This window comes from Pseudomonas sp. MF4836 (assembly GCF_002018875.1).
Lineage (GTDB): Bacteria > Pseudomonadota > Gammaproteobacteria > Pseudomonadales > Pseudomonadaceae > Aquipseudomonas.
In genome coordinates this window covers 170,798-226,832 of sequence record NZ_MVOL01000003.1, presented here as the reverse complement: position 1 = coordinate 226,832, position 56,035 = coordinate 170,798, and the positions used below count along the sequence as shown (strand labels likewise).

Annotated in this window: 56 protein-coding genes (2 of these 56 cut by a window edge); 22 read left to right on the top strand and 34 right to left on the bottom strand. The window is 62.2% G+C overall.

Annotated features, from left to right (window positions below; all coding sequences use genetic code 11):
• Positions 1-754 carry the 5' portion of a Nif3-like dinuclear metal center hexameric protein gene (locus tag MF4836_RS07765; protein ID WP_078469849.1) on the bottom strand. Its footprint begins 5 nt before the window's first position, so only the first 754 of its 759 coding nucleotides appear in the window; its start codon is at positions 752-754; its stop codon lies off the left edge, out of view.
• Between the two features lie 102 nt (positions 755-856).
• Here MF4836_RS07765 and algW point away from each other — a divergent pair, with 102 nt between their 5' ends.
• The 3 genes from algW to MF4836_RS07750 all read left to right on the top strand — a co-directional run bounded on the left by algW (position 857) and on the right by MF4836_RS07750 (position 4,944).
• A complete protein-coding gene (algW, locus tag MF4836_RS07760; RefSeq protein ID WP_078469848.1) occupies positions 857-2,011 on the top strand; it encodes a Do family serine endopeptidase AlgW in 1,155 nt (384 codons plus the stop codon).
• Between the two features lie 86 nt (positions 2,012-2,097).
• Positions 2,098-4,203 (top strand): TonB-dependent siderophore receptor, encoded by a 2,106-nt coding sequence (locus MF4836_RS07755; protein WP_078469847.1) that lies wholly within the window; start codon positions 2,098-2,100, stop codon positions 4,201-4,203.
• A 12-nt stretch (positions 4,204-4,215) separates the two neighbouring features.
• Positions 4,216-4,944 (top strand): DUF4198 domain-containing protein, encoded by a 729-nt coding sequence (locus MF4836_RS07750; protein WP_078469846.1) that lies wholly within the window; start codon positions 4,216-4,218, stop codon positions 4,942-4,944.
• 57 nt (positions 4,945-5,001) lie between these two features.
• Here the strand turns inward: MF4836_RS07750 and hisC are convergent, their stop codons facing one another.
• The 10 genes from hisC to MF4836_RS07700 all read right to left on the bottom strand — a co-directional run bounded on the left by hisC (position 5,002) and on the right by MF4836_RS07700 (position 13,053).
• The gene (hisC, locus tag MF4836_RS07745; RefSeq protein WP_078470221.1) at positions 5,002-6,054 is read right to left on the bottom strand and encodes a histidinol-phosphate transaminase; all 1,053 of its coding nucleotides are present in this window, start codon (positions 6,052-6,054) and stop codon (positions 5,002-5,004) included.
• A gap of 2 nt (positions 6,055-6,056) precedes the next feature.
• On the bottom strand, positions 6,057-7,385 hold the full coding sequence (gene hisD, locus MF4836_RS07740) for a histidinol dehydrogenase (RefSeq protein WP_020297154.1): 1,329 nt from the start codon (positions 7,383-7,385) through the stop codon (positions 6,057-6,059).
• Between the two features lie 125 nt (positions 7,386-7,510).
• Positions 7,511-8,146: an ATP phosphoribosyltransferase gene (gene hisG / locus MF4836_RS07735; protein WP_007901570.1), complete on the bottom strand. Its 636-nt coding sequence runs from the start codon at positions 8,144-8,146 to the stop codon at positions 7,511-7,513.
• Between the two features lie 211 nt (positions 8,147-8,357).
• Positions 8,358-9,623: a UDP-N-acetylglucosamine 1-carboxyvinyltransferase gene (murA, locus tag MF4836_RS07730; RefSeq protein WP_020297153.1), complete on the bottom strand. Its 1,266-nt coding sequence runs from the start codon at positions 9,621-9,623 to the stop codon at positions 8,358-8,360.
• Between the two features lie 22 nt (positions 9,624-9,645).
• Entirely contained in the window at positions 9,646-9,897 is a 252-nt protein-coding gene (locus MF4836_RS07725; RefSeq protein ID WP_020297152.1) for a BolA family protein, read from the bottom strand.
• A gap of 115 nt (positions 9,898-10,012) precedes the next feature.
• Positions 10,013-10,318, bottom strand: a complete 306-nt coding sequence (locus MF4836_RS07720; RefSeq protein WP_078469845.1) for an STAS domain-containing protein — start codon at positions 10,316-10,318, stop codon at positions 10,013-10,015.
• The gene (locus MF4836_RS07715) at positions 10,315-10,968 is read right to left on the bottom strand and encodes an MlaC/ttg2D family ABC transporter substrate-binding protein (RefSeq protein WP_020297150.1); all 654 of its coding nucleotides are present in this window, start codon (positions 10,966-10,968) and stop codon (positions 10,315-10,317) included. Before MF4836_RS07715 ends, MF4836_RS07720 begins: the two co-directional genes overlap by 4 nt.
• A gap of 11 nt (positions 10,969-10,979) precedes the next feature.
• On the bottom strand, positions 10,980-11,447 hold the full coding sequence (gene mlaD / locus MF4836_RS07710; protein ID WP_020297149.1) for an outer membrane lipid asymmetry maintenance protein MlaD: 468 nt from the start codon (positions 11,445-11,447) through the stop codon (positions 10,980-10,982).
• Positions 11,447-12,244, bottom strand: coding sequence for a lipid asymmetry maintenance ABC transporter permease subunit MlaE (mlaE, locus tag MF4836_RS07705; protein WP_020297148.1), 798 nt, complete (start codon positions 12,242-12,244; stop codon positions 11,447-11,449). The genes mlaD and mlaE overlap by 1 nt, the downstream gene beginning before the upstream one ends.
• Positions 12,244-13,053, bottom strand: coding sequence for an ATP-binding cassette domain-containing protein (locus MF4836_RS07700; RefSeq protein WP_020297147.1), 810 nt, complete (start codon positions 13,051-13,053; stop codon positions 12,244-12,246). The genes mlaE and MF4836_RS07700 overlap by 1 nt, the downstream gene beginning before the upstream one ends.
• A 267-nt stretch (positions 13,054-13,320) precedes the next feature.
• Between MF4836_RS07700 and MF4836_RS07695 the strand changes: the two genes are divergently transcribed.
• The 10 genes from MF4836_RS07695 (at position 13,321) to MF4836_RS07650 (ending at position 20,344) form a co-directional block, all read left to right on the top strand.
• Positions 13,321-14,295, top strand: a complete 975-nt coding sequence (locus tag MF4836_RS07695; protein WP_020297146.1) for a KpsF/GutQ family sugar-phosphate isomerase — start codon at positions 13,321-13,323, stop codon at positions 14,293-14,295.
• Complete coding sequence (locus MF4836_RS07690) at positions 14,295-14,819, top strand: KdsC family phosphatase (RefSeq protein WP_020297145.1); 525 nt, start codon at positions 14,295-14,297, stop codon at positions 14,817-14,819. The genes MF4836_RS07695 and MF4836_RS07690 overlap by 1 nt, the downstream gene beginning before the upstream one ends.
• Before the next feature lie 8 nt (positions 14,820-14,827).
• Positions 14,828-15,400, top strand: coding sequence for an LPS export ABC transporter periplasmic protein LptC (lptC, locus tag MF4836_RS07685; RefSeq protein ID WP_078469844.1), 573 nt, complete (start codon positions 14,828-14,830; stop codon positions 15,398-15,400).
• A complete protein-coding gene (gene lptA, locus MF4836_RS07680) occupies positions 15,387-15,932 on the top strand; it encodes a lipopolysaccharide transport periplasmic protein LptA (RefSeq protein ID WP_043229373.1) in 546 nt (181 codons plus the stop codon). Before lptC ends, lptA begins: the two co-directional genes overlap by 14 nt.
• The gene (lptB, locus tag MF4836_RS07675) at positions 15,932-16,657 is read left to right on the top strand and encodes an LPS export ABC transporter ATP-binding protein (RefSeq protein WP_078469843.1); all 726 of its coding nucleotides are present in this window, start codon (positions 15,932-15,934) and stop codon (positions 16,655-16,657) included. The genes lptA and lptB overlap by 1 nt, the downstream gene beginning before the upstream one ends.
• A 182-nt stretch (positions 16,658-16,839) precedes the next feature.
• On the top strand, positions 16,840-18,333 hold the full coding sequence (locus MF4836_RS07670) for an RNA polymerase factor sigma-54 (protein ID WP_020297141.1): 1,494 nt from the start codon (positions 16,840-16,842) through the stop codon (positions 18,331-18,333).
• 79 nt (positions 18,334-18,412) lie between these two features.
• Positions 18,413-18,718: a ribosome hibernation-promoting factor, HPF/YfiA family gene (gene hpf, locus MF4836_RS07665; protein ID WP_016966642.1), complete on the top strand. Its 306-nt coding sequence runs from the start codon at positions 18,413-18,415 to the stop codon at positions 18,716-18,718.
• A 12-nt stretch (positions 18,719-18,730) separates the two neighbouring features.
• On the top strand, positions 18,731-19,195 hold the full coding sequence (ptsN, locus tag MF4836_RS07660; RefSeq protein WP_020297140.1) for a PTS IIA-like nitrogen regulatory protein PtsN: 465 nt from the start codon (positions 18,731-18,733) through the stop codon (positions 19,193-19,195).
• 2 nt (positions 19,196-19,197) lie between these two features.
• The gene (gene rapZ / locus MF4836_RS07655) at positions 19,198-20,055 is read left to right on the top strand and encodes an RNase adapter RapZ (RefSeq protein ID WP_020297139.1); all 858 of its coding nucleotides are present in this window, start codon (positions 19,198-19,200) and stop codon (positions 20,053-20,055) included.
• A 16-nt stretch (positions 20,056-20,071) separates the two neighbouring features.
• The gene (locus MF4836_RS07650; RefSeq protein WP_078469842.1) at positions 20,072-20,344 is read left to right on the top strand and encodes an HPr family phosphocarrier protein; all 273 of its coding nucleotides are present in this window, start codon (positions 20,072-20,074) and stop codon (positions 20,342-20,344) included.
• 64 nt (positions 20,345-20,408) lie between these two features.
• Here the strand turns inward: MF4836_RS07650 and MF4836_RS07645 are convergent, their stop codons facing one another.
• The 6 genes from MF4836_RS07645 to pmbA all read right to left on the bottom strand — a co-directional run bounded on the left by MF4836_RS07645 (position 20,409) and on the right by pmbA (position 25,742).
• On the bottom strand, positions 20,409-21,302 hold the full coding sequence (locus MF4836_RS07645; protein WP_078469841.1) for a ZIP family metal transporter: 894 nt from the start codon (positions 21,300-21,302) through the stop codon (positions 20,409-20,411).
• A gap of 31 nt (positions 21,303-21,333) precedes the next feature.
• Positions 21,334-21,945 (bottom strand): superoxide dismutase, encoded by a 612-nt coding sequence (locus tag MF4836_RS07640; protein WP_020297136.1) that lies wholly within the window; start codon positions 21,943-21,945, stop codon positions 21,334-21,336.
• A 1-nt stretch (position 21,946) separates the two neighbouring features.
• On the bottom strand, positions 21,947-22,396 hold the full coding sequence (locus MF4836_RS07635; RefSeq protein WP_020297135.1) for a hypothetical protein: 450 nt from the start codon (positions 22,394-22,396) through the stop codon (positions 21,947-21,949).
• Positions 22,397-22,426: 30 nt separating this feature from the next.
• Positions 22,427-23,803: a class II fumarate hydratase gene (locus MF4836_RS07630; RefSeq protein ID WP_078469840.1), complete on the bottom strand. Its 1,377-nt coding sequence runs from the start codon at positions 23,801-23,803 to the stop codon at positions 22,427-22,429.
• Complete coding sequence (locus tag MF4836_RS07625; RefSeq protein ID WP_020297133.1) at positions 23,796-24,191, bottom strand: hypothetical protein; 396 nt, start codon at positions 24,189-24,191, stop codon at positions 23,796-23,798. The genes MF4836_RS07630 and MF4836_RS07625 overlap by 8 nt, the downstream gene beginning before the upstream one ends.
• A 204-nt stretch (positions 24,192-24,395) precedes the next feature.
• Positions 24,396-25,742 (bottom strand): metalloprotease PmbA, encoded by a 1,347-nt coding sequence (pmbA, locus tag MF4836_RS07620; protein WP_078469839.1) that lies wholly within the window; start codon positions 25,740-25,742, stop codon positions 24,396-24,398.
• A gap of 108 nt (positions 25,743-25,850) precedes the next feature.
• Here pmbA and yjgA point away from each other — a divergent pair, with 108 nt between their 5' ends.
• Positions 25,851-26,372, top strand: a complete 522-nt coding sequence (gene yjgA, locus MF4836_RS07615) for a ribosome biogenesis factor YjgA (protein ID WP_020297131.1) — start codon at positions 25,851-25,853, stop codon at positions 26,370-26,372.
• A gap of 63 nt (positions 26,373-26,435) precedes the next feature.
• Here yjgA and tldD read toward each other — a convergent pair whose 3' ends face one another.
• The 8 genes from tldD to mreB form a co-directional block, all read right to left on the bottom strand.
• Positions 26,436-27,878: a metalloprotease TldD gene (gene tldD / locus MF4836_RS07610; protein WP_020297130.1), complete on the bottom strand. Its 1,443-nt coding sequence runs from the start codon at positions 27,876-27,878 to the stop codon at positions 26,436-26,438.
• A 26-nt stretch (positions 27,879-27,904) separates the two neighbouring features.
• Positions 27,905-28,744 (bottom strand): carbon-nitrogen hydrolase family protein, encoded by an 840-nt coding sequence (locus MF4836_RS07605; protein ID WP_078469838.1) that lies wholly within the window; start codon positions 28,742-28,744, stop codon positions 27,905-27,907.
• A gap of 58 nt (positions 28,745-28,802) precedes the next feature.
• Positions 28,803-32,606, bottom strand: a complete 3,804-nt coding sequence (locus MF4836_RS07600; protein ID WP_078469837.1) for a YhdP family protein — start codon at positions 32,604-32,606, stop codon at positions 28,803-28,805.
• Between the two features lie 75 nt (positions 32,607-32,681).
• Positions 32,682-34,139: a ribonuclease G gene (rng, locus tag MF4836_RS07595; RefSeq protein ID WP_020297127.1), complete on the bottom strand. Its 1,458-nt coding sequence runs from the start codon at positions 34,137-34,139 to the stop codon at positions 32,682-32,684.
• A 58-nt stretch (positions 34,140-34,197) separates the two neighbouring features.
• Positions 34,198-34,803 (bottom strand): Maf family protein, encoded by a 606-nt coding sequence (locus MF4836_RS07590; RefSeq protein ID WP_078469836.1) that lies wholly within the window; start codon positions 34,801-34,803, stop codon positions 34,198-34,200.
• A 43-nt stretch (positions 34,804-34,846) separates the two neighbouring features.
• Positions 34,847-35,329, bottom strand: coding sequence for a rod shape-determining protein MreD (gene mreD, locus MF4836_RS07585; RefSeq protein ID WP_020297125.1), 483 nt, complete (start codon positions 35,327-35,329; stop codon positions 34,847-34,849).
• The gene (mreC, locus tag MF4836_RS07580) at positions 35,329-36,387 is read right to left on the bottom strand and encodes a rod shape-determining protein MreC (protein ID WP_078469835.1); all 1,059 of its coding nucleotides are present in this window, start codon (positions 36,385-36,387) and stop codon (positions 35,329-35,331) included. The genes mreD and mreC overlap by 1 nt, the downstream gene beginning before the upstream one ends.
• Positions 36,388-36,530: 143 nt before the next feature.
• Positions 36,531-37,568, bottom strand: coding sequence for a rod shape-determining protein MreB (gene mreB / locus MF4836_RS07575; RefSeq protein WP_002555108.1), 1,038 nt, complete (start codon positions 37,566-37,568; stop codon positions 36,531-36,533).
• A 210-nt stretch (positions 37,569-37,778) separates the two neighbouring features.
• On the opposite strand from mreB, the gene gatC reads away from it, so the two are divergent.
• The 6 genes from gatC (at position 37,779) to MF4836_RS07545 (ending at position 42,977) form a co-directional block, all read left to right on the top strand.
• Entirely contained in the window at positions 37,779-38,066 is a 288-nt protein-coding gene (gene gatC / locus MF4836_RS07570) for an Asp-tRNA(Asn)/Glu-tRNA(Gln) amidotransferase subunit GatC (RefSeq protein ID WP_020297123.1), read from the top strand.
• Between the two features lie 16 nt (positions 38,067-38,082).
• Positions 38,083-39,534: an Asp-tRNA(Asn)/Glu-tRNA(Gln) amidotransferase subunit GatA gene (gatA, locus tag MF4836_RS07565; protein ID WP_078469834.1), complete on the top strand. Its 1,452-nt coding sequence runs from the start codon at positions 38,083-38,085 to the stop codon at positions 39,532-39,534.
• A gap of 10 nt (positions 39,535-39,544) precedes the next feature.
• Positions 39,545-40,990 (top strand): Asp-tRNA(Asn)/Glu-tRNA(Gln) amidotransferase subunit GatB, encoded by a 1,446-nt coding sequence (gene gatB, locus MF4836_RS07560; RefSeq protein ID WP_078469833.1) that lies wholly within the window; start codon positions 39,545-39,547, stop codon positions 40,988-40,990.
• 99 nt (positions 40,991-41,089) lie between these two features.
• Positions 41,090-41,464 (top strand): septal ring lytic transglycosylase RlpA family protein, encoded by a 375-nt coding sequence (locus MF4836_RS07555; RefSeq protein ID WP_078469832.1) that lies wholly within the window; start codon positions 41,090-41,092, stop codon positions 41,462-41,464.
• A 50-nt stretch (positions 41,465-41,514) separates the two neighbouring features.
• Entirely contained in the window at positions 41,515-42,600 is a 1,086-nt protein-coding gene (locus MF4836_RS07550) for a calcium/sodium antiporter (protein ID WP_078469831.1), read from the top strand.
• Complete coding sequence (locus MF4836_RS07545; RefSeq protein WP_078469830.1) at positions 42,597-42,977, top strand: carboxymuconolactone decarboxylase family protein; 381 nt, start codon at positions 42,597-42,599, stop codon at positions 42,975-42,977. Before MF4836_RS07550 ends, MF4836_RS07545 begins: the two co-directional genes overlap by 4 nt.
• A 48-nt stretch (positions 42,978-43,025) precedes the next feature.
• Here the strand turns inward: MF4836_RS07545 and MF4836_RS07540 are convergent, their stop codons facing one another.
• The 7 genes from MF4836_RS07540 to kdgD form a co-directional block, all read right to left on the bottom strand.
• On the bottom strand, positions 43,026-43,967 hold the full coding sequence (locus MF4836_RS07540; protein ID WP_078469829.1) for an AEC family transporter: 942 nt from the start codon (positions 43,965-43,967) through the stop codon (positions 43,026-43,028).
• A gap of 112 nt (positions 43,968-44,079) precedes the next feature.
• Positions 44,080-45,357: an MFS transporter gene (locus MF4836_RS07535; protein WP_020297116.1), complete on the bottom strand. Its 1,278-nt coding sequence runs from the start codon at positions 45,355-45,357 to the stop codon at positions 44,080-44,082.
• 21 nt (positions 45,358-45,378) lie between these two features.
• Positions 45,379-46,524 carry a mandelate racemase/muconate lactonizing enzyme family protein gene (locus MF4836_RS07530; protein ID WP_238596134.1) on the bottom strand — a complete coding sequence of 382 codons (1,146 nt, stop codon included), beginning with the start codon at positions 46,522-46,524 and terminating at the stop codon, positions 45,379-45,381.
• A gap of 82 nt (positions 46,525-46,606) precedes the next feature.
• A complete protein-coding gene (gene garD, locus MF4836_RS07525) occupies positions 46,607-48,160 on the bottom strand; it encodes a galactarate dehydratase (RefSeq protein ID WP_078469828.1) in 1,554 nt (517 codons plus the stop codon).
• 12 nt (positions 48,161-48,172) lie between these two features.
• On the bottom strand, positions 48,173-49,537 hold the full coding sequence (locus MF4836_RS07520) for an MFS transporter (RefSeq protein ID WP_078469827.1): 1,365 nt from the start codon (positions 49,535-49,537) through the stop codon (positions 48,173-48,175).
• 86 nt (positions 49,538-49,623) lie between these two features.
• Complete coding sequence (locus MF4836_RS07515; protein ID WP_020297112.1) at positions 49,624-51,069, bottom strand: aldehyde dehydrogenase family protein; 1,446 nt, start codon at positions 51,067-51,069, stop codon at positions 49,624-49,626.
• Between the two features lie 66 nt (positions 51,070-51,135).
• The gene (gene kdgD, locus MF4836_RS07510; protein WP_078469826.1) at positions 51,136-52,047 is read right to left on the bottom strand and encodes a 5-dehydro-4-deoxyglucarate dehydratase; all 912 of its coding nucleotides are present in this window, start codon (positions 52,045-52,047) and stop codon (positions 51,136-51,138) included.
• Between the two features lie 233 nt (positions 52,048-52,280).
• Here kdgD and MF4836_RS07505 point away from each other — a divergent pair, with 233 nt between their 5' ends.
• Both MF4836_RS07505 and MF4836_RS07500 read left to right on the top strand, forming a co-directional pair.
• On the top strand, positions 52,281-53,921 hold the full coding sequence (locus MF4836_RS07505; RefSeq protein WP_078469825.1) for a phospholipase: 1,641 nt from the start codon (positions 52,281-52,283) through the stop codon (positions 53,919-53,921).
• Between the two features lie 13 nt (positions 53,922-53,934).
• Positions 53,935-54,126 (top strand): hypothetical protein, encoded by a 192-nt coding sequence (locus MF4836_RS07500; RefSeq protein ID WP_078469824.1) that lies wholly within the window; start codon positions 53,935-53,937, stop codon positions 54,124-54,126.
• Between the two features lie 113 nt (positions 54,127-54,239).
• Here MF4836_RS07500 and MF4836_RS07495 read toward each other — a convergent pair whose 3' ends face one another.
• Positions 54,240-54,989 carry a FadR/GntR family transcriptional regulator gene (locus tag MF4836_RS07495; RefSeq protein ID WP_078469823.1) on the bottom strand — a complete coding sequence of 250 codons (750 nt, stop codon included), beginning with the start codon at positions 54,987-54,989 and terminating at the stop codon, positions 54,240-54,242.
• Between the two features lie 158 nt (positions 54,990-55,147).
• A protein-coding gene (locus MF4836_RS07490) for an ABC transporter ATP-binding protein/permease (protein ID WP_078469822.1) crosses the window boundary here: on the bottom strand, positions 55,148-56,035 show its 3' portion. 840 nt of this gene lie beyond the right edge of the window; 888 of the gene's 1,728 nt are visible here — the last part of the coding sequence; the start codon falls outside the window, past its right edge — the gene reads right to left on this strand; its stop codon occupies positions 55,148-55,150.

The window sequence follows — 56,035 nt, the reverse complement described above, 5'->3', positions numbered from 1 at the left end:
TCGGATTCGGGCAGTCGATAAACAGATGCTCCAGGGCAAAACGCCGCGCCAGGTAGTCGCCCAGTGCCTGTACCCCGTAGCGTTCAGTGGCATGGTGGCCGGCAGCGATAAAGCTGATGTCGTTTTCCCGGGCGCTGTGGAAGGTCTGCTCCGAGGCTTCGCCGCTCAGGTACAGGTCGACCCCGGCCAGCACCGCCTGGTCGATGTAACCCTGGCCACCGCCGGTGCACCAGCCCACGCGGCGGATCATCTCGCTGCCTTCGATCAGCAACGGCTCGCGGCCCATGGCTTCCTGCACGCGGCGGGCAAAGTCGCGGGCGGTCATCGGCTCGTTCAAGGAGCCCACCAGACCGACGACTTTCGGGTTTTCCGGGTCCAGCGGGCCTTCGACGGTGATGTCCAGCTGCCGCGCCAGTTGCACGTTGTTGCCGACCTCCGGGTGCAGGTCCAGCGGCAGGTGATAGGCCAGCAAGCTGATGTCGTGCTTGAGCAGGGTTTTCAACCTACGCTGCTTCATACCGGTGATGCAGGGGTTCTCGCCTTTCCAGAAATAACCATGGTGCACCAGCACCAGGTCAGCCTTGGCCTCGACCGCGGCGTCGAGCAGCGCCTGGCTTGCGGTGACCCCGCTGACAATGCGCATCACCTGCGGCCGGCCTTCGACCTGCAGGCCGTTGGGGCAATAATCGGCGATCCGCGAACTGCCCAGATATCGGTCCGCTTCTTCTACCAGGGTGCTCAGGGCAACGGCCATAAAAGACTCCTAAATATCCCGTTCAGAGGCGCGCGTGGCCTCGTATAATGCGCGACATTATGGGCCGTGTGCGGTCCTTCGTAACCACCCAGGACTTGCTCAATGCTCAAGGCTCTGCGTTTTTTTGGCTGGCCGCTGCTGGCCGGCGTGCTTATCGCGCTGCTGATTATCCAGCGTTACCCGCAATGGGTCGGGCTGCCCAGCCTGGACGTCAACCTGCAGCAGGCGCCGCAGACCACCAGCACCCAGCAAGGCCCGGTGTCCTATGCCGATGCAGTGGTCATCGCCGCACCGGCGGTGGTCAACCTCTACACCACCAAGGTGATCAACAAAACCGCCCATCCGCTATTTGAAGACCCGCAGTTCCGGCGCTTCTTCGGCGACAACCTGCCCAAGCAGCAGCGCATGGAGTCGAGTCTGGGTTCGGGGGTGATCATGAGCCCGGAAGGCTATCTGCTGACCAACAACCATGTAACCACCGGCGCCGAGCAGATTGTGGTGGCACTCAAGGATGGTTGCGAAACCCTGGCCCACGTCATCGGCAGCGATCCGGAAACCGACCTCGCGGTGCTCAAGATCGACCTGAAGAACCTGCCATCGATCACCATCGGCCGCTCGGAAAATATCCGCGTCGGCGACGTCGCGCTGGCCATCGGCAACCCGTTCGGGGTCGGCCAGACGGTGACCATGGGCATCATCAGCGCCACCGGACGCAACCAGTTGGGCCTGAACAACTACGAAGACTTCATCCAGACCGACGCCGCCATCAACCCGGGCAACTCCGGCGGCGCCCTGGTGGACGCCAACGGCAACCTGACCGGCATCAACACCGCAATCTTCTCCAAGTCTGGCGGCTCCCAGGGCATCGGCTTTGCCATCCCGATCAAACTGGCCATGGAGGTGATGAAGTCGATCATCGAGCACGGCCAGGTGATCCGTGGCTGGCTGGGGATCGAGGTGCAGCCCTTGACTCAGGAGCTGGCGGAATCCTTTGGCCTGTCCGGACGCCCGGGGATCGTGGTCGCGGGGATCTTCCGCGATGGCCCGGCGCAGAAGGCCGGCATGCAGCTGGGTGACGTCATCCTGAGCATCGATGGCGAGCCGGCAGGCGACGGTCGACGCTCGATGAACCAGGTGGCGCGGATCAAACCCAGCGACAAGGTCAGCATCCTGGTGATGCGCAATGGCAAGGAGCTCAAACTCACCGCCGAAATCGGCCTGCGCCCACCGCCAGCACCGGTTAAAGAACAAGAGTAAGTGCCGACCGGGGGCGACCCCGGTTAAAAGCATGCATTCTCATTGGTCATGTTATATTGTTTCAATATCGCTATTGGAACGATGCCATGACGTCTCGCAAAATCGTCTCCCTGGCAGGCCTGACCCTGGGCCTGCTGGGGGATCCTGTCTTCGCCGAAGAACCGCAAACCGTTGAACTGGACGCCATCAGCGTCACCTCTGAATTTCCCTCGGCCAGCGAACCGCACAAAGGTTATCGCGCCACCTATTCCAGCGGCGCGACCAAGACCGACACCGCGCTCCGCGACATCCCGCAATCCATCAGCGTCATCCCCGCCAGCGTGCTCACGGACCTGGGCAGCAACCATGTCGAGCGCGCCCTGGAATTCGCCGGCGGGGTTTCCAAGCAGAACAACTTCGGCGGCCTGACCCTCTACGAATACAGCGTGCGCGGCTTCACCACTTCAGAGTTCTACAAGGACGGTTTCAGCGCCAACCGCGGTTATCCCAGCACCCCGGACGCGGCCAATATCGAGCGCATTGAAGTGCTCAAGGGCCCTGCCGCCAGCCTTTACGGGCGTGGCGACCCAGGGGGCACGGTGAATATCGTGACCAAGAAACCCCAGCCCGAGGCCTTCGCCACCCTGCAGACCAGCGCCGGCAGTTGGGACCGCTATCGCACCGCCCTCGACCTCAATACCCCGCTCGACGAGCAAGGCAAACTGCTGTCGCGGGTCAATCTGGCGGTGGAGGACAATCACAGCTTTCGCGATCACGTCGACAGCAAGCGGGTTTTCGTCGCGCCCTCCTTCAGCTGGCAACTGGACCCGGACACCCGCCTGACCCTGGAAAGCGAGTTGGTTCGCCACAGCTCCACCTTCGATCGGGGCATCGTCGCCCCCAATAATCGCTGGAGTGGCGTTTCGCGCTCGACCTTTCTTGGCGAACCCAACGACGGCGACATCGACAACCACAACAACCTGCTGCAAGCGGCCCTTGAGCATCAGCTCAATGACGCCTGGTCATTGCGCCTGGCCAGCCACTACAAGCAAGGCCAGCTCTGGGGCTTTGCCTCGGAAAGCCGTCCGCTGAACCCCAACGGCCACAGCGTCAACCGCCGCTATCGCGAGCGCGACACCTCGTGGCACGACAGCATCAGCCAGCTGGAACTGCGCGGCCGTTTCGACCTTGGCAGCTGGCAGCATGAGCTGCTGATCGGCAGCGAGTACGAGGACTACCGCAAGAACGAGCGCGTCACCACCCGCGCCGGCGGCGACTATGCCATCGATATCTACCACCCGGTCTACGGCCAGACGAAACCGGCGGGCCTGCCCTCCGGCACCGATTTCTTCGAGCATGTGCGCAGTCAGGCGCTGAACCTGCAGGATCAGATCATCTTCAGCGAACGCCTGCGTGGCCTGATCGGCGTACGTTTCGAGCATTTCGAGCAGGCCATCGATAACCATGTCAGCGGCAGGACCAGCCGCCAGACCCACGACGCCTTGACCCAACGAGTCGGCCTGCTCTACCAGCTGACCCCGCAACTGGGCCTGTTTGCCAACGCCTCGACCTCCTTCAAGCCGAACAATGGCCTGGACGCGGCCGGCAAGTCGTTCACCCCCGAAGAAGGTGTCGGCTATGAGGCCGGACTCAAGAGCGAGCTGTTCGACGAGCGCCTGAGCGCCACCCTCGCCGCGTTCCACATCGAAAAGAAAAACGTCCTGGCGCTGGACCCAGGCACCGACTCCAGCCGCGCCATGGGCCGGGCCCGCAGCCAGGGTGTCGACCTGCAACTGAGCGGGCAACTGACGGACGCGGTACGGGTGATCGGCGCCCTGGCCTACATCGATGCCGAGGTCACCAAGGGCGACCAGGCGATTCCCGCCGGCAGCCGGATCCTGGGCGTGGCCAAGCGCAGCGGCAGCCTGCTGGGGGTGTATGAATTCCAGAATGGCTGGCTGCGCGGCTCCGACGCAGGCGCGGCCTTCACCTACGTCGGTGACCGCTCGGGTGAAGCCGGAGGCCGCTTCGAGTTGCCGGCGTACCACACGGTCGACCTGCTGGCGCACTACAAGGCCAGCGACGAACTGACCCTGGGCCTGAATCTGAACAACCTGTTCGACGAAAAATACTACGAGCGCTCCTACAGCAACTACTGGGTCAACCCCGGCGAGCCGCGCAATTTCACCGTCAGCCTGACACTCAACCTGTAAAAGGAATTCGCCATGCACCCCCTCCCCTCACGCGCCCTCTGCGGACTGCTCGGCTTGCTGCTCGCTGCCCAGGCCTCGGCCCACGGTCTGTGGACCGAACAGCGACGCGGCAATATCGAGGTCGTCTACGGCCACGGCGCCGAAGACAACGCCTTCAAAGCGCAAAAAATCAGTGGCGCCTGGGCCTTTGATGGCAGCGGCAAAATGATCCCGGTGACGGTCCAGCGCCTGCCCGACCACGGACGCCTGTCGCCACTGAAGCCGCCGGCAATCATGGCAGTGGCGCTGGATAACGGCATGTGGTCGCAGACCGCGGACCAGAAGTGGGTCAACCGGGGACGCAGCACAGTGCCCGGCGCGGTGGCATCGACCCAGACCTTCAAGTACAGCCTGGCGATTTACCAGCCCGGGGCCAAGTTGCCCCAGTTGCAGCAGATCAAGCTATTGATCCGCCCCGAAGTCGACCCACTGACTGTCGGCCCGGGCAACGCCCTGCCGGTTAGGGTGCTGCTCGACGGCAAGCCCGTGGCCGGGGTCAAGCTGATAGGTGACTATCGCAACGCGCCCAACACCTTAAGCAGCGAAACCGATGCCGAAGGCCGGGCCCGAGTGATTGTGCGCAATGAGGGGTTGAACGTGATTGCGGCGCAGGTGGAAGTCCCGGTGAAAGACAACCCGGATGTGGCGTCACGCGGGTTGTTCAGTTCCCTGACCTTCCTCGGCGAACCCCATCACGAATAAGCCTGCAGCCCGCATCAGCCGCCATTGCGGCGGCTGATGCCTCAGGCCGGCAGCGCTCTACAGCTCGCCCAGGCCGTCGATCAGCGCCTGGTTCTGCTCCGGGGTGCCGATGGTGATACGCAGGAACTGCGCAATGCGTTCCTGTTTGAAGTGACGCACGATCACCCCCTGCTCACGCAGCTTGGCCGCAAGGCCGGCGGCGTCGTGCTGCGGGTGACGGGCAAAGATGAAGTTGGCCGCCGACGGCAGGACTTCAAAGCCCTTGGCCTGCAACTGCGCCACCACGTGCCCGCGACTGTCGATCACCTGCTTGCAGGTCTGCTCGAAGTACTCACGATCCTCGAATGCCGCGGCGGCGCCGACAATCGCCAGGCGATCCAGCGGGTAGGAGTTGAAGCTGTTCTTGATCCGCTCCAGAGCCTCGATCAGGTCCGGATGGCCCACCGCCAGACCGACCCGCAGGCCCGCCAGGGAACGAGACTTGGACAGGGTCTGGGTCACCAGCAGGTTCGGGTAACGATCCACCAGGCTGATCGCGGTCTGGCCGCCAAAGTCGATATAGGCCTCATCCACCACCACCACTGAGTCCGGGCTGGCCTTGAGGATCTGCTCGATCGCCTCCAGCGCCAACAGGCAACCGGTGGGCGCGTTGGGGTTGGGGAAGATGATCCCGCCATTGGCCCGGGCGTAGTCTGCCACGCGGATCTGGAATTGCTCATCCAGCGCCACCGCTTCGAACGGGATGCCATACAGCCCGCAATACACCGGGTAGAAGCTGTAGCTGATATCGGGAAACAGCAGCGGCTGCTCGTGTTGGAACAGACCGTGGAAGATATGTGCCAGCACTTCGTCGGAACCATTGCCAAGGAACACCTGGCTGGCCTGCACCCCGCAATACTCGGCGACGGCGTGCTTGAGCAGGTCGCTATTGGGGTCCGGGTACAGGCGCAGGTTGTCGTTCAGCTCGGCGCGCATCGCCGCCAGCGCCTTGGGCGATGGGCCGTAGGGGTTTTCGTTGGTGTTGAGTTTGACCAGCTTGGCCAGTTTCGGCTGTTCGCCCGGCACATAAGGCACCAGATCCTTGACGAACGGACTCCAGAATTTGCTCATGCTCATTGCCCCTGCTCTTGATCGTCGACGATGCGGTACTCGGCGCTGCGGGCGTGGGCGGTCAGCGACTCGCCACGGGCCAGCACGGAAGCGGTCTTGCCCAGTTCGGAAGCCCCCTGCTCGGAGCAGAAGATGATCGACGAACGTTTCTGGAAGTCATAAACCCCCAGCGGCGATGAGAAGCGCGCGGTGCCGGAGGTCGGCAACACGTGGTTCGGGCCCGCGCAATAGTCGCCCAGGGCCTCCGAGGTGTGGCGTCCCATGAAGATCGCGCCAGCGTGGCGAATCTGCGGCAGCCAGGCTTGCGGGTCAGCCACCGACAGCTCCAGGTGTTCCGGGGCAATGCGGTTGGCGACGTCGATCGCCTGCTGCATGTCGCGCACCTTGATCAGGGCGCCACGGCCGTTGATCGAGGTGTTGATGATTTCGGCGCGCTCCATGGTCGGCAGCAGCTTGGCGATGCTCGCCGCCACGCGGTCGAGGAACTCGGCATCCGGGCTGACCAGGATCGCCTGGGCGTCCTCATCGTGCTCGGCCTGGGAGAACAGGTCCATGGCGATCCAGTCCGGATCGGTCTGGCCATCGCACACCACCAGGATCTCCGACGGGCCGGCGATCATGTCGATCCCCACCTGGCCAAAGACGTGGCGCTTGGCGGTGGCGACATAGATGTTGCCCGGCCCCACCACCTTGTCCACCCGAGGCACGCTTTCAGTGCCGTAGGCCAGGGCGGCTACCGCCTGGGCGCCACCGATGGTGAAGACCCGGTCGACCCCGGCGATGCAGGCCGCGGCCAGCACCAGCTCATTGAGCTCGCCACGCGGGGTGGGCACCACCATCACCACTTCGGCGACACCGGCGACCTTGGCCGGAATCGCGTTCATCAGCACCGAAGACGGATAGGACGCCTTGCCGCCCGGCACATAGAGCCCGGCACGGTCCAGCGGGGTGACTTTCTGGCCCAGCACCGTGCCGTCGGCCTCGGTGTAGGTCCAGGAATCCTGTTTCTGTTTTTCGTGGTAGCTGCGCACCCGAGCCGCAGCCTTTTCCAGGGCTTCGCGCTGGGCCACGGTGATGCGGGTCAAGGCCAGTTCCAGGCGCTCGCGCGGCAGGATCAGGTCGGCCATGGACGCCACTTGCAGGCCATCGAACTTCTCGGTGAACTCCACCAGCGCCGCATCGCCACGCTCGCGCACGGCCTTGATGATATCCAGCACCCGCTGATTGACCGAGTCGTCAGACACACTTTCCCAGCTCAGCAGATGATCCAGATGATGCGCGAAATCCGGGTCAGCAGCGTTGAGTCGGCGAATTGCAGTCGGTGCGGTCATAGCGAGAGCCTCATAGGAATGGCAAAAACTCAGGCGCCCGAAGCTACCATTCGATCCGCTTGGGCACCTGAGAATTCTGGCTATGAGGCGGATAGACGGGCGCAACTCAAGGTTGCGCGGGTAAATCAGCCGCGGTGTCGCGACTCCACTGCTTTGCGCAGGGTGTCGATCAACGCCTGGATACGGGCGTGTTGCATTTTCATCGATGCCTTGTTGACGATCAGCCGGGAGCTGATGTCGGCAATGAAATCCTGGGGTTCCAGGCCATTGGCGCGCAAGGTGTTGCCGGTGTCGACCACGTCGATGATCTTGTCGGCCAAGCCAATCAGCGGCGCCAGCTCCATGGAGCCGTAGAGCTTGATGATGTCGACCTGGCGGCCCTGCTCGGCGTAGTAACGCTTGGCAACGTTGACGAACTTGGTCGCCACCCGCAGCCGGCCCTTGGGCTCGACATCGCCGACCCGGCCCGCGGTCATCAGCTTGCACAGGGCGATACGCAGGTCCAGGGGCTCATACAGGCCCTGGCCGCCGTATTCCATCAACACATCTTTACCGGCCACGCCCAGGTCTGCGGCACCATGCTCAACGTAAGTCGGCACGTCGGTGGCACGCACGATCAGCAGACGCACATCGGCCTGGGTCGTGGGGATGATCAGCTTGCGGCTCTTGTCCGGATTCTCGGTCGGCACGATACCCGCTTCAGCCAGAAGCGGCAGGGTGTCGTCCAGAATGCGGCCCTTGGACAGTGCGATGGTCAACATGGGAAACGTCAGTCCTTATCAGGCTACTGATGCCCGGTCGCAAACGGCGCCGGACACGCATCAAGGCCATTACAGCCTCGATGAAGCAAATCAGTTAACAGCAAACTGTGGCGAGGGAGCTTGCTCCCGCTGGGTCGCAAAGCGGCCCCAACAGCGGGACTGCTGCGCAGTCCAACGGGAGCAAGCTCCCTCGCCACAATTGCAGCAGAAACTAGCCCGGTACGCGGCGGATCTTGGCGCCGAGCATCTGCAGTTTCTCTTCGATGCACTCGTAACCACGGTCGATGTGGTAGATGCGGTCGATCAGGGTGTCGCCTTCGGCGATCAGGGCCGAAATCACCAGGCTGGCCGAAGCACGCAGGTCGGTGGCCATGACAGGCGCACCCTTGAGCTTCTCGGTGCCCGTGACGATGGCCGTGTTGCCTTCGACCTGGATCTTGGCGCCCATGCGGTGCAGTTCGTAAACGTGCATGAAGCGGTTTTCGAAGATGGTCTCGATCACCGCGCCAGTGCCTTCGGCAATCGCGTTGAGGGAGATGAACTGCGCCTGCATGTCGGTCGGGAACGCCGGGTACGGAGCGGTGCGCACGTTCACGGCTTTCGGCCGCTTGCCGTGCATGTTCAGTTCGATCCAGTCTTCGCCGCAGGTGATTTCAGCACCGGCTTCGCGCAGTTTTTCCAGCACGGCTTCGAGGATGGTCGGATCGGTGTCCTTGACCTTGACGCGGCCGCCGGTAACGGCTGCAGCCACCAGGTAGGTGCCGGTCTCGATACGGTCCGGCATCACCTTGTAGGTGGCCGGGTGCAGACGCTCGACGCCATCGATGGTGATGGTGTCGGTGCCGGCGCCGCTGATCTTGGCGCCCATGGCGATCAGGAAGTTCGCCAGGTCGATGACTTCAGGTTCGCGAGCGGCGTTTTGTAGCACACTGCGGCCTTTGGCCAGAGCGGCCGCCATCATGATGTTTTCGGTACCGGTCACACTGACGGTGTCGAAGAAGAAGTGCGCACCGCGCAGGCCGCCCTCAGGGGCCTTGGCCTTGATGTAGCCGCCTTCGACGTCAATCACCGCGCCCATGGCTTCCAGGCCACGGATGTGCAGGTCGACCGGACGCGAACCGATGGCGCAACCGCCAGGCAGGGCCACTTCGGCTTCGCCGAAACGGGCAACCATCGGGCCCAGTACCAGGATCGAGGCACGCATGGTTTTCACCAGCTCGTACGGTGCGATCAGGGTCTTGATGGTGCGCGGGTCGATTTCGACGCTGAGCTTCTCGTCGATCACCGGTTCGATGCCCATGCGACCGAACAGCTCGATCATGGTGGTGATGTCGTGCAAGTGCGGCAGGTTGGCCACAGTCACCGGGCCATCGCACAGCAGGGTAGCAGCCAGAATCGGCAGGGCGGAGTTCTTCGCCCCGGAGATGCGGATTTCGCCATCAAGACGAACACCGCCGGTAATAATCAATTTATCCATAAGAATCTCGACGCCCTTGGGCTCAGGTGCGCTCGGCCCAGGCCGCGCTGCTGAAAAATTTCATAGTGACCGCGTGGATGCTGCCATCGGCGATCCATGGGTTCAAATGGGCATAGATGCTCTGCTGACGCTTGACCGGGCTCAAAGCCACCAGTTCGTCACTAATCACGTTCAGCTGAAAGTTGCAGCCTTCGCCCTCAACTTCTACCTGTACTGATAAAAGAGTCTCGGACAGCTTTCCCTCAAGAAAGCTCTTCACTTCGGTGGCCTGCATGCTCAACCTCAATCGGCGCCCTGTGCGCGCGGGTCGCACATCATACAAAAAAGCCCCGCGCCTGCGAACCCCGCATAGCAGGACTCTGACGGGGGGCTTCTATAAAGGTGGGTTATTACGGATGGGTCAGGATTTCGGTGAGGCCGGAGACCTGGGCAATTTCACGCATGTCTTCGGGCAATCCACGAACGCTGACGGCCTTGCCAGCCGCCAGCCCATCACGCATGAACGCCAGCAGCAGCGCCAGACCGACGCTGCTGGACTTGGTCACCGCCGAGCAATCGAGCACCAATGTGGCGTCCTGGCTGGCCTTGATCAGCGACTGACCCTGCTTGCGCAGGCCCGGGCCGCTGCGGTAATCCAGCACTCCGCTAAGCAGCAATTCGCCAGCATTCCCCTGGCGGACGGCCGACTCGCTCATTGCGCGGCCTTCTGCGCGGCGTCTTCGGTCACTTCCTTGGCCTTGGCCACTTCACCGGCCCAACCGTTGATGGTTTTGTCCAGGTCGTTGCCATTGCGCTGCATGGCATCAGCGAACTGATCACGGAATAGCTTGCCGATATTGATGCCGTTGATGATCACGTTACGCACTTTCCACTCACCGTTGATTTTCTCAAGGGTGTAGGACACAGGGTAGATCGAGCCGTTGTTGCCCTTGACCTGCATGTCGACGCTGGTGCGGGTACCGCTTTCATCCTTGGCCGGAGATACGGTGATGCCCTGGTTGTTATACTCGAGCAACGCATTGCCATAGAACTGCATCAGGCTGCGCTTGAAGTTTTCCTGGAAGCGCGCCATCTGCTCCGGGGTGGCCTTGCGCGAGTACTTCACGGTCATGATGCTGCGCGAAATGCCATCGGCATCCACCACCGGGCCAACGATGCCGTTGAGCGCCTGGTAGAACTCGCTTGGGCTCTGCTTGTACTTCTCTTTGTTGGCCGCCAGATCGGCGAGCAACCGGGTAGTGGTGTCCTGAACCAGTTCGTGCGCGGAAGGCGCAGCCACGGCGTTAGCCATCAACGGCAGTGCCGCGAGTAATACCAACAGGCCACGTCGCAAGGTAGAGATCATGGAAAAACTCCTCATTTGGCGTCTTTGCTAACGGTATTGAGCAGGAATTTACCGATCAGGTCCTCAAGTACCAGCGACGACTGGGTGTCATGGATGGTCCCGCCATCCTTGAGCAAGGCTTCTTCCCCACCGACGCTGATACCGATGTATTTCTCACCCAACAGGCCAGCCGTGAGAATAGATGCAGTGGAGTCAGTCGGCAGGTTATCTACGCGCTTTTCCACTTGCAGCGTCACACGACCGGTGAAACTGTCGCGATCCAGATCGATAGCCGTGACCTTGCCGATGGTCACACCGGCCATGGTCACTTTGGCTCTGACAGTCAAACCGGCGATATTGTCGAAATAGGCATAAAGTTTATAAGTATCGGTGGCTGCGCTCGGGGACAGGCCACTGACCCGCAGCGCCAGCAACAGCAAAGCCAGGATGCCAGCCAGCAAGAAAAGGCCGACACCGATTTCCAGGGTGCGGTTTTGCATCAGAAATCTCCAAACATCAAGGCGGTCAGAATAAAGTCCAGGCCGAGTACAGCCAATGAGGCATACACCACGGTCTTGGTAGTGGCACGACTGATCCCTTCTGAAGTGGGCTCACAGTCATAACCTTGGAATACGGCGATCCATGTCACGACGAACGCAAAGACAATGCTTTTAATAACACCATTGAGCACGTCACCGCTGAACGTCACGCTATTTTGCATGTTCGACCAGTAGGAACCCTCATAGACTCCCAACCAATCGACGGCCACCCACGAACCACCCCAGATCCCGACCACGCTGAAAATGATCGCCAGCAACGGCAGGGAAATGAAGCCGGCCCACAAACGCGGGGCGACGATGTATTTGAGCGGGTCCACGCCAATCATTTCCAGGCTGGACAGCTGCTCAGTAGATTTCATGTTGCCGATTTCCGCCGTCAGCGCCGATCCGGCACGCCCGGCGAACAGCAGCGCAGTCACCACCGGCCCCAGTTCGCGCAACAGCGTCAGGGCGACCATCTGCCCTACTGCCTGCTCCGACCCGTAGCTGGACAGGATATTGAAGCCTTGCAGCGCCAACACCATGCCGATGAATACCCCGGAGACCACAATGATCACCAGCGACATCACGCCCACGGCATGCAGTTGCTTGATCAACAGGCCAAAACTGCCGCCGATGCCGCCGCGCCCCAGCAAGGCGTGAAACAGAAACAGCGTGGAACGCCCTAGCACCGAAACCACATCGATGCCCGAACGACCGAAGAGGCGAACCCTCTCCACTAAAGATATCTTGCGCATCAGCGCTTCCCCAGAAGATCTGCGCGGTAGTCCGGCGCTGGAAAGTGAAAGGGTACCGGACCGTCGGGGTCGCCTTTCATAAACTGGCGGATGCGCGGATTATCGGACCCCATCAGCTCATCGGGCGTGCCCTGCCCCAATACCTGGCCATCGCCGACCACATAGATGTAATCGGCAATGCTCGCGGTTTCTGCAAGATCGTGTGACACAACGATGCTGGTAATGCCCAGCGCGTCGTTGAGCAGGCGAATCAGGCGCACCAGAACCCCCATGGCAATCGGGTCCTGGCCCACGAACGGCTCGTCATACATGAGGATCTGCGGGTCCAGGGCGATCGCCCGGGCCAATGCCACGCGACGCTTCATGCCGCCGGACAGCTCATCGGGCATCAATTCGATGGCGCCACGCAGCCCGACCGCCTGCAGCTTGAGCAGGACGATGTCGCGGATCATTTCATCCGGCAGCTGGGTATGGACCCGCAGCGGGAATGCAACGTTCTCGAACACGTCCAGATCGGTAAAAAGCGCGCCACTCTGGAACAGCACGCCCATTTGCTTGCGTGCGTCGAACAGGTCGCTGCGTGAGAGCTCCGGCAGATTCTGGCCGTTGACCCACACTTCACCGGCGCTGGGGCGTAATTGCGCGCCCATCAGGCGCAGCAGGGTGGTCTTTCCGCAACCGGAAGGCCCCATGATCCCGGTGACCTTGCCCCGCGGAATACGAATATCCACGTTATTGAAGATGCTGCGCGTACCGCGCTTGAAGGACAGCCCCTTCAGCTCGACCGCGTAGGCGTTATCGGCACTCATCTAAACTCCTTGCGATGCAGCCTATCACTCGGGCGCTAGGCTCCCTGCCGGGAGTTGATTCACCCGGGGCAGGCCGAACTGGCGGCGAACTATATCATTGCTGATACGGAGCCCCCAAGGCCGAAGCCTCGGCTATTCAGCCACACGACAGGCAAAAAACCAGGCCTTTCCTTAGTTACCCCCAAGAAAGGCTGACGAACTTGCGTGAGGGAATTGATCATTACCGCTATAATCGCCGCCTTTTCATCAGGCTATACGATTTCTGACATGAGCCAATCCAGCGACCTGATTCAATCGGCACAACGCACCATCCGCCTCGAAGTTGAAGCAGTAGAAGCCCTGCTGCCCCTTATCGACGCTGATTTCGTACGCGCTTGCGAGATGATTCTGGCCAGCAAAGGCCGCGTAGTCGTGGTCGGCATGGGCAAATCCGGGCATATCGGCAACAAGATCGCCGCGACCCTGGCCAGCACCGGCACCACGGCGTTTTTTGTCCACCCGGCCGAAGCCAGCCATGGCGACATGGGCATGATTACCCGGGACGACGTAATCCTGGCCCTGTCCAATTCGGGCTCGACCAATGAAATCGTGACCCTGTTGCCGCTGATCAAGCGCCTGGGCATCCAGCTCATCAGCCTCACCGGCAACCCGGACTCACCGCTGGCCAAGGCCGCCGAGGTCAATCTCAACGTCCACGTTGAACACGAAGCCTGCCCGCTGAACCTGGCGCCGACCTCTTCCACCACTGCCGCCCTGGTCATGGGCGACGCCCTGGCCGTGGCACTGCTGGAAGCCCGCGGCTTTACCGCCGAAGACTTCGCGTTTTCCCATCCGGGCGGCGCCCTGGGTCGTCGCCTGCTGCTGAAAGTCGAGAACGTGATGCACGCCGGCAGCGAACTGCCCCTGGTGCAACGCGGCACCCTGCTCAAGGACGCGCTCATGGAAATGACCCGCAAGGGCCTGGGCATGACCGCGATCATCGAGGCCGACGGGCGCCTGGCCGGGATCTTCACGGACGGTGACCTGCGCCGCACCCTGGATCGCACCATTGATATCCACCATGCGACCATCGATGAAGTCATGACCCTTCATGGCAAGACCGCTCGTGCCGATATGCTGGCAGCCGAAGCGCTGAAAATCATGGAAGACCATCGAATCAACGCACTGGTAGTGGTGGACAAGGAGGACCGACCTATCGGCGCCTTCAACCTGTCCGACCTGCTGCGTGCCGGAGTAATGTGATGAGTGCCGACCTGCTGCAACGTGGCAAAAACATCAAGCTGGCGATTTTTGACGTCGACGGCGTACTGACCGACGGTCGCCTGTACTTCCTCGAAGACGGCAGCGAGTTCAAGACCTTCAACACCCTCGACGGCCAGGGCATCAAGATGCTGATGGCCGCTGGCGTGCAGACCGCAATCATCAGCGGACGCAAGACTCCGGTGGTCGAGCGCCGGGCCAAGAACCTGGGAATTCCCCATCTGTACCAAGGCCGCGAAGACAAGCTGGTGGTACTCGACGAGCTACTTGGCCAACTCGGCCTAAGCTATGACCAGGTCGCCTACCTCGGTGACGATCTGCCGGACTTGCCGGTAATCCGCCGCGTCGGCCTGGGCATGGCCGTGGCCAATGCTGCAAGTTTCGTCCGCGAACACGCCCACGGCATCACCCAGGCCCGTGGCGGCGAAGGTGCCGCGCGCGAATTCTGCGAGCTGATCCTGCGCGCCCAAGGCAGCCTTGAAGCGGCCAACGCCGCCTACTTATAGAGCCTTTTATGCTGAGCAAAAAGATTCGCAACATTCTGCTGTTCGGGGTCCTTGCCGCGTTGTTCGCGGCCGTCGGCTACTGGAATATCAGTCCGGAACGCTTCCTCGACAAGCCAGTGGCACAGGTCGACGAGAGCGCCATCGACTATTACGCGGTCAACGCCCGCAGCGTGCAGTACCTGCCCGACGGCAAAATGCAGTACGAGATGACGTCCGACAAGGTCGAGCACCTGAAGGCCACCGAAGTTACCCTGCTGACCAAGCCGGACCTGCAGATGTACCGCGGCACCACCTTTCCCTGGCATGTCCAGAGCGAACGCGGCGAGGTCAACCCGGACGGCACTGAAGTCGAGCTGATCGATTCGGTACGGGTCGCACGCACCGATGAGAAAAATCGCACGGTACTGATTACCACTACCCGCATGACAGTATTCCCGCAGAAGCAATATGCGCAGACCGAGCAAGCCGTTAGAATCGACGGCGCCGGGGGCGTGACTACGGCCAAGGGAATGAAAGCGTATTTGAAAGACGGCAGGATGAACCTGCTATCGAACGTAAGAGGACAGTATGAGGCTCGTTAAAACCCTCCCTATTTTGCTCAGTCTGGGCGCAGCACTGGGAAGCGTGAGCGCCTGGGCTCTGCCGAACGATAGCCAACAACCTATCCGTATTCAGGCCGATGACGCGCAACTCGATGACCGCCAGGGCATCGCCACCTACAAGGGCGATGTGATCATCACCCAGGGCTCGATGAAGATCACCGGCAATACCGTGACCATCACCCGCACCGCGTCCGGTGAAATCGACGTGGTGACCTCGGTGGGCAACCTGGCGTATTTCGAGCAGTTGCAGAAAGCCACCGACCCCAAACCGGTACAGGCCTACGCCGTGACCATTCAGTACCACGCTGCGCAAAACCGCATCGTACTGATCGACAAGGCCAAGGTGATCAACGACGGCAACACCACCGAAGGCGAGAAAATCGTCTACGACACCGTCAAGCAGGTCGCCAACGCCGGTCGCGCCAATGGCAGCTCGGTCACCGCGCCACGTCCGCGGATCGATATGGTCATCCAGCCGAAAAAGAAAACTGACGAGCAAAAGGCCCAGTAATGGCAACTCTGAAAGCTCAGCATCTGGCCAAGAGCTACAAGAGCCGTCAGGTCGTGCGTGACGTCAGCCTGTCCATCGACAGCGGTCAGATCGTCGGCCTGCTCGGCCCCAACGGCGCCGGCAAGACCACCTGCTTCTACATGATCGTCGGCCTGGTCCAGGCCGATCAGGGCCGTGTGCTGATCGACGACCTCGACGTCAGCCACCAGCCCATGCACGGCCGCGCCCGTGCCGGCATCGGCTACCTGCCCCAGGAAGCGTCGATCTTTCGCAAGCTGTCGGTCGCCGACAACATCATGGCCATCCTCGAGACCCGCAAGGAGCTCGACAAGGCCGGCCGCCGCAAGGAACTGGAAAGCCTGCTCCAGGAGTTCCACATCCACCACATTCGCGACAACCTCGGCATGAGCCTGTCCGGTGGTGAACGCCGCCGGGTGGAAATCGCCCGCGCCCTGGCCACATCGCCGAAATTCATCCTGCTCGACGAACCTTTCGCCGGCGTGGACCCGATCTCGGTCGGCGACATCAAGCAGATCATCCATCACCTCAAGGCCAAGGGCATTGGTGTACTGATCACCGACCACAATGTCCGGGAAACCCTCGATATCTGCGAAACCGCCTACATCGTCAGCGACGGTCAGCTGATCGCCGAGGGCACGCCCGAAACCATCCTGGCCAACGAATTGGTCAAGGAAGTGTATCTGGGCCATGAGTTCCGCCTGTAAGCACTGAGGTGTTTGGCTAGTCGCCAGAGCGCCACCTTCAATAAATCCCTACAAATTTTATTGTTACCGCGCTCTAGGCAAACACTTCAGTTTCAGGCATATAATTTGCTTATGTTTGGCGCTCACGCGCCCTGTAGTGGATGGCGCATGTGCGCCGGCGAATAAGGTGTTAAGCCCCTGCCATGAAACCATCGCTAGTCCTGAGAATGGGCCAGCAGCTGACGATGACACCGCAGCTGCAACAGGCCATCCGCCTGCTCCAATTGTCGACCCTGGACCTGCAACAGGAAATCCAGGAGGCCTTGGAGTCCAATCCGATGCTCGAACGCCAGGAAGAAGGCGACGACTTCGACAACACCGACCCTCTGGCCGACAACGCCGAGCAAAAACCCAACACCGACATCCAGGAACCCTCCTACCAGGAAACCGCCCCCACGGTGGACAACCTCGAGGACGGCGAGTGGAACGAGCGCATTCCCAACGAATTGCCAGTGGATACCGCCTGGGAAGACGTTTACCAGACCAGCGCCAGCAGCCTGCCCAGCAACGATGATGACGAGTGGGACTTCACCACCCGCACCTCGGCCGGCGAAAGCCTGCAGAGCCACCTGCTGTGGCAACTGAACCTGGCGCCGATGTCCGACACCGACCGCCTGATTGCCGTAACCCTGATCGACTGCATCAATAACCAGGGCTACCTGGACGAAACCCTCGAGGAAATCCTCGAAGCCTTCGATCCGGAGCTGGACATCGAGCTGGACGAGATCGAAGCCGTCCTGCACCGCATCCAGCAATTCGAGCCGGCCGGCATCGGCGCACGCACCCTGGGTGAGTGCCTGTTGCTGCAACTGCGCCAGCTGCCAGCCAAGACGCCTTGGCTGAGCGAGGCACAACGCCTGGTCAGCGACTACATCGACCTGCTGGGCAGCCGCGACTACAGCCAACTGATGCGCCGCATGAAGCTCAAGGAAGACGAGCTGCGCCAGGTTATCGAACTGGTACAGAGTCTGAACCCGCGTCCCGGCTCGCAGATCGAGTCTGCCGAGGCCGAGTACGTGGTCCCTGACGTGATCGTACGCAAGGACAACGAGCGCTGGCTGGTCGAGCTGAACCAGGAATCAGTACCGCGCCTGCGGGTCAACCCGCAGTACGCAGGCTTCGTGCGCCGTGCCGACAGCAGCGCCGACAACACTTTCATGCGCAATCAGCTGCAAGAGGCCCGCTGGTTCATCAAGAGCCTGCAAAGCCGCAACGAAACCCTGATGAAAGTCGCGACCCAGATCGTCGAGCATCAGCGCGGCTTCCTCGAGTACGGCGACGAAGCGATGAAGCCGTTGGTCCTGCACGACATCGCCGAAGCGGTGGGCATGCACGAATCGACGATTTCCCGGGTGACCACGCAAAAATTCATGCATACCCCACGGGGTATTTATGAACTGAAATACTTTTTCTCCAGCCACGTAAGTACCTCCGAAGGCGGTGAATGCTCGTCCACGGCGATTCGCGCGATCATCAAAAAACTGGTGGCCGCGGAAAATCAGAAAAAGCCGTTGAGTGACAGCAAGATCGCTGGTTTACTGGAGGCACAAGGCATTCAGGTAGCCCGTCGTACCGTCGCCAAGTACCGCGAATCCCTTGGGATCGCGCCTTCCAGCGAACGGAAGCGGTTGATGTAACCGCCGGGCTCGCCACAGCGTTCCAGTGGCAGGCAACCCAGCCTGCCGCTTTATGCACTGGCAACGAAGGAGAAGCTGTATGCAAGTCAACATCAGTGGACACCAACTGGAAGTGACCGAGCCCCTGCGCGCTTACATCGGCGAAAAACTCGACCGACTGGAGCGGCACTTTGACAAGATTACCAATGTGCAGGTAACGATGGCTGTCGAGAAACTGAAGCAGAAAATCGAAGCCACCTTGCACATCCACGGTGGGGAGGTTGTCGCCAATGCAGAACATGACGATATGTATGCCGCGATCGACCTGCTCACGGATAAGCTGGACCGCCAACTGAAAAAGCATAAGGAAAAGCAACTCCACCTTCTCCAAGGCACGGGTCGCTAACACTCCCCTCCCATGATCCGACTTGAAAGTATCCTGACCCCCGGCCGTTCCCTCGTGAACGTGCCGGGCGGCAGTAAAAAACGCGCCCTCGAACAAATTGCCAACCTGATCAGCCGTGAAGTGCCGGATCTGGAGATGCAGGATGTCTTCGAGAGCCTGATTGCCCGTGAAAAACTCGGTTCCACCGGTTTTGGCAACGGCATCGCCATTCCACATTGCCGCCTCAAAGGCTGCGAGTCGCCCATCAGTGCGTTGATGCACCTGGACGCTCCCATCGATTTCGACGCCATCGACGGCGCTCCGGTCGACCTGCTGTTCGTACTGCTGGTCCCCGAAGCTGCCACCGATGCGCACCTGGAACTGCTGCGGCAGATCGCCAGCATGCTTGATCGCAAGGAAGTGCGTGACAGGCTGCGCAGCGCCGACAGCAACCAAGCCCTGTATCAGGTAGTCCTGGACGAGCAGAACGGTCAGTAACCATGCGCTTGATCATTGTCAGCGGCCGCTCCGGCTCCGGTAAAAGTACCGCCCTCGCTGTCCTGGAGGATAACGGCTACTACTGCATCGACAACTTGCCGGCAGGCCTGCTGCCGGAGTTGGCCGAGCGTGCGTTGATCCACACCGAGCTGGCGCAACCGCTGGTGGCGGTATCGATCGATGCGCGCAACCTGCCAAGCCACCTGTCACGCTTCCCCGAGCTGTTGGAAGAAGTGCGCAGCCGGCACATCCAGTGCGATGTGCTGTACCTGGACGCCGACGAGGAGACCCTGCTCAAGCGGTTCTCGGAAACCCGCCGCCGCCACCCGCTGAGCAGCGCCAATCGCTCCCTGGCCGAGGCGATTCAGGACGAAACCCAACTCCTGGGCCCGATCGTCGACCTGGCCGACCTGACCATCAACACCACTAATCTGAACCTGTATCAGCTGCGCGACACCATCAAGTTGCGCCTGCTGAACCAGCCGGAGCCGGGCACCGCGTTTTTGGTGGAGTCCTTTGGCTTCAAGCGGGGCATGCCGGTGGATGCCGACCTGGTGTTCGACGTGCGCTGCCTGCCCAATCCCTACTGGAAGCCCGAATTGCGCGACCAGTCAGGACTGGACCAGCCTGTAGCCGATTATCTGGCCGCACAGCCCGATGTCGAAGACATGTTCCAGGATATCTCCAGCTACCTGCTCAAATGGTTGCCACGCTTTGCCGCCAGCAACCGCGCTTACGTCACTATTGCCATTGGCTGCACGGGCGGGCATCACCGCTCGGTCTACCTGACCGAACGCCTGGGCCAGGTCCTGCAACAATCCCTGAAGAACGTCCAGGTTCGCCACCGCGACCTTAGCTGAAAGGACCACCACCGCGATGCCTGCTCTGGAAATTGAAATCATCAACAAACTGGGCTTGCATGCCCGGGCTTCTGCAAAATTTGTCGGTGTGGCCGGCCAGTTTCCGTGCCAGATCAGGGCGGGCAGGACTCCGGACTCCATGGTCGACGGTAAAAGCATCATGGCAATGATGATGTTGGCGGCAGGCAAAGGCACCCGCATTCATCTGAAAACCGAAGGCGAGCAAGAGCAGGAAGCGCTGGATGCGCTGGTGGCATTGATCAACAATTATTTCGACGAAGGCGAGTAAGCAACGCCCTCGGCGCGTCGACTGTCCAGCCGACGCGCACCAGGCCAGGCCTCTATTTAGCTCGTCAGGCCAGCGCCGTATCCATCACCATCATCAGACAGAAACCGATGCACAGCCCCAGGCTCGCAAGCTTCTCGTGACCGTTGCGCCGCGACTCGGGAATCACTTCGTGGGTCACCACCAGCAACATGGCGCCTGCGGCCAGTGCCAGGCCCAGGGGCAACAGGATCTCGGCCAGGCTCACCAGCCAGGCGCAGAGCAAGGCAAACACCGGTTCGACCAGGCCTGAGGCCGCGCCAATCAGGAATGCCTTGACCCGCGACATCCCGACCCCCGCCAACACCAGCGCGATGACCAGGCCCTCCGGCACATCCTGCAAAGCGATGCCCATGGCCAGGCTGTCGGCGTCGGGCATGCCGCCACCGGCAGACACCCCCACCGCCATGCCTTCCGGGATGTTGTGGGCGATGATCGCGAACACAAACAGCCAGATACGCGGAGGAATCACCGGATGCCCCGGTGTGCCAACCAGCATTTCCGGGCTGGCCCCCGAGACCTTGCGGTCCACCAGAAACAGGCCGAAGGCACCGAGCATGATGCCCAGGCTGATCAGTCCGCTGGAGCCCCAGGGCGACAGGCCAAGGCTCGTGGCGGCGGCAATTCCCGGCACAATCAGGGAAAACGCCGTCGCCGCAAGCATCACCCCGGCACCGAAACCCAGCAGCGTGTCGTTGAGCGCCTGGGGCATCTTGCGAATGACCAGCACCGGGACCGCCCCCAGTGCTGTGCCCAAGGCACAGAGCGCCCCGCCTTCCAGGGCCCGCAATAGTTTCGGCTCCAGATCCAGCCAGCTCAGGCCCTTGGCCACCAGCAATGCGGTACCCGCCAACAGCAACAACGAACCAAACGCATAACGAAACATTCGCACGCTGCTGATCGCCAGTGTTTCAGTGCCCATAGTCGGCCTTAGATCTTTTTATGGTGAGGGTTCAAACCAGCGCGGCCTGGTAGCGCTGAGCGACTTCCGGCCAATGGACGACGTTGTAGAACGCGTTGATGTATTCCGGGCGACGGTTCTGGTAGCGCAGGTAGTAGGCGTGCTCCCACACGTCCAGGCCGAGGATCGGCGTATTGCCGTTCATCAGCGGGCTGTCCTGGTTACCGCTGCTTTCCACCACCAGGGTCTTTTGCGGCGTCACGCTGAGCCAGGCCCAGCCGCTGCCAAAGCGGGTCAGTGCGGCTTTGGTGAAGGCTTCCTTGAAACTCTCGAAGCCCCCCAACTGCTCGTCGATTGCACGCCCCAGGTCGCCCTCCGGCTTGCCACCGCCATTGGGCGCCATGACTGCCCAGAACAATGAGTGGTTGGCATGTCCGCCGCCCTGGTTGATCACCGCGGCACGCAGTTTTTCCGGCAACTGCTGAACGCTGGCCACCAGCTTTTCTACCGACCAGTCAGCCCACTCGGTGCCTTCGACAGCCGCGTTGAGGTTGTTGATGTAGGTCTGGTGGTGCTTGGTGTAGTGGATTTCCATGGTCTGCGCATCGATATGCGGTTCCAGGGCGTCATAGGCGTAGGGCAAGGCAGGCAAGGTAAAAGACATATCAATGTACTCCGTAATAAGGGCCGTTCGAGGTCGCGGGGCCGGAGGCCAGTTGCGCGACATTGCTCTCCAGCAAGCGGTGGGTACGCGGGTATTCGCCGTGCTCGCTGATGAAATTGAGCAGCTCGACATAGGTCTTGCTGCTCTGGCGCAATGCCGCCTCGCGCAAGGCCGGGGCCAGGCGCGCATCCTGCATGGTCTGCAACAGCCGCTGATGGATGGCGCACAGGTACTCCGCGCTCTCCTCCGGCTGGTTCAGGCGCAGATGCAGATCCGCCAGGTTGTGATGGGAAATGACGCAGGCCGCCACCGCTTCGTCGGCATTCGACCAACGCTCGAACAACACCTGGGCCAGGGCCAGCGCCTGCAGGTAATACTCGCGAGCGTCCACCAGATCGCCTTGGGTGAAGAAGCGATTGGCCCTTTCGATCGTGCGTTTCCAGTGCTCCATGGTGAGCCTCCAAAGCAGTGACGGGGGGGGTTAAACGCCGCCCGCGGTGAGCTTTTCCGGATCCAGCAGAACTTCCAGTTGGCTGCGCGACAGGTCGGTGTATTCAAGCGCCACGTCGATGACCGGGCGCCCTTGCTTGTAAGCGGTCTTGGCGATCTCGGCGGCCTTCTGGTAACCGATGATCGGGTTCAGCGCGGTGACCAGGATCGGGTTGCGCGCCAACGCTTCTTTGATTTTGGCCTCGTTGACCTTGAAGCTGGCGATGGCCTTGTCCGCCAGCAGGCGGCTGGCATTGGCCATCAACTCGATGCTGCTCAGCAGGTTTTGCGCAATGATCGGCAGCATCACGTTCAATTCGAAGTTGCCCGACTGGCCGGCGACGGTAATCACCGAATCGTTGCCGATCACCTGCGCCGCAACCATGGCCGTGGCTTCAGGAATCACCGGATTGACCTTGCCCGGCATGATCGAACTGCCCGGCTGCAAGGCTTCCAGCTCGATTTCACCGAGGCCGGCCAGGGGCCCCGAGTTCATCCAGCGCAGGTCGTTGGCAATTTTCATCAGGGACACGGCAACCGCCTTGAGCTGACCGGAAACCGCAACGGCGGTGTCCTGGGAGCCGATCAGGGCGAACAGGTTTTTACCCGGAGTGAATTGCACCTGGGTCAGCTTGCTCAGTTGCTGGCTGAAGCGCGCGGCAAATTGCGGGTGAGCGTTGATCCCGGTGCCCACCGCAGTGCCGCCCTGGGCCAGGGCTTGCAGGCTTGGCAGCAAGTCCTGCAGGTGGCCGATATTGGCCTTGAGTTGCTGCGCCCAACCTTCCAGGACCTGGCTCATGCGCACCGGCATGGCGTCCATCAGGTGGGTGCGACCAGTCTTGATGAACGGGTGCACCTCCACGGCCTTGCGTTCGATGACCTGCACCAGGTGCAGCAGCGCCGGCAGCAACTGCTCATGCAGGGTCAGTGCCGCGCTGACATGGATGGTGGTGGGGATGATGTCGTTGCTGCTCTGCCCGCAGTTCACGTGGTCATTGGGGTTGACCGGCTTACCCAGCAGGCGGCTGGCCAGCGTCGCGATCACTTCGTTGGCGTTCATGTTGGAGCTGGTGCCGGAGCCGGTCTGGAAGATATCCACCGGGAAATGCTGCATGTAGTCGCCTTCCAGCAAGCCCTGGGCGGCGTCGACGATAGCCTTGCCCTGGGCTGGGCTGATTTGCTCGAGCTCGACGTTGGCCCGGGCCGCTGCGGCCTTGGCCAGGATCAAGGCGCGAATGAACTGCGCCGGCATGCGTTGGTGGCTGATCGGAAAGTTATCCACCGCGCGCTGGGTCTGGGCGCCATACAGCGCCTGCTCCGGGACCTGCAACTCGCCCATGCTGTCGCGTTCGATACGGGTATTACTCATCGGGAAATCCTTGCACCAGTTCATTCAGAGGGATGGAAGGCTGCAGCGAGCAGGTCGCCAACTGCCAGGCATAGCTTTGCCAGCGTTTGAGCCGGCATTTGCACAGGGACAGGCGCTCCAGATCGCGCAACGGCCGCCAGGCCTGGTCCATGCACTGGCTGCGCCAATGCCAGGGCAGGGCCGTATCGGCGGCGGTGTCGAGCAGGAGCCGCAAAGAAGTTTCGGCCACGGTCCAGGGCGAGGTAGCCGTGCAACAGGCCAGATAGCGCCCTTCGGCCAGGTAATGCTCGATCAGACGCGGCTCGTCCGGATCGAGGGCGCAACGGATCTGGCGACTCATCCAGCGCCAGCTTTCGAGGTAAGGCTGCTCGTGCAAGGCAGAACTCATGACCTGGGCTCATTCAATAATGAGATTTATTATTAAATGATATTGAGAATCAAAACAAGCACGGCCGTCTCGGCCATTGCAGAATCCGCCGCGACGGGTTGCAGCCACATGCCGGAATTCACAGCGCAGATCACCGGTAAATCCCGAGCAAAAAAAACGCGCCATCCCGCAAAGGAAGGCGCGTTTCGGTGACAGCAGGAGCGTTTAGCTGCCGGCGACGGTCATGCGTTCGATCAGTACCGAGCCGGTGCGGATGTTGCTACGCAGCTCCAGATCGTTACCTACGGCGACGATCTGCTTGAACATGTCACGCATATTGCCGGCAATGGTCACTTCCTGGACTGCGAACTGGATCTCGCCGTTCTGGACCCAGAACCCGGCCGCGCCGCGGGAGTAATCGCCAGTGACCATATTCAGGCCGTGTCCCATCAGCTCGGTCACCAACAGTCCGCGCCCCATGCGCCGCAGCAGTGCCGCCTGGTCTTCATCGCCATGGGTGATGAACAGGTTGTGCACGCCGCCGGCGTTGGCGGTGCTGGGCAGGCCGAGTTTGCGACCGGAATAGGTGCCGAGGATGTAGGACACCAGCTCGCCGTCCTGAACGAACGGCTTGGCATAGGTGGCCAGGCCGTCGCCGTCGAACGCCGAGCTGCCCATGGCGCGCATCAGGTGCGGCCGCTCATCGATGGTCAGCCACTGCGGGAACAACTGCTGGCCCAGGGCGCCTTCGAGAAACGATGACTTGCGGTACAGATTGCCACCCGAAATCGCCCCCAGGAAACTGCCGAACAGGCCGCCGGCCAGCTCCGCGGAGAACAGCACCGGCACTTCACAGGTCGGGACCGGGCGCGCGCCCAGGCGGCTCGCGGCCCGTTGTGCAGCGCGCTGACCGATGCTGACCGGGTCAGCCAGCAATTCGCCCTGGCGGCTCACGTCGTACCAATAGTCGCGCTGCATCTGGCCATCGGCTTCAGCGATCATCACGCAGCTCAGGCTATGACGAGTCGAGGCGTAACCGCCGACAAACCCATGGCTGTTGCCATACACGCGGCAGCCTTGATGGGTGCTCAAGGTGGTGCCATCGGCATTCTTGATCCGGCTGTCGGCAGCAAAGGCCGCCGCTTCGCAGGCCAGGGCCTGTTCAATGGCTTGTTCGGGAGTGATGTCCCAGGCGTGAAACAGGTCGAAATCCTGCAGGTTGGTGGCCATCAAGGACGCATCGGCCAGGCCCGAGGCCTCGTCTTCCGAGGTGTGCTTGGCGATGGCCAACGCGGCGGCCACGGTTTCGCGGATCGCATCCGGGCCACTGGCCGAGGTGCTGGCCGAGCCTTTGCGCTGCCCCACATAGAGGGTGATGCCAAAGCCCTGGTCGCGGTTGAACTCCACGGTCTCGACTTCGCGCTGGCGCACCGAGGTCGACAGGCCCTGCTCCAGGGACACCGCCACTTCACAGGCACTGGCGCCCTGGCGCTTGGCTTCGGCAATGATCTGCTCGACTTGTTCCTGCAGTGCCGGCAAAGCTTGTGGGCCGACGCTTTCTGCTGCACTCATGGTGTTCTCCACTCAAATTCTGCTTTCGGTTAAGGCCTTCGAGCGACCGGGCCGGACAAGCGGCCCCCGACTGGTTATCATGGCGGCGTTTCTTTGCGGACTGCCACCATGGTTGATTCTTACGACGACTCCCTCGATGGGGAGAAAAGCAAATCCCAGGTCAAACGCGAGCTGCATGCTCTGGTTGACCTCGGCGAGCGCCTTACAACACTCAAGCCTGACTTGCTGGCAAAACTGCCTTTGACCGACGCCATGCGCCGGGCCCTGGCCGATGCGCCCAAGCACACCGCGAATATCGCGCGTAAACGGCACCTCATGTTCATCGGCAAGCTGATGCGCGATCAGGACACTGCCGCCATTCTGGTCTTGCTCGATCAACTCGATGCCTCCACCCGGCAGTACAACGAACGCTTCCACGGCCTGGAACGCTGGCGCGATCGCTTGATCGCAGGCGATGACGGCGTGCTGGAGAAGTTTGTCATCGACTACCCCGAGGCTGATCGCCAGCAATTGCGCTCCCTGATCCGTCAGGCCCAGCACGAACTGGCGCATAACAAGCCACCGGCGTCGAGCCGTAAAATCTTCAAGTACATCCGCGAGCTGGACGAGACTCAACGCGGTCTGCGCTGAAGCCTTGACCAGGTGGGTTGCCTTGCAGCCCACCCGCAGCTCGCAGGTTTTCAAGCGTCGCTATCAGGACCCCGTGCCACCCACGGTGATCGCGTCGATTTTCAAGGTTGGCTGACCGACACCTACCGGTACCGACTGCCCATCCTTGCCACAGGTCCCTACCCCGCTGTCCAGTGACAGGTCATTACCGACCATCGACACCTTGCTCATGGCTTCCGGGCCATTGCCGATCAGGGTCGCGCCTTTGACCGGTGCGGTGATCTTGCCGTCTTCGATCAGGTACGCCTCGCTGGTGGAGAACACAAACTTGCCGCTGGTGATATCCACCTGGCCGCCCCCCAAATTGGCGCAGTAGATGCCGCGTTTGACCGAGGCGATGATTTCTTCTGGGTCGCTTTCGCCAGCCAGCATGTAGGTGTTGGTCATGCGTGGCATCGGCAGGTGCGCGTAAGACTCACGGCGACCGTTGCCGGTGCGGGCCACGCCCATCAACCGGGCATTGAGTTTGTCTTGCATGTAGCCCTTGAGGACGCCGTTTTCGATCAGGGTCGTGCACTCGGTCGGCGTGCCTTCGTCATCCACGGTCAGCGAGCCGCGGCGCCCGGCCAGGGTGCCGTCGTCGACAATGGTGCAAAGCTTGGAGGCAACCATTTCGCCCATGCGCCCGCTGTAGGCTGAACTGCCCTTGCGGTTGAAATCGCCTTCCAGGCCGTGGCCGACCGCTTCGTGCAGCAGCACCCCCGACCAGCCTGACCCCAGGACCACCGGCAAGGTGCCGGCCGGAGCCGGGATGGCTTCCAGGTTGACCAGGGCCTGGCGCAGAGCTTCACGGGCATAGCCCATGGCACGGTCTTCGGCGAGGAAATAACGGTAGTCGGTACGCCCGCCACCGCCGTGGCCACCGCGCTCGCGACGGCCGTTCTGCTCGACGATCACGCTGACGTTGAAGCGCACCAGCGGGCGCACATCCGCCGCCAGGCTGCCATCGGTGGACGCAACGAGAATGCGTTCCCAGACCCCGGCCATGCTCACGCTGACCTGCTGGATCCGTGGGTCCAGGGCCCGGGTCGCCACATCGATGCGCTTGAGCAGCTCGACCTTTTCGGCGCGGCTGATGACTTCCAGGGGGTTGTCCGGCGCGTACAACTGGGCCACGTCCTGGGTGCTGAACGCCTGCACGCTGCCGTTTTGTCCGGCACGGGAAATCGAACGCGCGGCGCGGGCGGCCAGGCCCAGGGCTTCCAGGGTGATGGCATTGCTGTAGGCAAAGCCGGTTTTTTCACCGGACTGCGCCCGCACGCCAACGCCCTGGTCGAGATTGAAGCTGCCTTCCTTGACGATGCCGTCTTCCAGGGACCAGGACTCGGAGATCTGACCCTGGAAATACAGGTCTGCCGCATCGATGCCCGGGCCGGCCAGATCGCCAAGCACGCCTTGCAGGCTTTCGATGGTCACGCCGCCGGGGGCTAAAAGGTGTTCACTGACTGAGGACAACAACCCGCTCATATGCTTTGGCCTTAAATTCGTCGTTCTTATGCAAGTCGCTGCGCGCCTTGCGAGAAAAAGCGCCGGTGACTGGCCACCGGCATCCGCGCCCGTATGGACGCCTGTTCGCTGCTATCGCGTTCGGCCAGCAGCACGGCCTCGCCTTGATCCTGCTGTGCCAGCACCCGTCCCCAAGGGTCGACGATGGCGGCATGGCCATGGGTCTCCCGAGGCCCCGGATGAGTACCACCCTGGGCGGCCGCCAGCAGGTAGCACTGGGTTTCGATGGCCCGGGCCCGTATCAGCACCTCCCAATGCGCGGCCCCGGTGACTGCGGTAAAGGCCGACGGCGCGGTGATCAGCTCGGCCCCGGCCGCACGCAGTTCGCTGTACAGCTCGGGGAAACGCAGGTCGTAACACACCGACAGGCCTACACGACCGACCGGGGTATCGGCCACCACCACTCGCTCTCCATGAGCATAGTCATCCGATTCGCGGTAACGCCCACGATTGTCTGCCACATCAACATCAAACAAGTGCAGCTTGTCGTAGCGCGCCACCGTCTCACCGTGCTCATTCACCAGCAGCGAGCAGGCATTGGCCTTGCCCTGCGGCTGATCCACCGGCGGCAGGGGCAACGTGCCGGCGACTATCCATAACTTGAGGTCGCAAGCGGTCTGTTTCAACCAGGGCAGGATCGGGCCTTCGCCCAAGGCTTCGGCGCGCCCAATGGCTGCGGCGTCGCGGCGGCCCATGGCGGCGAAGTTTTCCGGCAGCACCGCCAGCTTTGCGCCACCGGCGGCGGCTTGTTCGAGCAGGCGGCGAGCCGCCTGCAGATTGGCCAGCACATCGCTCTGGCTGACCATTTGAATCACCGCAAGAGACATGGCGCACTCCGAATGGGGGATGCGGCCATGCTACTCCATGGGCCTGGGCCGTGGTTTCTCAAAAGGGCTTGTCGAAGGTGATTTTCGGCTCTTTCCATGGCCCCTTGACGTTGTATTTGACACTGGCAAAGCGCGCCACACGGTCACCGATCAGCTTGTCGATCAGAAACAGCGCACCACCGATCGCCGGCGCCCCGACGATCAAAGCCGCAATCGGCAGGTTGTTGGTCACCGGCAAGGTCACCAGCAGCTTGGCATCCACCTGGTCAGCCACCATGTCCAGGGTGCCATTGAGCTCCAGGTTGCTCGAGGGTCCGGCCAGGGTGATGGGTTCGCGGGTCACATAGACACCATTGCTCGCCACCAGCAAACCCTTCACCCGGTCGTAGCTCAAGCCCTTGCCGAACAGGTCGGAGAAGTCCAGGCGCAAGCGCCGGCCGATGGAGTTGAAGTTGAGCAGGCCAAATACCCGCAGCGCCTGCGCGCCCCCTTCGACTTCCACGAACTGGCCCTTGCGCAAGGTCGCGTCGAGGGTGCCGGAGAAGCGCTTGAGGCCGACCCAGGCCGGCGAGCCCGGCCAGCGACCGTCGACATCCAGATGGAAATCCTCACTGGTCACCGTCGGTGCAAAGCCCCAGCCCTTGAGCACGTCTGCCAGGTTCTTGCCCCCCAGGCGCCCCTTGAACCAGCTGTTGCTGGTACCGGCCTGGCCTTCCCAGCCGCCGTCACCCTGCAACACCATGCCCTTGAGGCCCAGGTCCAGGCTGTTGAAGGCCATGCCCTTGGGCGTTGGCCGAACCTTGAGCGCCCAGGCGCCGATCAAGTCGGGCCCCTGGAACAACTGAGCGATGGAAATATCCAGCGCCGGGACTTGCTTGGGGTCGACCGAGGCCAGCGGGTCCGGGGCGTTTTCGTCGGCCTGCGCCGTCGGGTCCGCCGCCGGCAGTCGCACATACTGCATGTTGATCGCCATCGGTGCGGACTTGGCATCGGGAATCCCGACATTGCCCTTGGCCTGCTGGCTGTCGATCTGCAAGGCCCAGGCAGCCGGTTTGCGCTGCAACTGCAGGCTGACCTGATCCAGGGTGGTACCGAATGCACTGAGTTTGCCGACCTTGAACTCTGCTCCGCTCAGCAGTTGCTTGGCGCTGCCGCCAGGGTCCTGTCCGGCGTAACGATCGACCAGGGCCTTCCACGGTTCCACGTCCAGCTCGGACAACACCCCGCGAATCCGCAGGCCTTTGGCGACCGGCAGGATCGCCTCGCCACTGCCCAGGAACAGCTCGCCACGACCGGCGGCGAAATTGCTGCCAGGCGCGGCAAAGGTAAAGTCGGCCAGCTCGCCGTATTTGAACCAGTAACGCCGTTCGGCGCCTTGCAAGGTCATGCGGAACACGCTGTCGCGACCCATGCTGGCAGGCATGCCGAAGGGTGCCGGCAGATCCACCGCCAGCCCTTTGAGGCTGGAACTGACCATCATCTGGCTGTCGGCGCCATCCAGGGTCAATTGCAGTTGATAGGGCACTTCACCGGACACCGGCAACGGCTGGCCGACCTTCAGCCAGTCGGTGAGTTTTTTGACCGCGACCTGACCTTTGGCGACCACCCGTGTACTGAGCTTGCCGCCCTTGCCGTCCGCGAAGATCTGCGCCGTCACCGGACGCTCGAACGCCTGGGCACTGATGTCCTGGCCGCTCAGGCCCTTGCTGCTGTCAAACCGGAAGTCGCCCTTGAGTTGGGTCAGCTCCAGCTCCGGCTCACTGAGTTTCAAGCGGGATTTATCGGTCTTGAAGTCCACCAGGATCTTCGGCTCGTCACCCTTGGCCAGGGGAATATCCAGCTTCAGCTTGCCCTTGAGGTCGCCCTCGCCTTGCCAGCCGGCAAAGGTCGAACCGGTACCGATCGGTGCGTCCTGGAGAATTTTCAGGCCGTCGCCCAGCCCACCGGCAAACTCGCCATCGAGGTACATATGGCTGATCTGCCCGCTGGGCACATGGGGGATGTTGACGTAGACATCACGTACCTGGGTGTCGAGCAACTGCCCCTTGCTGGCCAGGATGCGCACACCGCTGTCTTCGATTAACACATCGCCACTGACTTTGCCGACATGGGGCCAGCCCGGCTGGAACGCCAGTTCGGCGTCATGCACCTTGAAGAACAGGCTAATACTGCGGGCGGTATCCAGGGCGCCGTGATTCAGCGAGCCCTGGTACTGGAAGAAGCCTTCGTCGACCGCGCCCTTGAGGATCGCGGTCCGTAACCACTCGTCCAGCGCCGGGCTCAACACCTGCGGCAGGTACTTGGCAGTGTAGCGCCCATCCCCCTCCAGCAGGCCGACCCGCAGGTCCATGTAGTCTTCCTGGGTGTGGTCGAAATGCAGGCGGATCAGGAAGTCGCCGGCGATCTTGCCCTCCTCGCCCAGCACCTTGAGGTACGGCGCAACCAGGGTGAAACCTTGTTTGTCGAGCTTCCAGGTCAGCCGGGCATTGGCCTGAATGTACTGCCAGGGCTTGGCGAAGATGGGATAGAGGTGCAGGGAAAAATCCTTGCTGTCCATGCGCAGCTCGCCCTGGCCCAGGTCGCCGCTGATGCTGCCGCTCACGTTACGCGCCGCCGGTGCCCCGTAGTAGGCATCGAACCCGACCCGTTCCAGGTTGGCGGCAAAGCTCAGGCGTTGATCGCCGGTTTCTTGCGGACGGTAGTCGAGCAGCACATTGCGCATGACACCCGTGACCTTCAGCGCATCGACCGCCTTGGCCACCCCTTCCGGCAACGGTGCCAGGGCATCGATGAGCGGGGTCAGTGGGGTCAGGTCCAGGCGATCGGCCTGCAGGTGCCACAGCTCCTGCACCTGCTCCGCCGCATGGGTCTGTTGCAACTGGATGCGCGACTGCCAGCGCGTCTCGCCCAGGTTCAGGGCCAGGGAATCGAGCAGTACGCTGAAACCTTTATCACTGCGCTGGAAGTAGGCATTGAGCGCCAGGTTTTTCAGGGTCACCGGCTTGCGTTCGGCGTAGGCGCCGCTGACCTGAGGAGCATTGAGGCGCACCACGGCACTTTGCACGGTTCCCTCGCCCCAGCTCAGCCAGAACTCGCCGCCCGCCTTGAGCTCGGACAGCTTCCACTGTTGGCTCAAGCGGGCCGGCAACCAGCGCGCCCAGTCACTTTGCGGCAGGCTCAAGTAGGCATCGGCCTGCCCATCGCGCCACTGGCTAGCCCGGATCCGGGTTTGCAGGTTGAGCGCCACCGGCTGGCCGTCAGGCAGGGTCAGGCGCGCCTCCAGGCTTTGACGGCTGGCGCCGGTCCTCAGCTCAAGGCCGACATAGGTCAGGCTGATCGGCCCATGATCGAGCGGCTGCAGGGTCACCTGGCTGTCGAGCACCGACAGCCGGGCGACCATTTGCATGCGATTGAGCAGTTGCTCGGGGTCCAGCGGCTGGTCCTGCTGCATCGGCAAGCCTTCCAGCTGCCAACGGCCGTCGGAGTTTTCCTTGAGATTCAGGTTCAGGCCGTTGAGCTCGAGGCGGCCGATGCGCACCTCCCACGCCAGCAGGCTGGCCAGCACGTCCGGCGCGACCCGCACCTGGTCCAGGCGCAAGGCATTGGCACTTTCACCAACCATCACGTCACGGGCCACCAGCACCGGTGACAAACCGTTCCAGCTGCCTTCCAGGGCGCCGATGTGCACGGGCAGGCCCAACGCCTGCTGCGCCTTGTCCTCGACTTCGGCACGGTATTCGGCGACCAGCGGGGTCAGCTCGCGGCCGAGACTGACGTACAGCGCAGTCAGCACCAGCAGCACCGCGCAAAGCCCAAGCCCCCAGCGAATCAGTGCGGCGAACAGGCGGATCAACCGCTCCATGTCAGTGGGCTCCCAAGGCAATAGTCATGCAAAAAGCTGAAGCCAGCCGTTGCCAATAAGTTGAAACACGCGGACTCAGAGCAGCACCACGTCGTATTGTTCCTGGGAATACATGGTTTCGACCTGAAAACGAATGGTCCGACCGATAAACCCCTCGAGCTCGGCCACGTTGCCCGACTCCTCGTCGAGCAAGCGATCCACCACTTTCTGGTTGGCCAGTACTCGATAACCTTCAGCCTGATAGGCCCGCGCCTCGCGCAGGATCTCGCGGAAAATCTCGTAACAGACGGTTTCCGGAGTCTTCAACTTGCCCCGGCCCTGGCAACTGCTGCAGGGCTCGCACAGGACCTGCTCCAGGCTTTCGCGGGTGCGCTTGCGCGTCATCTGCACCAGACCCAACTCGGTGATGCCGATGATGTTGGTCTTGGCGTGGTCCCGCTCCAGCTGTTTCTCCAGGGTCCGCAATACTTGACGCTGGTGTTCTTCATCTTCCATGTCGATGAAGTCGATGATGATGATCCCGCCCAGGTTGCGCAGGCGCAGCTGGCGCGCAATGGCGGTCGCGGCTTCAAGGTTAGTCTTGAAGATGGTTTCTTCAAGGTTGCGATGGCCGACGAAAGCCCCGGTGTTGACGTCGATGGTGGTCATGGCCTCGGCCGGATCGACCACCAGGTAGCCGCCGGACTTGAGCGGCACCTTGCGTTCCAGGGCTTTCTGGATTTCGTCTTCGACCCCGTACAGATCGAAGATCGGCCGCTCCCCCGGGTAGTGCTCCAGGCGGTCGGCGATTTCCGGCATCAGCTCGGCCACGAACTGCGTGGTCTTCTGGAAGGTTTCCCGGGAGTCGATGCGGATCTTCTCGATCTTCGGGCTGACCAGGTCGCGCAAGGTACGCAGCGCCAGGCCCAGGTCTTCATAGATCACGCTCGGCGCGCCGATGGTCTTGATCTGGGTTGCGATCTGATCCCACAACCGGCGCAGGTAGCGGATGTCCATCATGATTTCGTCAGCACCCGCGCCTTCGGCAGCGGTGCGCAGGATAAACCCGCCGGCTTCCTTGATGCCTTCCTGGGCCACGCAGTCGCTGACCACCTTTTTCAGGCGCTCGCGCTCGGCTTCGTCTTCGATCTTCAGGGAAATACCGACATGGGCCGTGCGCGGCATATACACCAGGTAGCGCGACGGGATCGACAGCTGGGTGGTCAGGCGTGCGCCCTTGGAACCGATGGGGTCCTTGGTGACTTGCACCACCAGGCTCTGCCCTTCGTGCACCAGGGCGCTGATGCTTTCGACCGTCGAGCCTTCGCGCAGGGAGATTTCCGAGGCGTGGATAAACGCCGCGCGATCCAGGCCGATGTCGACAAAGGCGGCCTGCATGCCCGGCAATACCCGGACCACCTTGCCTTTGTAGATGTTGCCGACGATGCCGCGGCGCTGGGTGCGCTCGACATGCACTTCTTGCAGGACACCGTTTTCGACCACCGCCACGCGCGACTCCATCGGCGTGATGTTGATCAGAATCTCTTCGCTCATGGCAGGGTCTCGTTCAGGCATGTTCACTATAGATGGCCGCATCAGTCAGGTACGGCGCTTAGCGCACTGTAAAGTTTTGCCAACAGGGTATGCCGAAATGGCCCAGCAGTTCTGCGGTTTCGCAAACAGGCAGGCCCACCACGGCGGAATAACTGCCATTGAGCCCGGCGACAAACACCGCCGCAAGCCCCTGGATCGCATAGCCGCCGGCTTTGTCCTGGGGCTCGCCACTGTGCCAGTAGGCCGTGGCTTCATCGCGGCCAATCTCCCGGAAACGCACCAGGCTGCGCACTACCCGTGACTCGCAGCGCTGGCCATCGAGCACGGCAATGGCGGTCAGTACTTCATGTTCACGCCCCGACAGGGCCAGGAGCATGGATTGCGCATCGGCCTGATCCAGGGGCTTGCCAAGAATCCGCCCATCGAGCACCACCGCCGTGTCGGCCCCCAGCACGCAGGCCGGCGCCTGGGATTCGCTGCTGGTGATCAGGCCGCGCCCGGCCTCGGCCTTGCCCCGCGCCAGGCGCTCGACATAGGCCGCTGGGGCTTCATTGGGCAGAGGGGTTTCGTCGATATCCGCGCTGATGGCGGTAAAGGGCACGCCGATCTGCGTGAGCAATTCACGGCGACGCGGCGAGCCAGAGGCGAGGTAAAGCGGATTCATCAAGACATCTCCCTGTCGAGGTGCGGGTCAATGCCTGACCGAATTAATTGATTTTGAAGCGTCGGCGCAACCCGCGAAGACCAAAGCTGACCCACGGCCAGAGCAAGGCGCTGATCAAGGCCGGCAGCAGCACGGCAAGGGTTTCCCGATTGCCGGTCAGGGCGCTGAGCCACAGCTGGAGCAACTGCGCGAGCCCGAAGATCACCAGCACCACCAGGCTTTGCTGCCACATCGGGAACATCCGCACCCGTTGCTGCAACGACAGCACCAGGAAGGTGATCAGGGTCAGGATCAGCGCGTTGTGCCCGAGGAAGGTTCCGTCGAGCACGTCCTGGGCAATCCCCAGGCACCAGGCAGTGACCATCCCCACCCGCTGCGGCAGCTCCAGGGCCCAGAAGGCCAGCAGCAACGCCATAAACAACGGACGCAGGATTTCAAAATGCGGAAACGGCACGATGCCAAGCAGCAACGCGATAAAGAAGGTCAGCCAGATGATCCAGCCATTCTGGGATTGCGCACTGGCCATTATTCTCGCGCCCGGGTGGTGGTTGCAGGTGGTTTGGCGGCAGCCGGCCTGGCCGGCGCTGCATGGGCAGGCGGTTTGGCAGGTGTCGCGGCAGCCGGGGTTGCTGCGGCAGGCGCAACCGCTGGGGCTGTCGCCGGTGCCGGCGTTACAGCGGGTTTGACCGGGGCGTCACCGACGCCGCCAGGCTGATGCAGAGCCTCTTCGGCCTTGGCCGCGTCATTGGCACGTTCTTCAGGGGTACGGCTGTCACTGAACACCAGCAGCAGGTAGCGACTGCGGTTGAGGGCGGCGGTCGGGACCGCACGGACAATGGCAAACGGCTGGCCGGAGTCATGAATGACTTCCTTGACCGTGGCCACCGGGTAGCCCGCCGGGAAACGCTGGCCCAGGCCGGAGCTGACCAGCAGGTCGCCCTCCTTGATGTCGGCGGTATCGGCCACGTGGCGCAGTTCCAGGCGCTCCGGGTTGCCGGTGCCGCTGGCGATGGCACGCAGGCCGTTGCGATTGACCTGCACCGGAATACTGTGGGTGGTGTCGGTCAGCAACAGCACGCGAGAGGTGTAGGGCATCAGCTCGACCACCTGCCCCATCAGGCCACGGGCATCGAGCACCGGCTGACCGAGGACCACACCGTCGCGCTCACCTTTATTGATGATGATGCGATGGGTGAACGGGTTGGGATCAATGCCAATCAATTCGGCCACTTCGACCTTCTCATTGACCAGCGCCGAGGAGTTGAGCAACTCGCGCAGCCGAACGTTCTGCTCGGTCAGGGCGGCAAGCTTCTGCATGCGCCCCTGCAACAGCAGGTTTTCGGTCTTGAGTTTTTCGTTGTCAGCAGCAAGTTCGGTACGGCTGCCCAGCTGGCTGGACACGAACTGCCAGAACCGATCAGGCAGATCGGTGACCGTATACGCTTCCATCAGCACATACATCTGGCTGCGCACAGGCTTGAGCAGGGTAAAGCGGGCATCGACCACCATCAGCGCGACCGATAACACGACCAGCACCAACAAGCGTACGCCCAGTGAGGGGCCCTTGGCGAAAAGCGGTTTAATAAGCCGCTCCTCCCAGGCAAATGTTCTCGTTATTCATACGGCATCAAACCGGCCTGGATGCAGATTGACAGAAGATAAACGCCAACAGGCAGCACTGCAAAGTGCTACCTGCGAGCGGAACAGCATAGATGCATCCGGCGAAGTTATTCGCTGGAGAGCAGGTCCATGGTGTGTTTGTCCATCATTTCCAATGCACGGCCGCCGCCGCGAGCAACACAGGTCAGCGGGTCTTCGGCAACAATCACCGGTAGGCCGGTTTCCTGGGCCAGCAGCTTGTCGAGATCACGCAACAGAGCGCCACCACCGGTCAGCACCAGGCCACGCTCGGCGATATCCGAAGCCAGTTCCGGAGGCGATTGCTCCAGGGCGCTCTTTACTGCCTGAACGATGGTGGCCAGGGACTCTTGCAGAGCTTCCAGCACTTCATTGGAGTTCAGGGTGAATGCACGTGGTACGCCTTCGGCCAGGTTGCGGCCGCGAACGTCGACTTCACGGACTTCGCCGCCCGGGTAGGCTGTACCGATTTCCTGCTTGATGCGCTCGGCGGTGGATTCGCCGATCAGGCTGCCGTAGTTGCGACGCACGTAAGTGATGATGGCTTCGTCGAAACGGTCGCCGCCCACACGTACGGATTCGGCGTAGACCACACCGTTCAGGGAGATCAGCGCGATTTCAGTGGTACCGCCACCGATATCCACGACCATCGAACCGCGGGCTTCTTCAACCGGCAAGCCGGCACCGATCGCAGCAGCCATCGGCTCTTCGATCAGGAACACTTCACGGGCACCGGCGCCAAGGGCCGATTCACGGATGGCACGACGCTCAACCTGGGTGGACTTGCATGGAACGCAGATCAGCACACGAGGGCTAGGCTGCAGAAAGCTGTTTTCGTGAACCTTGTTGATAAAGTATTGCAGCATCTTTTCGCAGACACTGAAGTCGGCGATAACGCCATCTTTCATCGGACGAATGGCAGCAATGTTGCCCGGTGTACGGCCCAGCATGCGCTTGGCCTCGGTGCCGACGGCAACGACACTTTTCTGATTACCGTGGGTCCGAATGGCCACAACCGATGGTTCATTCAGGACGATACCGCGCTCGCGCACGTAAATAAGGGTGTTGGCAGTGCCCAGGTCAATGGAAAGATCGCTGGAAAACATGCCACGCAGTTTCTTGAACATGGGAAAGGGACCCTAGGCAACGCGTGGGTAAAAAAGTGCGGCAAACTCTAACAACGACAGGGATTTTGGGCAAGGCGCCAATATGTTAAATTGGCCGCTTTTCTGTGCACCAACCCCCACAATCGCGGCCTTATGACCGTAGAAATGCGGTAGTGTTCCGACAATCTAACACACGGACGACCTCCGTTCTGTTTTCCACTGGAGAATCCCATGGCGCTTGAACGCTCCGACGTGGAAAAAATCGCTCATCTGGCCTGTCTGGGCCTCAATGAAGCCGATCTTCCACACATCACCTCCGCCCTGAACAGCATTCTCGGGCTGGTGGATGAAATGCAGGCAGTCGATACCGACGGTATCGAACCCCTGGCCCACCCACTGGAAGCCAGCCAGCGCCTGCGCGCAGACGTTGTGACCGAGTCCAATCACCGCGAGGCTTATCAGTCCATCGCGCCAGCGGTCGAAAACGGCCTGTATCTGGTTCCGAAAGTCATCGACTAAAGGGAAAGAGCCTGCAATGCATCACATGACTCTGGCCGAGATCGCCCGCGGACTCGCCGATAAAAAGTTTTCTTCCGTAGAGCTGACCACGACCCTGCTGGCGCGCATCGCCCAGCTCGATCCGCAGCTCAACAGCTTCATCAGCCTCACCCAGGACCTGGCTCTGAGCCAGGCCAAGGCCGCCGACGCACGTCGCGCCAACGGTGAGAACGGCGCCCTGCTTGGCGCGCCGATCGCCCACAAAGACCTGTTCTGCACCCAGGGCATCCGCACCAGCTGCGGCTCGAAGATGCTCGACAACTTCAAGGCCCCCTACGACGCCACCGTGGTCGCCAAACTGGCCGCCGCCGGCACCGTGACCCTGGGCAAAACCAACATGGACGAATTCGCCATGGGTTCGGGCAACGAGTCGAGCTTCTACGGCCCGGCCAAAAACCCGTGGAACCTGGAATGCGTGCCGGGCGGCTCGTCCGGCGGTTCGGCCGCAGCAGTTGCCGCGCGCCTGCTGCCTGCCGCCACCGGCACCGATACCGGCGGCTCGATCCGCCAGCCCGCTGCGCTGACCAACCTCACCGGGCTGAAACCGACCTACGGTCGCGTTTCGCGCTGGGGCATGATTGCCTACGCCTCCAGCCTCGATCAGGGCGGCCCGTTGGCGCGCACCGCCGAAGACTGCGCGATCCTGCTGCAAGGCATGGCCGGCTTCGACCCTAACGACTCCACCAGCATCGACGAACCGGTCCCGGACTACAGCGCCAGCCTCAACGGCTCGCTGCAGGGCCTGCGCATCGGCGTGCCCAAGGAATATTTCAGCGCCGGCCTCGACCCGCGTATCGCTGAGCTGATCCACACCAGCGTCAAGGAGCTGGAAAAGCTCGGCGCGGTGATCAAGGAAATCAGCCTGCCGAACATGCAGCACGCGATTCCCGCCTACTACGTGATCGCCCCGGCCGAGGCCTCCTCCAACCTCTCGCGTTTCGACGGCGTGCGCTTCGGCTACCGCTGCGAAAACCCGACCAAGCTTGAAGACCTGTACAAACGCTCCCGCGGCGAAGGCTTCGGCACCGAAGTTCAACGCCGGATCATGGTCGGCGCCTACGCCCTGTCTGCCGGTTACTACGACGCCTACTACTTGAAGGCGCAGAAAATCCGCCGCCTGATCAAGAACGACTTCATGTCTGCCTTTAATGAAGTCGACATCATCCTCGGCCCGACCACGCCCAACCCGGCCTGGAAAATCGGCGCCAAGAGCAGCGACCCGGTCGCTGCGTACCTGGAAGACGTCTACACCATCACTGCCAACCTTGCCGGCCTGCCGGGCTTGTCCATGCCCGCCGGTTTCGTCGACGGCCTGCCGGTTGGCGTGCAGTTGCTCGCTCCTTATTTCCAGGAAGGTCGCCTGTTGAACGTTGCCCACCAGTATCAGCTCAACACTGACTGGCACACCCGCACCCCAACCGGCTTCTGAGGAGACACACATGCAATGGGAAGTCGTGATCGGGCTGGAGATTCATACCCAGCTCACCACTCAATCGAAGATTTTCTCCGGTAGCTCCACCGCCTTCGGTGCCGAGCCCAACACCCAGGCCAGCCTGGTCGACCTGGGCATGCCCGGCGTGCTGCCAGTGCTGAACCAGGAAGCGGTACGCATGGCGGTGATGTTCGGTCTGGCGGTCGACGCCGAGATCGGCCAGCACAACGTGTTCGCGCGTAAAAACTACTTCTACCCGGACCTGCCCAAGGGCTACCAGATCAGCCAGATGGAATTGCCGATCGTGGGCAAGGGCTTCCTGGATATTCCGCTGGAAGACGGCACGGTCAAACGCGTGGGCATCACCCGCGCGCACCTGGAAGAAGACGCCGGCAAAAGCCTGCACGAAGAGTTCAACGGTGCCACCGGCATCGACCTGAACCGTGCCGGCACGCCGTTGCTGGAAATCGTTTCCGAGCCGGACATGCGCAACGCCAAGGAAGCCGTGGCCTATGTCAAGTCGATCCACGCCCTGGTGCGCTACCTGGGCATCTGCGACGGCAACATGGCCGAAGGCTCCCTGCGTTGCGACTGCAACGTGTCGATCCGGCCCAAGGGCCAGGTCGAATTCGGCACCCGCTGCGAGATCAAGAACGTCAACTCGTTCCGCTTCATCGAGAAGGCGATCAACAGCGAAGTCCGCCGCCAGATCGAACTGATCGAAGACGGTGGCAAGGTCATCCAGCAAACCCGCCTGTATGACCCGAACAAGGACGAAACCCGTCCGATGCGCAGCAAGGAAGAAGCCAACGACTACCGTTACTTCCCCGATCCGGACCTGCTGCCGGTGGTGATCGAAGACTCGTTCCTCGATGCCGTGCGCGCCACCCTGCCGGAACTGCCACCGCAAAAACGCGAGCGCTTCCAGGAGCAGTTCGGCCTGTCGGTCTACGATGCCAGCGTGCTGGCGTCGAGCCGTGAGCAGGCGGACTACTTCGAGAAGGTGGTGAAGATTGCCGGTGACGCCAAACTGGCCGCCAACTGGGTCATGGTCGAGTTGGGCAGCCTGTTGAACAAGCAGGGCCTGGAAATCGACGAGGCTCCGGTCTCGGCCGAGCAACTGGGCGGCATGCTGTTGCGGATCAAGGACAACACCATCTCCGGCAAGATTGCCAAGACCGTGTTCGAAGCCATGGCCAATGGCGAAGGCAGTGCTGACGAAATCATCGACAAGCGCGGCCTCAAGCAAGTCACCGACAGCGGCGCCATCTCTGCCGTGCTCGACGAAATGCTCGCGGCCAACGCCGAGCAGGTCGAGCAGTACCGCGCCGCCGATGAAGCCAAGCGCGGCAAGATGTTCGGCTTCTTCGTCGGCCAGGCCATGAAAGCCTCCAAAGGCAAGGCCAACCCGCAACAGGTCAACGAGCTGCTGAAAAGCAAGCTTGAAGGCTGATAGCGGTTTATCGAGCGTGTGCCTGACCCCGGTCATGGCACACGCCCCTGTGGCGACGGAGCCTGCTCCCTCGCCACATTTATTATGCGAGCCCGGTTTATGAAGCGTCTGCTTGGTGCCTGTGCCCTGCTCTCCCTGCTTGCCGGCTGCGCCACCAGCCATGTCATCGACCCACGCGGTTATGACGAAACCGGCACCGCCTCCTATTACGGTGCCCGCCATCATGGCAAACGTACCGCCAGCGGCGAACCCTTCGACCAGCACGGCCTGAGCGCCGCCCATCGCGAGCTGCCCTTCGGCACTCGGGTGCAAGTCACCAATCTGAGCAACGACAAAACCGTGGTGGTGCGCATCAACGACCGCGGGCCCCACACCCGTGGCCGCCTGATCGACCTGTCCCGCGCCGCGGCCGAGCAACTGGGCATGCTGCGCAGCGGCACCGCGCGGGTGCGCGTGCAAGCCCTCAGCGACTGACCGACGGAGCCCTGACCATTTTCGGATTAGCCGATTTACCTCTGCTCAGCCTGGTGCAGCTTGTCAGCGGCCTGATCCTGCTGGTGGCCGGCGCCGAGCTGCTGGTGCGTGCCGCCGTGCGCCTGGCGGCGCGCCTGCATGTGCGGCCACTGATCATCGGCCTGACCATCGTCGCCCTGGGCAGCAGCGCGCCGCAGATGGCGGTCAGCCTGCAGGCGACCCTGGCTGAAAACACCGATATCGCCGTGGGCAGCGTGATCGGCAGCAGCATCTTCAACATCCTGGTCACCCTAGGTCTGTCGGCCCTGATCATCCCGCTGCGGGTCTCGCGGCAACTGGTGCGCCTGGATATCCCGCTGATGATCGGCGCCAGCCTGCTGGTGTTCGTCCTGGCCTACAACGAAGAACTGACCCCGGTCGATGGCCTGATCCTGCTGGCCGCCCTGCTGCTGTACCTGGGCCTGCTGCTGCGCCAGTCGCGCCACAGCGCCCGCCCCCAGGCCGGCGCCGACCACACCGGGCAAGGGCTGCACCCTGCCAGCAGCAACCCACCCTGGGTCAGCAGCCTGCTGTCGATGCTGCTGGGCCTGGGCCTGCTGGCCTTCGCCGGGCACCTGCTGTTGCAGGCGGCGGTGGAAGTGGCCTCCGACCTGGGCTTGTCCGAGCGCATCATCGGCCTGACCGTGATTGCGGTCGGCACCTCGCTGCCGGCGCTGGCCACCTCGCTGATCGCCGCCTTGCGCGGGCAGCGGGATATCGCCGTAGGCAACGTCATCGGCAGCAACCTGTTCAACCTGCTGGGGGTCTTGGGGTTCACCGCCCTGGTGGCACCGATGCCACTGTCGGTCTCGCCCAACGCCCTGGATTTCGACTTGCCGGTGATGCTGGGAGTCGCCGTGCTGTGCCTGCCGGTGTTCTATTCCGGTTACCGGGTGACCCGGGCCGAGGGCTTGCTGTTTCTGGGTTTGTACCTGGCCTATGGGCTGCACGTGGTGTCCTTCACCACCGGCATGCCCCTGGCCGGCAAGCTGGAAAACCTGATGCTGTTTTTCGTCCTGCCGGCGCTGGTGGCCTTTTTGCTATTCAGCTCGCTGCGTGCCTGGCGCCGCCAACACAAGAAAGGAGAAGCACAATGACCGACCCAAAGAAGCCCGGTGTTGAAGTGCGGCGCCAAGTCATGGGCGATGAGTTCGTCGATCGCGCCCTGGGCAACGCCACCGACTTCACCCAACCGCTGCAGGACTTCGTCAATGAACACGCCTGGGGCAGCGTCTGGAACCGCGAGGGCTTGCCGCTCAAGACCCGCAGCCTGATCACCCTGGCCGCGTTGACCGCGCTCAAGTGCCCGCAGGAGCTCAAGGGCCATGTGCGTGGCGCATTGAACAACGGTTGCAGCGTCGAAGAGATTCGCGAGGCACTGCTGCATTGCGCGGTGTATGCCGGAGTGCCGGCGGCCATCGATGCCTTCCGTGCAGCGCAGGAAGTGATCGATACCTATCAGAAGCCCGACTGAGGCCTCGCCGGACTCGGCAATGGGCTGGCGATCAGTCCGTTGCCGGCGTCAAATCCAGCCGCCCCACTGCAACAGGAAGATCCCGATATTGGTGGTCACGGCCGCCATCAGCGTGGTGATGACAATGATCGCCGCCGCCAACTCATGGTTGCCATTGGCAGCGCGCGCCATGACAAAACTGGCGGCCGCCGTGGGGCTGCCGAAGTACAGAAACAGAATCCCCAGCTCCGCCCCGCGAAAGCCGCACAACCAGGCGCCCAATGTCGCCAGCACCGGCAACCCGACCATTTTCACCAGGCTCGAGCTCAGCGCCAGGTCGCCACTTTTGCGCAAGGCTTCCAGCGACAAGGTGCCGCCGATGCAGATCAGGGCCAGGGGCAGCGTCATCTGCGCCAGGTTCTGGCCGGAGCTTTCGAGCCAGCCCGGCAAGCTGATCTGCCAATAAGCAAAGGGCGCCGCCAGCAGCACGCTGATGATCAGCGGGTTGCTGACCACGCTTTTGCAGATGCTCCACGGATCGGACTTGATCACCGGGCTGTAGACCGCCAGGACAATGGTCGACAGCGTGTTGTAGAACAGAATCACCAGCGCCGCGAGCACCGCCCCCAGGGAGATCCCGTACGCGCCATACATGCTCGCCGCCAAGGCCAGGCCGATCACGCCGTTGTTGCCGCGAAACGCGCCCTGGGTATAGATGCCCCGGTCTTCTCGCGGGCAACGCCAGATCGCCCAGCCCCAGGCACCGATAAAACTGAGCAGGGTGGCCACGGCGAAATAGATCAGCAGCCCGGGCTTGAGCGCCGAATGCAGGTCGGCATGGAGGATGCCCAGAAACAACAACGCCGGCATGGTGACGTTGAACACCAGGGCCGACGCGGTATGAATGAAATTGTCGTTGATCCAGCCCACGCGCTTGAGCAGTACGCCAAGAAACAACATCGCAAACACGGGGGCGGTGATGCTCAGTGTTTGAAGAAAAATAGCCAGCATGCGGGGTGAACCTTGAGCCCGTGGTCAGGGCGCCAATGATAAGCCAGTTTCCCGGCCCGGTCTCAGGCCCGGCGCCACCACCGGACCAAAACCCTTCACCCCGGCAGGTGGATCAGGCCATTTGCGCAACACCCGCCTCGGGTTGCCGGGAACGCACCGCCAACACGACCACCACCATGCCCACCGCCGAGACCGCTGCGGCCAGGAAGAACGCCGAGTTGTAGCCGCCACCGTACTGGATCAGCAGGCCGGTCAGGGACGGTGCGGCGATACCCGCCAGGTTCGCCAGCAAATGCACGAAGCCACCGGTGCCGCCCACGCGGTTCTTCGGCACGATGTCCTGGATCAGCGCCCAGCAGATCTGCGGGGTCATGAACAGAAACACGCTGGACACGGTGATGCAGGCCACCGCCATCCCCAGGGACGCGACCTGGGTGGTCAGCAGCACACAGACCGCCGCCACGCCCAGGCCCAGGGTCAGCACGATCTTGCGCGCCAGGATCACATTCCCCAGGCGCCGGCCCAGGCCATCGGCGAAAAAGCCGCCGCCAAGAAAGCCCACCGCCGCGCCCAGCCACGGGATCACACCGATGATGCTCATGCTCTTGATGTCCAGGTGCTGGTAGTCCATCAGGTAGCTGGGCAGCCAGGTGAGGAAGAAATACAGCACGTAGTTGAAGCAGAAAAACGCCATGGCCACGGCCAGTACCGGCACCGAAAAGATGTAATGGGTCAGGCTGCGACCCTCTTCGACGCTCTCGACAATGATGTTGGCGCGGCTCTGGCGAATCAGCTCGCGCTCGGCCTCGGACACTCGCGGATGCTGCTCGGGGGTGTCCTTGAAGAACTTCAGCCACGCCAGCAGCCACAGGCCGCCCAGCACCGCGATCACCACGAAGGAAATCCGCCAGCCGAAATTCAACGCCACCAGGCCGACAATCGGCCCCGCCAGTGCCGCGCCCAGGGGCTGGCCGCAGTTGGTGAAACCGATCGCGCGGCCAGCCTCCTCACGGGGGAACCAGTTGGTGATCGCCTTGTTGGTGGTGGTGCCCATCGGGCCTTCGCCCATGCCGAAAAAGATCCGACAGATCAGCAACTGCACATACCCGGTGATCAGCGCCGTAAGGCCGCAAAACACCGACCAGCCGCCCGCGGCCCAGGCGAACACGCGCTTGGGCCCGAATTTATCCGCCGCATAGCCGCCGATAAAACAGAAGGCGCAGTAGCCGATAAAGAAGCTGCTGAAGATAAAGCCCATTTGCGCGTCATTGATGTTCAGCTCGCCCTTGAGCAGCGGCGCCACCACCGACAACGCAGCGCGGTCGAGGTAGTTGAGCATCCCGGCGAAGAACAGCAGGCCGGCGATTTTCCAGCGGTATTTACCTAACATTTTTGTCGACCCTTATTGTTGTCAGGACAGCACTACAGATTCCACGGTGTAAGCGCCGAGCACCTCGGCGTCAGGCGCGAAGCCCAGCCCCGGCTGCTGCGGCAGGCTCATCTGCGGAGTGAACGCGAGCTGCGGGTACAGCAGGCGCTCGAACTCGATAAAGGGCACCTCAAGGCTGATATCCGCCGGCAGCAGGCTGCACAGATGCGCCACCGCCAACAGCCCGGGACCGAAGTAGAAGCAATGGGGCACGACCTTGACCTGGTAGCGCCGGGCCAGCTCGAAGACCTGGACCATGGCGCTGATACCGCCGATCTTGGCCACGCTCGGTTGGGCGATATCCAGCGCACCTTGCTCGAACATCGCCCGCAGGCCCTGGACCCCGGCGGCGTTTTCCCCGGCAGCGATGGGCACGCCGTGGCTGCGCACCTGAGCCAAGCCATGGGCGTCATCCGGCGGCCAGACCGGCTCTTCGAGCCAGGCCAATTGCAGCGGGCGCAGTTGTCCGGCCATGTCGCTGGCCTGGCTCACGCTCCAGGGGCAATTGACGTCGACCATCAGTTCGCCCTCCTCCACCGGCAACGCCTCACGGGCAGCAGCGATGGCGGCGTAGGTGGTTTCGTGGAGCTTGATCTTGCGAAATCCCTGGCCGCGCGCACGGCGTACCTGGCGCGCCACTTCCTCAGGGTCGTTGCCGTAGCTGACCAGGCTCGCGTACAGCTCCAGGGGCCGGTCTCGGCCGCCGAGCAGCTTGTATAGCGGCTGGCCAGCGCGCTGTGCAGCCAGGTCCCAGAGCGCGATGTCCATTGCCGACAAGGCATAGGTCACCGGTCCGCTGCTGCCAAAGCCATGCAGGGCGCGCCTCGCGGCTTCCAGGGTGTCCTGGAAATTCGCCACGTCACTGCCGAGAAACTGCGGCGCCACCAGGTCGGTCAGGGCCTTGTAGGTCACCGGGTTGCTGCCGTGGCCGAAGGCTTCACCCCAGCCCACCAGGCCGCTGTCGGTGCTGACCTTGAGCATCAGGCTTTCCATGCGCCGATGGCGGGTCGAGGCGGCGTTGAAGGCGTCATCGTCCTGGACCGGCCCGCTGTTACTGCGCTGGGTCGCGCCGGTGCTGAAGGGAATACTCAGCCGAATGACTTCGATGCTGGCGATTTTCACTGCCATGCACTCCTGCTTTTATTGTTGTGGGTGACAAGAACCGGGGTCGCGGCGGGTATCCGGCACCCGCCGCGACAGGCCATCGGCCTCAGGTAATAGGTGCGGGGTTGAACAAGGTGATGTCGTTGTGCAGCTTGTGCTGCTCGGCCCAGGTCTGCTTCTTGCCACTGGCCACGTCCAGGTAGAAGTGGAACAGCTCCCAGCCCAGCTCTTCAATACTGGCGCGGCCGGTGGCGATGCGCCCGGCGTCGATATCGATCAGGTCCGGCCAGCGCTGGGCCAGCTCGGTGCGGGTCGAGACCTTGACCACTGGCGCCATCGCCAAGCCATAGGGCGTACCGCGTCCGGTGGTGAACACGTGCAGGTTCATCCCGGCAGCCAGCTGCAAGGTGCCGCAGACAAAATCGCTGGCCGGCGTCGCGCAAAAGATCAGGCCCTTGCGACTGAAACGCTCGCCCGGGCCCAGCACGCCATTGATCGCGCTGCTGCCGGACTTGACGATGGAGCCCAGGGATTTTTCAACGATGTTCGACAGACCGCCCTTCTTGTTGCCCGGCGTGGTGTTGGCGCTGCGATCCGCCTCGCCCTTGGCCAGGTAGCGGTCGTACCAGTCCATCTCCCGTACCAGCTCGCGGGCCACGGTTTCGGTCTCGGCGCGCGAGGTCAACAGGTAGATGGCATCTCGTACTTCGGTGACTTCGGAAAACATCACCGTTGCCCCCGCTCGCAGCAGCAGGTCCGAGGCATAGCCCAGGGCCGGGTTGGCGGTGATCCCGGAAAACGCGTCACTGCCGCCGCACTGCATGCCCAGGATCAGCTCGGAAGCAGGCACGGTTTCCCGACGCCGCTGGTCGAGCTTCTTCAGGCGCGTTTCGGCCAGCTCCATGATCTGCTCGATCATCTCGGTGAAGCCGTGGCTGGAGTCCTGCAGGCGATACAGCCAGGGCTCGCTGAGGTCCACCGAACTGTCGTTTTCATGCATCACCTGGCCGGCCTGCAACTTCTCGCAGCCCAGGCTGATGACCAGCGCTTCGCCCCCCAGGTTGGGGTTGCGCGCCAGGTTGCGCACGGTGCGGATCGGGATATAGGCATCGGTGGCGGTAATGGCGACGCCGCAGCCGTAGCTGTGGGTCAGGGCCACCACATCATCGACATGGGGGTACTTGGGCAGCAGCTCTTCGCGGATGCGCTTGACCGCATGGTCCAGGACCCCGGTCACACACTGCACGGTGGTGGTGATTCCCAGGATATTGCGCGTGCCGACCGTGCCGTCGGCGTTGCGATAACCCTCGAAGGTGAACCCTTCCAGCGCAGCCTGGGCCGGCGGCACCTCGGTGGACAGCGGCAGGCTGTCCAGGGGCGGCGCGGTCGGCATGCGCAGTTGGTCTTCCTTGACCCAACTGCCGCGGGGGATTGGCTGCAAGGCATAACCGATGGTCTGGCCATAGCGAATCACCTGGCCGCCTTCGGGGATATCCACCAGCGTCACCTTGTGGCTCTGCGGCACAAAATCCACGGTCACCAGGCCATCGGCAAACTCGGTGCCGGCCGGCACGCCCTGGTCGTTGACCACAATCACAACGTTGTCCAGCTCGTGCAGGCGGATGTAGCGCGGCGAGTCTGAATGTTCAATCAACTGCATGACGCCGCCCCTTCAGGAATGTGCGTGGGAAAGTTTGCTCAACTCGGGGCCGTCGCTTGGCGGCTCCTTGAGCACCACTCGTTTGATCGGGCCAACGATCACCAGGTAGCTGAACACCGCCACCAGCGCGTTGCAGCCGACAAACACCAGGGCCCACTTGAACGAACCGGTGGAACTGATGATGTAGCCAATCACGATCGGCGTGGTGATCGAGGCGATATTGCCGAACATATTGAACAGTCCGCCACTCAGGCCGGCGATCTGTTTTGGCGAGGTGTCCGACACCACTGCCCAGCCCAGGGCGCCCACGCCCTTGCCGAAGAACGCCAGGGCCATGAAGCCGACCACCATCCATTCGATGTCCACGTAGTTGCAGGCCACGATGCTGCTGGACACCAGCAGCCCGGCAATGATCGGCGCCTTGCGCGCGAACGTCAGCGAGTGCCCCTTGCGCAGCAGGTAATCGGAGATCACCCCACCCAGCACGCCTCCGATAAAGCCGCAGATGGCCGGCAGGGAAGCGATGAAACCCGCCTTGAGGATCGTCATGCCGCGCTCCTGCACCAGGTACACCGGGAACCAGGTCAGGAAGAAGTAGGTGATGCCGTTGATGCAGTACTGGCCCAGGTACACCCCGAGCATCATGCGGTTGGTCAGCAACTGGCGCACGTAGTCCCATTTCGGGCCATCGGTGCGTTTGCCTGCGACCTTGTCCTGGTCCATGTCGACCATGCCGCCGTTGTCGGCGATGTGCTTGAACTCGGCCTCGTTGATCATCGGGTGCTGGCGCGGGCTGTGGATAATTTTCAGCCAGATCAGCGAAAACACGATGCCGATCCCGCCCATCACGATAAACACGTGCTGCCAGCCAAAGCGGTAGACGATCCAGCCCATCAACGGCGCGAACAGCACCGTGGCGAAATACTGCGCCGAGTTGAAGATCGCCGACGCCGTACCGCGTTCGGCGGTGGGAAACCAGGCGGCAACGATCCGCGCATTGCCGGGGAAGGATGGCGCCTCGGCCAGGCCCACCAGGAAGCGCAGCATGAACAGCGCCACCACCGCAGTGGAAACCCCGAACTCACCGACATAGCCTTGCAGCACGGTGAACAGCGACCAGGTAAAAATGCTCAGGGCATAGACTTTTTTCGAGCCGAAACGATCGAGCAGCCAGCCACCGGGAATTTGCCCGGCCACATAGGCCCAACCGAATGCAGAGAAGATGTAGCCCAGGGTGACGGCGTCGATACCCAGGTCTTTTTGCAGGCTGGAACCCGCGATGGCGATAGTGGCACGGTCGGCGTAATTGATCGTGGTCACCAGGAACAGCATAAGCAGGATCAAATAGCGGACGTGAGTCGGCTTGGTCGCTTGCATTTGGATGTACTCCCACTATTTATTTTTATGCGGGTAATCACGTTGTGCTGCAGGCGCCGACGAAGCGGCCCCTGCAGATCCAGCCTTTACGATCCGATGTAAGCCGTCTTGACCACGGTGTAGAACTCCTGCGCGTAGCGACCCTGCTCGCGGGAACCGTAGGACGAACCTTTGCGACCACCGAACGGCACGTGGTAGTCGACGCCGGCGGTCGGCAGGTTGACCATCACCATCCCCGCCTGGGAGTGGCGCTTGAAGTGATTGGCATACTTCAGCGAGGTGGTGGCGATGCCTGCCGACAAACCGAATTCGGTGTCGTTGGCCATGGCCAGCGCCGCCTCGTAGTCGGCGACACGCACCACGTTGGCCACCGGGCCGAAGATCTCTTCGCGGCTGATGCGCATCGAGGCCTCGCTGTCGGCAAACAGAGTCGGGGCCAGGAAGTAGCCTTCGGTGTCGCAGGTCACCAGCGCGCCACCACTGACCAGGCGTGCACCTTCGGACTGGCCGATATCGATGTACTTCAGGTCCTGCTCCAGTTGCGACTGGGACACTACCGGGCCGATATCGGTGCCGGCTTTCAGGGCATGGCCGACCTTGATCGACTGCATGCGCTCGGCCATCGCAGCAACGAACTTATCGTGAATGCCCGCGGTGACAATCAGCCGGCTCGACGCCGTGCAACGCTGGCCAGTGGAATAGAACGCGCTCTGCACCGCCAGCTCCACCGCCTGCTTGAGGTCGGCGTCGTCGAGGATGATCTGCGGGTTCTTGCCGCCCATCTCCAGCTGCACCTTGGCCTGGCGCGCCACGCAGTTGACGGCGATCTGCCGCCCTACGCCCACCGAGCCGGTAAAGCTGATGCCGTCGACTTTCGGGCTGTTGACGATGGCGTCGCCCACCAGGCGGCCGCTGCCCATCACCAGGTTGAACACCCCAGCCGGGAAGCCGGCGCGGGAAATGATTTCCGCCAGGGCCCAGGCGCAACCCGGCACCAGGTCGGCAGGCTTGAGCACCACACAGTTGCCGTAGGCCAAGGCCGGGGCGATCTTCCAGGCCGGGATCGCGATCGGGAAGTTCCACGGCGTGATCAGGCCCACCACACCCAGGGCTTCGCGGGTCACTTCGACGTTGACGCCCGGGCGCACCGAGGGCAGGTAATCGCCCGACAGGCGCAGGCACTCACCGGCGAAGAACTTGAAAATGTTACCGGCACGCGCCACTTCACCGATGGCTTCGGGCAGGGTCTTGCCCTCTTCCCGGGCCAGCAGGGTGCCGAGCTCTTCACGGCGGGCGAGGATCTCGCTGCCGACTTTGTCCAGCGCATCGCTGCGCGCCTGGATGCCCGAGGTCGACCAGGCCGGGAACGCCGCACGCGCTGCGTCGATGGCGGCATGCACCTGGGCCAGGTCGGCCTTGGCGTACTCGCCGATCACCTCGGACAGGTCCGACGGGTTGATATTGGTGGAGTAGTCGGCGCCGGCAACCCATTGGCCGCCGATGTAGTTATCGAATCGTTTTGCCTCTGCCACGAAGTCACTCCTCACACAAAATTCTGTACGTAAAAGGCCGCTGATTACTCAGCGGCCCCGGATCAATTACTGCGCACCCTGAGCGTCGATCAACGCCGCCAGTGCTTCGTATTCTTCCGGCAGCAGATCGGTCAGCGGGGCCCGTACCGGGCCTGCGTCGTGACCGACGATTTTCGCCCCGGCCTTGACGATGCTCACTGCGTAACCGGCTTTGCGGTTACGGATATCCAGGTAAGGCAGGAAGAAGTCATCGATGATCTTGCCGACCATAGCGTGATCATCACGGGCAATGGCGTGGTAGAAATCCATCGCGGTTTTCGGGATGAAGTTGAACACCGCCGAGGAGTAAACCGGCACGCCCAGGGCCTTGTAGGCCGCGGCATAGACTTCAGCGGTCGGCAGGCCGCCGAGGTAGCTGAAGCGATCGCCCAGACGACGGCGGATCGACACCATCAACTCGATGTCGCCCAGGCCGTCCTTGTAGCCGATCAGGTTCGGGCAACGCTCGGCCAGGCGCTCCAGCAGCGGCGCGTTGAGGCGGCAGACGTTGCGGTTGTAGACCACGACGCCGATTTTTACCGATTTGCACACGGCCTCAACGTGGGCCGCAACCCCGTCCTGGCTGGCTTCGGTCAGGTAGTGCGGCAGCAACAGCAGGCCCTTGGCCCCCAGGCGCTCGGCCTCTTGGGCGTATTCGATGGCCTGGCGGGTCGAACCGCCAACACCGGCAAGAATCGGCACGCTGGTGGCGCAGGTATCGACCGCAGTCTTGATGACTTCCGAATACTCACTGGCTGCCAGGGAGAAGAACTCGCCAGTGCCGCCCGCGGCGAACAGCGCCGAGGCGCCGTAAGGGGCGAGCCATTCGAGACGCTTGATGTAGCCCGCGCGATGGAAGTCGCCCTGAGCATTGAAGTCGGTGACCGGGAAAGACAACAGGCCATGGGAGAGGATGGACTTCAGTTCTTGTGGATTCATTATTCGAACACCCTGGGAAACATTGTGATGGAAAAGACCTCAGGCTTGGCTGAAGTTGTAGGTCATCGTACAACTAAAAATATAATCGTCAACTGCATTTCGTCGTTACAAAGAAAATTGATCGGCTCGCCTGCGGCTCCTTGACGAGCCAATGATTTCATCTAAGCTCGATTTAACTGTATATCCATACAGTTAAATAGTGACCTGAACGATGACATATCAAGGAGCTAGAAATGTCAGCACTCTCAACCCCCCTGCCGCAACAAGCATCGCTTGCCGGCAAAATCGCGGCCGATCTCGACCAGCTGTTCAGCGAACAGGGCCTGGCCATCAACGGCGATGGCGACAGCCTGCTGCTGCGCGTCGCCCCTCACCACAGCCGCAAACATTCGCCTCCCAGGCCGCCGGGCACACCACCGGAAAACCCGCTGAAACCCAAGCCCCAGTTGCGTTTCGAAGGTGGCGAGCACACCGCTATCGGCGACAACACCTGGTTGCGCTTCGCCGCGGATGCCCCGCCGATTGCTGCCTCCCAGGTCGAATTGCACCTGCCCAATGGCCTGGCACTGACCTATGGCCAGGTGGTGGCGCTGGGCGGTGACTTCTACGGCATCCCCGACCGACCGATCAGCGAAGGCGCTTCGGCGGTGGAGCGCGTGCAGCGTTTCAGCGCGGCCTTCAACTCCCTGGCGGTCCTGCCGGCGTCGAAAGACGAAGCGCGGCAGATCCTCGCGGTGATGCAGAAAGAAATCGTCGCCACTCACCAGGCGATCCGCGATGGCAAGCAGCCCCATGAGGCGTATGACGCCCTTGGAGATACGTTGTCTGAAGAGTGGAACCGGATTACCGGCGGTGGCAGCGTGGTCTCGCCGATGCTGCCCCTGGGGCGCTACCTGAAGTTGGCGGCGAACAACGCCGACCACTTTGGCGAGTGGGCAAAGCTTGCCTACATCGCCGGGCACAGCGCGGCACTGGAGCAGGCGCGATTGGCTCATGGCAGCGCCGACACCCAACCGTTGGAGCTGGCCTATGCAATGAACGCCTTTGCCGATCACTACCTCACCGACCTGTTCTCCGCAGGCCACCTGCGGGTGCCGCGCAAACAACTGGCGGCGGTGGTCACCCCCAGTGACCTGGGTTCGCTGATTACCCGCTTCATGCACGACGAAGACAGCAAGTTCGGCCTCAATGTCCGCAACGCCCGAGGCGAGCAATGGCACGCCTATGGCGACAAGCGTTACTTCGACACCGTCGACCAGCGCAATCGCCAGCAGGTGCAACGGGCCGTGCAGAGCTCGGCCGATGAAATCTTCGCCTGCTACCAGAGTGGCAACCCGGCGGCGCCTGCCAGCTTCGCCGCGCTGCAAGGGCTGCCGGACCTGCAAGCGGTCTCCAGCCCTGGTGCCAACTTCTCGCCCCTGTTCGTGACCCAGGGCGACAAGGTGCTGCGCCGCAGCGACGTCAATAACCTCAACGACAGCAAGACCGTCGACAACTGGTGGGGCTGGAGCACCTATCTGCTGCTGACCCACTACACACCCAACAAACCCGCCGGCTACCTCGAAGCGCCAACGGCAGCGCCGACCATCCTGGCCGACGGCTGGCAAAGCCAGACGCCGAGCGAACCCAACTGGCTACCGGGCAATGCCGTGCGCTACGCCATCAGCGAAAGCCAGGGGCTCAGCGAGTCGTACACCGGCCACTGGTCGGCCTATGCCCAACTCAGTGACCGTTTCCAGCCAACCCTGGGCATTGCCGCAGCCTCAGGCAGCAGCCTGACACGCAACGTTTACCGGCAATTTCTTGGGGGTTCGCCCGAGCTGATCGCCAGTATCGACGCCAGTTCCAGCACCTTTATCGACCGCATTGCCTGACAAGGACCTCACCATGAGTATCAACCTGACACTGCAACTGGCCTCCGGCCAATCTCTCCAGGGCGCGCCCCTGGAACTGCTGTCCAACGGCGTAGCGATTGCCCGCGCGCAGGTGGCCGCCGACGGCAAAGTGACGTTCGACACCTCAGCCCACGAGGGCCAACTGGCCGTGAGAGTCGACCGATCGATTCTGCAAAGCGCTTGATCCGCTAAAAAGCATCGCGGGCAAGGCCGCCCCCTACAACCGGTAGGGGGCGAGCTTGCCCGCGATGTCATTGCGCCCGAAGCTTGATCAGCGGCGCCTGCTGGAGAAATGGCCTAGCCGCGCTGCGCTTCTGCCTCCTCGTGGGCATGACGCAGGCGTTCGCGGCTGTTGGTCAGGTGCAAACGCATCGCCGCACGGGCTGCATCCGAATCCTGGCGGGCGATGGCTTCATAAATCTCTTCATGCTCGCGGCTCAGGCGCCCCATGTAGTGCTTCTGGTCATCGTGGGCCAGGCGCGCCGAGTTGAGCCGGGTCCGCGGAATGATGCTGGTACCCAGGTGGGTCATGATGTCGGTGAAATAGCGGTTGCCGGTGGACAGCGCGATTTGCAGGTGAAACTGGAAGTCAGAGGCGACAGCATCGCTGTCATGGGCTGCGCTTTCATTCAACGCATCCAGTGCCGCGCGCATGGCGGCCAGTTGCTCATCGCTGCGACGCAGTGCGGCGAGCCCTGCCGACTCCACTTCGAGGCTGATGCGCAGCTCGAGGATCGCCAGCACATCACGCAGGGTGACCACGGTGGCCGGGTCGATTCGAAAACCGCTGGGGCTTGGGGTGTCCAGAACAAAGGTACCGATACCGTGGCGGGTTTCCACCTGCCCCGCCGCCTGCAAGCGGGAGATCGCCTCGCGGACCACGGTCCGGCTGACGCCGTGGGCTTCCATGATCGCCGACTCGGTCGGCAACTTGTCACCGCGCTTGAGCAGCCCATCACGGATCTGTTCGGACAGCACCGTGACCAGCTCCTGCGCCAGGCTACGGCGCTTGCGGGGTAGGCGGGGCGCGGTGTTGAGGTTTTCCATGGTGGGCATCTTTTTAGGCAACTGAGAACGCATCATAGCTCAGCTTAGTTGTACGATCACCGTCCAGCGTAAACCCTGTCTTATTCGACAGGAAAAAGGACAGCCGTTGAGGTCAAGCACGCCGGCCAGCACCTGGGTGCCGACCGGCGCAGGCGATGCTAGGCCAGCATCGACTGTTCGATCAGTTGTCCGTGCTCGATCCGGATGTGCCGAGGATGGAAGCGCTTGAGGCTGCTGCGGTGACCAACGCTGACAATACTCAAGCCTGGCAGTTGATCAATCAGCGCCTGGTAGAGCGTCGCCTCGTCTTCTTCGTCCATGGCGGATGTGGCTTCGTCCATGTACAGCCAGGTCGGCGCATAGAGCAATGCACGGGCAAAGGCCAGGCGCTGCTGCTCGCCGGGAGACAACATGCGCTGCCAGTGATTGCTTTCGTCCAGGCGTGATACCAGGTGCGGCAGGCGGCAGGTTTCCAACACTTGCACGTAGCGTTCGTGAGGGTAGGTGTCGCCCGACTGTGGATAACTCAAGGCTTCACGCAGGCTACCAATGGGCAAGTAAGGTTTTTGCGGTAAAAACAGATAACGCTGGTCCGGCATGCGAATACTGCCGTGACCCGCAGGCCACAAGCGCCCCATCGCCCGCAACAACGTGCTTTTGCCACTGCCGGAACGACCGCTGAGCATCAGGCGCTCGCCGGGGGCAACGCTCATTTCGGCCCCTTCCAGCAGGTTGCGGCCATCTGCCAAGTCCAGCCCAAGGTCATGCACCTTCAGCTCGCCGCCTTCGTTTTGCACATCGATGGCCGGGGTGCGCTCTTCGTTTTCGCTCATGGCCTGGCGGAAGCTCAACAGACGATCACAGGTCGCGCGCCACGCGGCCAGGTCGGAGTACGCCGAAATAAACCAGCTGAAGTTCTCCTGCACATTGCCGAACGCCGAGTTGATTTGCATCAGCTCACCCAGCTCGATCTTCCCAGCGAAGTAACGCGGGGCTGCGACGATAAACGGGAAGATGACGGCAATCTGGCCATAGCCGGCGGTGAA

Excerpts from the sequence above, each read along its gene's own strand:
- algW (WP_078469848.1), top strand. The coding sequence starts at position 857 with ATGCTCAAGGCTCTGCGTTTTTTTGGCTGGCCGCTGCTGGCCGGCGTG.
- MF4836_RS07755 (WP_078469847.1), top strand. The coding sequence starts at position 2,098 with ATGACGTCTCGCAAAATCGTCTCCCTGGCAGGCCTGACCCTGGGCCTG.
- MF4836_RS07750 (WP_078469846.1), top strand. The coding sequence starts at position 4,216 with ATGCACCCCCTCCCCTCACGCGCCCTCTGCGGACTGCTCGGCTTGCTG.
- hisC (WP_078470221.1), bottom strand. The coding sequence starts at position 6,054 with ATGAGCAAATTCTGGAGTCCGTTCGTCAAGGATCTGGTGCCTTATGTG.
- hisD (WP_020297154.1), bottom strand. The coding sequence starts at position 7,385 with ATGACCGCACCGACTGCAATTCGCCGACTCAACGCTGCTGACCCGGAT.
- hisG (WP_007901570.1), bottom strand. The coding sequence starts at position 8,146 with ATGTTGACCATCGCACTGTCCAAGGGCCGCATTCTGGACGACACCCTG.
- murA (WP_020297153.1), bottom strand. The coding sequence starts at position 9,623 with ATGGATAAATTGATTATTACCGGCGGTGTTCGTCTTGATGGCGAAATC.
- MF4836_RS07725 (WP_020297152.1), bottom strand. The coding sequence starts at position 9,897 with ATGCAGGCCACCGAAGTGAAGAGCTTTCTTGAGGGAAAGCTGTCCGAG.
- MF4836_RS07720 (WP_078469845.1), bottom strand. The coding sequence starts at position 10,318 with ATGAGCGAGTCGGCCGTCCGCCAGGGGAATGCTGGCGAATTGCTGCTT.
- MF4836_RS07715 (WP_020297150.1), bottom strand. The coding sequence starts at position 10,968 with ATGATCTCTACCTTGCGACGTGGCCTGTTGGTATTACTCGCGGCACTG.
- mlaD (WP_020297149.1), bottom strand. The coding sequence starts at position 11,447 with ATGCAAAACCGCACCCTGGAAATCGGTGTCGGCCTTTTCTTGCTGGCT.
- mlaE (WP_020297148.1), bottom strand. The coding sequence starts at position 12,244 with ATGCGCAAGATATCTTTAGTGGAGAGGGTTCGCCTCTTCGGTCGTTCG.
- MF4836_RS07700 (WP_020297147.1), bottom strand. The coding sequence starts at position 13,053 with ATGAGTGCCGATAACGCCTACGCGGTCGAGCTGAAGGGGCTGTCCTTC.
- MF4836_RS07695 (WP_020297146.1), top strand. The coding sequence starts at position 13,321 with ATGAGCCAATCCAGCGACCTGATTCAATCGGCACAACGCACCATCCGC.
- MF4836_RS07690 (WP_020297145.1), top strand. The coding sequence starts at position 14,295 with ATGAGTGCCGACCTGCTGCAACGTGGCAAAAACATCAAGCTGGCGATT.
- lptC (WP_078469844.1), top strand. The coding sequence starts at position 14,828 with ATGCTGAGCAAAAAGATTCGCAACATTCTGCTGTTCGGGGTCCTTGCC.
- lptA (WP_043229373.1), top strand. The coding sequence starts at position 15,387 with ATGAGGCTCGTTAAAACCCTCCCTATTTTGCTCAGTCTGGGCGCAGCA.
- lptB (WP_078469843.1), top strand. The coding sequence starts at position 15,932 with ATGGCAACTCTGAAAGCTCAGCATCTGGCCAAGAGCTACAAGAGCCGT.
- MF4836_RS07670 (WP_020297141.1), top strand. The coding sequence starts at position 16,840 with ATGAAACCATCGCTAGTCCTGAGAATGGGCCAGCAGCTGACGATGACA.
- hpf (WP_016966642.1), top strand. The coding sequence starts at position 18,413 with ATGCAAGTCAACATCAGTGGACACCAACTGGAAGTGACCGAGCCCCTG.
- ptsN (WP_020297140.1), top strand. The coding sequence starts at position 18,731 with ATGATCCGACTTGAAAGTATCCTGACCCCCGGCCGTTCCCTCGTGAAC.
- rapZ (WP_020297139.1), top strand. The coding sequence starts at position 19,198 with ATGCGCTTGATCATTGTCAGCGGCCGCTCCGGCTCCGGTAAAAGTACC.
- MF4836_RS07650 (WP_078469842.1), top strand. The coding sequence starts at position 20,072 with ATGCCTGCTCTGGAAATTGAAATCATCAACAAACTGGGCTTGCATGCC.
- MF4836_RS07645 (WP_078469841.1), bottom strand. The coding sequence starts at position 21,302 with ATGGGCACTGAAACACTGGCGATCAGCAGCGTGCGAATGTTTCGTTAT.
- MF4836_RS07640 (WP_020297136.1), bottom strand. The coding sequence starts at position 21,945 with ATGTCTTTTACCTTGCCTGCCTTGCCCTACGCCTATGACGCCCTGGAA.
- MF4836_RS07635 (WP_020297135.1), bottom strand. The coding sequence starts at position 22,396 with ATGGAGCACTGGAAACGCACGATCGAAAGGGCCAATCGCTTCTTCACC.
- MF4836_RS07630 (WP_078469840.1), bottom strand. The coding sequence starts at position 23,803 with ATGAGTAATACCCGTATCGAACGCGACAGCATGGGCGAGTTGCAGGTC.
- MF4836_RS07625 (WP_020297133.1), bottom strand. The coding sequence starts at position 24,191 with ATGAGTTCTGCCTTGCACGAGCAGCCTTACCTCGAAAGCTGGCGCTGG.
- pmbA (WP_078469839.1), bottom strand. The coding sequence starts at position 25,742 with ATGAGTGCAGCAGAAAGCGTCGGCCCACAAGCTTTGCCGGCACTGCAG.
- yjgA (WP_020297131.1), top strand. The coding sequence starts at position 25,851 with ATGGTTGATTCTTACGACGACTCCCTCGATGGGGAGAAAAGCAAATCC.
- tldD (WP_020297130.1), bottom strand. The coding sequence starts at position 27,878 with ATGAGCGGGTTGTTGTCCTCAGTCAGTGAACACCTTTTAGCCCCCGGC.
- MF4836_RS07605 (WP_078469838.1), bottom strand. The coding sequence starts at position 28,744 with ATGTCTCTTGCGGTGATTCAAATGGTCAGCCAGAGCGATGTGCTGGCC.
- MF4836_RS07600 (WP_078469837.1), bottom strand. The coding sequence starts at position 32,606 with ATGGAGCGGTTGATCCGCCTGTTCGCCGCACTGATTCGCTGGGGGCTT.
- rng (WP_020297127.1), bottom strand. The coding sequence starts at position 34,139 with ATGAGCGAAGAGATTCTGATCAACATCACGCCGATGGAGTCGCGCGTG.
- MF4836_RS07590 (WP_078469836.1), bottom strand. The coding sequence starts at position 34,803 with ATGAATCCGCTTTACCTCGCCTCTGGCTCGCCGCGTCGCCGTGAATTG.
- mreD (WP_020297125.1), bottom strand. The coding sequence starts at position 35,329 with ATGGCCAGTGCGCAATCCCAGAATGGCTGGATCATCTGGCTGACCTTC.
- mreB (WP_002555108.1), bottom strand. The coding sequence starts at position 37,568 with ATGTTCAAGAAACTGCGTGGCATGTTTTCCAGCGATCTTTCCATTGAC.
- gatC (WP_020297123.1), top strand. The coding sequence starts at position 37,779 with ATGGCGCTTGAACGCTCCGACGTGGAAAAAATCGCTCATCTGGCCTGT.
- gatA (WP_078469834.1), top strand. The coding sequence starts at position 38,083 with ATGCATCACATGACTCTGGCCGAGATCGCCCGCGGACTCGCCGATAAA.
- gatB (WP_078469833.1), top strand. The coding sequence starts at position 39,545 with ATGCAATGGGAAGTCGTGATCGGGCTGGAGATTCATACCCAGCTCACC.
- MF4836_RS07555 (WP_078469832.1), top strand. The coding sequence starts at position 41,090 with ATGAAGCGTCTGCTTGGTGCCTGTGCCCTGCTCTCCCTGCTTGCCGGC.
- MF4836_RS07545 (WP_078469830.1), top strand. The coding sequence starts at position 42,597 with ATGACCGACCCAAAGAAGCCCGGTGTTGAAGTGCGGCGCCAAGTCATG.
- MF4836_RS07540 (WP_078469829.1), bottom strand. The coding sequence starts at position 43,967 with ATGCTGGCTATTTTTCTTCAAACACTGAGCATCACCGCCCCCGTGTTT.
- MF4836_RS07535 (WP_020297116.1), bottom strand. The coding sequence starts at position 45,357 with ATGTTAGGTAAATACCGCTGGAAAATCGCCGGCCTGCTGTTCTTCGCC.
- MF4836_RS07530 (WP_238596134.1), bottom strand. The coding sequence starts at position 46,524 with ATGGCAGTGAAAATCGCCAGCATCGAAGTCATTCGGCTGAGTATTCCC.
- garD (WP_078469828.1), bottom strand. The coding sequence starts at position 48,160 with ATGCAGTTGATTGAACATTCAGACTCGCCGCGCTACATCCGCCTGCAC.
- MF4836_RS07520 (WP_078469827.1), bottom strand. The coding sequence starts at position 49,537 with ATGCAAGCGACCAAGCCGACTCACGTCCGCTATTTGATCCTGCTTATG.
- kdgD (WP_078469826.1), bottom strand. The coding sequence starts at position 52,047 with ATGAATCCACAAGAACTGAAGTCCATCCTCTCCCATGGCCTGTTGTCT.
- MF4836_RS07505 (WP_078469825.1), top strand. The coding sequence starts at position 52,281 with ATGTCAGCACTCTCAACCCCCCTGCCGCAACAAGCATCGCTTGCCGGC.
- MF4836_RS07500 (WP_078469824.1), top strand. The coding sequence starts at position 53,935 with ATGAGTATCAACCTGACACTGCAACTGGCCTCCGGCCAATCTCTCCAG.
- MF4836_RS07495 (WP_078469823.1), bottom strand. The coding sequence starts at position 54,989 with ATGGAAAACCTCAACACCGCGCCCCGCCTACCCCGCAAGCGCCGTAGC.